The sequence below is a fragment of the Terriglobia bacterium genome (assembly GCA_036496425.1).
Classification (GTDB): Bacteria; Acidobacteriota; Terriglobia; order 20CM-2-55-15; family 20CM-2-55-15; genus 20CM-2-55-15.
Map to the genome: position 1 here is coordinate 1 of DASXLG010000231.1, position 41,411 is coordinate 41,411.

28 protein-coding genes are annotated in these 41,411 nt (G+C 57.5%); 14 read left to right on the forward strand and 14 right to left on the reverse strand.

Going from position 1 to position 41,411, the window contains the following annotated elements; genetic code table 11:
* From VGK48_16320 to thiD, 4 genes are all read right to left on the reverse strand, one after another.
* Positions 1–436, reverse strand: a 436-nt coding sequence (locus VGK48_16320; GenBank protein ID HEY2382741.1) for a hypothetical protein, incomplete at its 3' end; no start/stop codon positions are given.
* Positions 437–544: 108 nt separating this feature from the next.
* Complete coding sequence (locus tag VGK48_16325; protein ID HEY2382742.1) at positions 545–1,816, reverse strand: GAF domain-containing SpoIIE family protein phosphatase; 1,272 nt, start codon at positions 1,814–1,816, stop codon at positions 545–547.
* 67 nt (positions 1,817–1,883) lie between these two features.
* Positions 1,884–4,040, reverse strand: coding sequence for a tetratricopeptide repeat protein (locus tag VGK48_16330; GenBank protein HEY2382743.1), 2,157 nt, complete (start codon positions 4,038–4,040; stop codon positions 1,884–1,886).
* Positions 4,041–4,082: 42 nt separating this feature from the next.
* Positions 4,083–4,871 (reverse strand): bifunctional hydroxymethylpyrimidine kinase/phosphomethylpyrimidine kinase, encoded by a 789-nt coding sequence (gene thiD, locus VGK48_16335; GenBank protein ID HEY2382744.1) that lies wholly within the window; start codon positions 4,869–4,871, stop codon positions 4,083–4,085.
* A gap of 24 nt (positions 4,872–4,895) precedes the next feature.
* Between thiD and VGK48_16340 the strand changes: the two genes are divergently transcribed.
* Positions 4,896–5,507, forward strand: a complete 612-nt coding sequence (locus VGK48_16340; protein ID HEY2382745.1) for a DUF4367 domain-containing protein — start codon at positions 4,896–4,898, stop codon at positions 5,505–5,507.
* Between the two features lie 19 nt (positions 5,508–5,526).
* Here the strand turns inward: VGK48_16340 and VGK48_16345 are convergent, their stop codons facing one another.
* Complete coding sequence (locus tag VGK48_16345) at positions 5,527–7,089, reverse strand: glycoside hydrolase family 57 protein (GenBank protein ID HEY2382746.1); 1,563 nt, start codon at positions 7,087–7,089, stop codon at positions 5,527–5,529.
* Positions 7,090–7,203: 114 nt separating this feature from the next.
* Here VGK48_16345 and lptF point away from each other — a divergent pair, with 114 nt between their 5' ends.
* Positions 7,204–9,495: an LPS export ABC transporter permease LptF gene (gene lptF, locus VGK48_16350; protein HEY2382747.1), complete on the forward strand. Its 2,292-nt coding sequence runs from the start codon at positions 7,204–7,206 to the stop codon at positions 9,493–9,495.
* 267 nt (positions 9,496–9,762) lie between these two features.
* Entirely contained in the window at positions 9,763–11,235 is a 1,473-nt protein-coding gene (locus tag VGK48_16355) for an AAA family ATPase (GenBank protein HEY2382748.1), read from the forward strand.
* 269 nt (positions 11,236–11,504) lie between these two features.
* Here VGK48_16355 and VGK48_16360 read toward each other — a convergent pair whose 3' ends face one another.
* Positions 11,505–12,074, reverse strand: a complete 570-nt coding sequence (locus VGK48_16360) for a hypothetical protein (protein HEY2382749.1) — start codon at positions 12,072–12,074, stop codon at positions 11,505–11,507.
* On the opposite strand from VGK48_16360, the gene VGK48_16365 reads away from it, so the two are divergent.
* The 6 genes from VGK48_16365 to VGK48_16390 all read left to right on the forward strand — a co-directional run bounded on the left by VGK48_16365 (position 12,062) and on the right by VGK48_16390 (position 19,057).
* Positions 12,062–13,660, forward strand: coding sequence for a DNA-directed RNA polymerase (locus tag VGK48_16365; GenBank protein ID HEY2382750.1), 1,599 nt, complete (start codon positions 12,062–12,064; stop codon positions 13,658–13,660). The two genes, VGK48_16360 and VGK48_16365, sit on opposite strands and share 13 nt — an antisense overlap.
* A 59-nt stretch (positions 13,661–13,719) precedes the next feature.
* Positions 13,720–13,971: a hypothetical protein gene (locus tag VGK48_16370; protein ID HEY2382751.1), complete on the forward strand. Its 252-nt coding sequence runs from the start codon at positions 13,720–13,722 to the stop codon at positions 13,969–13,971.
* Between the two features lie 2 nt (positions 13,972–13,973).
* Complete coding sequence (locus VGK48_16375; GenBank protein HEY2382752.1) at positions 13,974–14,396, forward strand: type II toxin-antitoxin system VapC family toxin; 423 nt, start codon at positions 13,974–13,976, stop codon at positions 14,394–14,396.
* A 1,455-nt stretch (positions 14,397–15,851) separates the two neighbouring features.
* On the forward strand, positions 15,852–16,289 hold the full coding sequence (locus tag VGK48_16380) for a hypothetical protein (GenBank protein ID HEY2382753.1): 438 nt from the start codon (positions 15,852–15,854) through the stop codon (positions 16,287–16,289).
* Between the two features lie 35 nt (positions 16,290–16,324).
* Positions 16,325–17,326, forward strand: a complete 1,002-nt coding sequence (locus tag VGK48_16385) for an alpha/beta hydrolase-fold protein (protein HEY2382754.1) — start codon at positions 16,325–16,327, stop codon at positions 17,324–17,326.
* Positions 17,327–17,722: 396 nt separating this feature from the next.
* Positions 17,723–19,057, forward strand: a complete 1,335-nt coding sequence (locus tag VGK48_16390) for a PQQ-dependent sugar dehydrogenase (protein ID HEY2382755.1) — start codon at positions 17,723–17,725, stop codon at positions 19,055–19,057.
* 226 nt (positions 19,058–19,283) lie between these two features.
* On the opposite strand, the gene VGK48_16395 is transcribed toward VGK48_16390, so the two are convergent.
* The 5 genes from VGK48_16395 to murJ all read right to left on the reverse strand — a co-directional run bounded on the left by VGK48_16395 (position 19,284) and on the right by murJ (position 26,268).
* Positions 19,284–22,037, reverse strand: coding sequence for an ABC transporter permease (locus tag VGK48_16395; GenBank protein ID HEY2382756.1), 2,754 nt, complete (start codon positions 22,035–22,037; stop codon positions 19,284–19,286).
* Between the two features lie 12 nt (positions 22,038–22,049).
* The gene (locus VGK48_16400; protein HEY2382757.1) at positions 22,050–22,391 is read right to left on the reverse strand and encodes a PadR family transcriptional regulator; all 342 of its coding nucleotides are present in this window, start codon (positions 22,389–22,391) and stop codon (positions 22,050–22,052) included.
* A 215-nt stretch (positions 22,392–22,606) separates the two neighbouring features.
* Positions 22,607–23,755, reverse strand: coding sequence for a methionine adenosyltransferase (gene metK, locus VGK48_16405; GenBank protein HEY2382758.1), 1,149 nt, complete (start codon positions 23,753–23,755; stop codon positions 22,607–22,609).
* A 69-nt stretch (positions 23,756–23,824) separates the two neighbouring features.
* Positions 23,825–24,697 (reverse strand): site-specific tyrosine recombinase XerD, encoded by an 873-nt coding sequence (xerD, locus tag VGK48_16410; GenBank protein ID HEY2382759.1) that lies wholly within the window; start codon positions 24,695–24,697, stop codon positions 23,825–23,827.
* Complete coding sequence (gene murJ / locus VGK48_16415; GenBank protein HEY2382760.1) at positions 24,694–26,268, reverse strand: murein biosynthesis integral membrane protein MurJ; 1,575 nt, start codon at positions 26,266–26,268, stop codon at positions 24,694–24,696. The genes xerD and murJ overlap by 4 nt, the downstream gene beginning before the upstream one ends.
* Before the next feature lie 40 nt (positions 26,269–26,308).
* On the opposite strand from murJ, the gene lpxD reads away from it, so the two are divergent.
* Positions 26,309–27,340 (forward strand): UDP-3-O-(3-hydroxymyristoyl)glucosamine N-acyltransferase, encoded by a 1,032-nt coding sequence (gene lpxD / locus VGK48_16420; GenBank protein ID HEY2382761.1) that lies wholly within the window; start codon positions 26,309–26,311, stop codon positions 27,338–27,340.
* A 67-nt stretch (positions 27,341–27,407) separates the two neighbouring features.
* On the opposite strand, the gene VGK48_16425 is transcribed toward lpxD, so the two are convergent.
* The 3 genes from VGK48_16425 to VGK48_16435 all read right to left on the reverse strand — a co-directional run bounded on the left by VGK48_16425 (position 27,408) and on the right by VGK48_16435 (position 33,553).
* Complete coding sequence (locus VGK48_16425; protein HEY2382762.1) at positions 27,408–29,534, reverse strand: VWA domain-containing protein; 2,127 nt, start codon at positions 29,532–29,534, stop codon at positions 27,408–27,410.
* A 49-nt stretch (positions 29,535–29,583) separates the two neighbouring features.
* The gene (locus tag VGK48_16430) at positions 29,584–32,562 is read right to left on the reverse strand and encodes a carboxypeptidase regulatory-like domain-containing protein (GenBank protein ID HEY2382763.1); all 2,979 of its coding nucleotides are present in this window, start codon (positions 32,560–32,562) and stop codon (positions 29,584–29,586) included.
* 88 nt (positions 32,563–32,650) lie between these two features.
* On the reverse strand, positions 32,651–33,553 hold the full coding sequence (locus VGK48_16435) for a TIGR03435 family protein (GenBank protein HEY2382764.1): 903 nt from the start codon (positions 33,551–33,553) through the stop codon (positions 32,651–32,653).
* A 573-nt stretch (positions 33,554–34,126) separates the two neighbouring features.
* Here VGK48_16435 and VGK48_16440 point away from each other — a divergent pair.
* The 4 genes from VGK48_16440 to VGK48_16455 all read left to right on the forward strand — a co-directional run bounded on the left by VGK48_16440 (position 34,127) and on the right by VGK48_16455 (position 41,360).
* A complete protein-coding gene (locus VGK48_16440) occupies positions 34,127–36,019 on the forward strand; it encodes a HAMP domain-containing sensor histidine kinase (GenBank protein ID HEY2382765.1) in 1,893 nt (630 codons plus the stop codon).
* Positions 36,016–36,708: a response regulator transcription factor gene (locus tag VGK48_16445; GenBank protein ID HEY2382766.1), complete on the forward strand. Its 693-nt coding sequence runs from the start codon at positions 36,016–36,018 to the stop codon at positions 36,706–36,708. Before VGK48_16440 ends, VGK48_16445 begins: the two co-directional genes overlap by 4 nt.
* 151 nt (positions 36,709–36,859) lie before the next feature.
* Positions 36,860–38,530 (forward strand): DUF1592 domain-containing protein, encoded by a 1,671-nt coding sequence (locus tag VGK48_16450; GenBank protein HEY2382767.1) that lies wholly within the window; start codon positions 36,860–36,862, stop codon positions 38,528–38,530.
* A gap of 10 nt (positions 38,531–38,540) precedes the next feature.
* Positions 38,541–41,360, forward strand: coding sequence for a carboxypeptidase regulatory-like domain-containing protein (locus VGK48_16455; protein HEY2382768.1), 2,820 nt, complete (start codon positions 38,541–38,543; stop codon positions 41,358–41,360).
* Positions 41,361–41,411 lie beyond the last annotated feature (51 nt).

Genomic DNA, 41,411 nt, shown 5'->3' on the forward strand with positions numbered 1-41,411 from the left:
CCGAGGCAAAGGGTAATGTGAATTGGGCGGCCGGGGTGATGGCGCCCGCTCCATCCAGGTCCGTCAGCGCCGTATTTCCATTCAGGAAAAAGCCGGTCAGGCCCGCGGTGCTGCTGGTCGCCTGTATCCAGCCGTTAAAGGTTCCCGACCCGAAAAGATCGCTGAAGACTTTGGCCGCCTGCCCACCGGCAGGGATCTGCAGCGTGGCCGGATTCTGGCCGCCAGCGGGCGCATACAACGTTCCATCAGGAAGAAACGCCGTAAAGGTTACGGAAGCATTCGATGCGGTGGGATTCCCCACCGCCAGCCCGCTGAAAAGAGTGGAATTGGAAATGACCCTGGGGAAATTCAGGACTGTCTGCGCAAATGCATTAACCCCGAAAACCTGGACCAGGCCAAGCAGAAATATGAGAACGACCGCCCGTCTTAAAACCACAATAAATTGCTCGATTCGGGTTTCGCGACTCCTACGCGTCACCGGGATTGGAGAGGCTTACCTTAAGATGGCGACCTCTACCGAGTAAAGCCCAAAATTCGCGAAATTTTATCCGAATTTCAGAACGATCAGGGTGCTGTCGTCGTGGGTCGGTTCATCCCCGACAAATTCCTTCAGCGCCCCGCGAATATTTTCATGAATGGCGCTGGCTGAAGAGCGCCGTGAGGAGCTCACAACCTCGACCAGACGGTCGACTCCAAATTGTTCGTCCTGCTCGTTTTCGGCTTCACTGACGCCATCCGTATAGACGACCAGCACGGCTCCAGTGTCCACCATCGAAATCTCGCGTTTGAACTTCAGCCTGGAAAACAAACCCACCGGCGGCGCGCCGCCCCCGTCGAACAGCGTTGTAACACCTGCCCCCGAGACCATCAGTGGAGGATTGTGGCCGGCCCGGATGTAATGGACCCGGCGGCCGACAGGGTCCACAAGCATGATCAGCATGGTCACAAAAACCCCGGCACCGGTTGTTTCGACGAAGGTTTCATTCAGGATGGCCGTCACATCTTCGATGGCGTGCACGTGGCGGACAAGGGCACGACACGCCGCGTGTAAGGACGACATGACGAGCGCGGCCCCGATTCCCTTCCCGGCGACGTCTCCGAGGAGTACAAGAAACCGCCCGTCCTCCATCGGAAAGTAACCGAGATAGTCTCCGCCGACGGCCTCACACATTTCGCTGGAGGCGCAAATCTCAACTCCACCGTAGCTGGCAGGGATATTCGGATAAAAATTCTGCTGTATCTCGCGGGCAAGAACCAGTTCCTGCTCCATCTTGCGCTTTTCGACAATCTCGCGATGCAACTGGGCATTTTCTAGCGCCAGGCCGACATGTACCGAAACGCCGGCAAGAAATTCCTCGTCCTCTTCCGTCAGGGGCTTCGCTCGGTTCATCAACTCGAGTACGCCCACAATCTCGCCGACGCGATTCACAATGGGCATGCAATAGATGTCGTTGGTACGGAATCCAAGTTGGGCGTCGAAACTCGAGTCGAACCGGGGGTCGTTATAGGCGTCCGGAATATTGATCGTCTCGCCGGTCGCGGCCACGGCCCCGGCAATGCCAACCCCAAGGGGCACCACGATGTCCCCACCGTCGACTTCCTGGGCCACCAAAGAACGGATACGGCGCTGACCGCGCTCCGTGACAAAAACCGTGCCGCGTTCAGTCCCCACCTCTTCGCGGATGAGGCGCAGGATGATTGTCGTCAACTCAGCGAGATCCAGCGTCGAATTAAGAAGCTTCGCGGCTTCCAGAATCCGCTGCAGACGCTCGATGCTTCTCAGCGCATCTTGATGAGAGGGGATGGGGCGAGTCATATCCAATTCCGGCGTCATTAGGCCACAGTCCGGCACGAAAAGTCACATTACAAATTCGGAAGATTTATCAGTGCAGTAAAGCGAGTCTCTTCCGCACCTGCGCGACATAAGGCGAGTTCGTGGCGCCATAGCGCCGAAGGTATTCCTGGAGCGGCTGCCTGGCGGCCGGGATATCGCCCTTCATTTGCTCCACCATTGCCAGGTTCAAAGTCGCAGCGATATGGTCCGGCTGCTGCTCGAGAGTGGTGCGGAATTCACGGATGGCCGCATCCAGCATCTGTTTACGAAGGTAGGTCACACCGAGTTCGTGGTAGGCATCCGGAAACGATGGCCTCAACTGAACGGCCCGTTCGAGGCTCAAAACCGCTTCGTCGAACTGCCCTTCCTCGTTATAAAGTGTACCCAGACTGCGATAGGCATCCGGCGCGAGCGGAGTGCTGGTCAACTCCTCGAATACTTTTTGAGCGCTGCCGCGTTCCCCCGCCCGGTCGTACGCCGCACCGAGCGTCAGTTTGAACGAGGTCATATCGGGACGAAGATAGACTGCTCGTTTATAGCTCTCGAGGGCGGCTTTGAAGTCGCCCTTCTGGCTGAGCGCTTCGCCTTTGTTGTAATGAGCCGCAAATGAATCCGGGTTGATTTCTAGCGCGCGGTTCACAGACGCAATCGCCTTATCCGGCTCGCGTTTCCGAATATATAAAACAGCGAGGTTAATAAAACCCTCCGTGAAGTCGGGCGCCAGTGTGGTCACTTTCCTTAGGACTTCTTCGGCTTTATCCAACTCCCCGTGATCCAGGTAGATCGCTGCAATATTCGAATAGGCCGCCTGAATGTCCGGCTTTATGGCCAAGGCTGCCTGGTACTCCCGGACGGCTTCAGGCAGATGTTGAGAGTCCTGGTAGGCTTGTCCGAGATTGAAGTGCGGCCGGGCCTTGTCAGGCGCTTTCGCAACCGCATCCTCCCAAAGCGCAATGTTGTTGGCATAGACGTTGTTCCGGGAATTTGTCATTACTGTAAAGGTGACAAGGATCGCAATCATTGCGGGCCAGCCCAGGTTTTTGTAGTTGCTCGCGAGCCATTGAAAGGCCCATGCAAACAGGAATGCGACTCCCAGGCCGGGGATATACGCCCGGTGTTCGAGGACAACATCCGCAAGCGGAATCACGGCGTATGCTGCGATCGGAGAGACGAGCAAAGCGGTAAGACCCAGCGACAGGAGCGGAGCGCTCCGGTAAAAACGCAGCGCCATCCAGGCCAGAACTCCGAAGATCGCAACCGAAAAAAGAAATTCCGGGCTGTACCAATGATCGACAGCCGGTATCTTCGGATCGGCACTCAGGGCAACAGGCGCGACAAAACGCGGAAAAAAATAGCTGACGACCGCCGTGGCGTACGTGCGGAAGTAGGTCCCCGCCGGCAGCACCTTGTCAAAGCCGGCATTGACCAGAATCTGGTTTCCTCCCACAGTCGCATAGATCGCCCTGATCTGATCCCGGACCACGATCACGGTCACGAATGGAATCGCGCCAAGCGCCGCAATCCATCGCCAATCTTTCTTTTCAGTGCGAAGGAAAACCACCGCCGCCAGAAACAGCGGGAGCGTGATGGCCTCCTGCTTGGCCTGCCACGCCAGAAGCCCCGAAACTCCGGCAAGCGCAAAACAAAGAACGCGCAGATCGCGCCGCGCCGAATCCAGTGCCTTGAAGAACAGCAGAATCGATGCGAAGTAGAATGTCCCGCACAATTCGGACGACCGTCCCGCGATGTAAGTGACTGCCGCTGAAAACAACGGATGTACCGCAAACACAGCCGCTCCAGCGAAGGCAGCAAAGCGCGCCCGCAGCTCGCCGCGCAAGGCGGCGAGAATAATCCAGTAAACAAGCACGACATTGATGACGTGCAAAACCAGGTTGACGAGGTGGTAGCTGAACGTCTCCACGCCGCTGAAGTAATAATTCAGACCGTAAGTGAAAAACAGCAGCTGCCGCCAGCCCGTCCCGATGGCAAACGCGTCCGCAAGCTTATGCACATTCATCAGATTGGGCTGCATGACGATCTGCTGATCATCGAACACGAACTTGCCGTTCATGCCGTTCGCATACGCAATGACTGTTATTGCGACCAGGACGAGAAGATGCGGAATCGCGCTGTCGAATCCCGGACGCACGGGAGCACTGCGTTTGGGCTTTGATTCAGCTTTCGGTGAGCTTGCGCGTGCTGGCATTACATCCTAAAAAGCAGGAATAGTGAGAAGGATTGTAGCATGTCAGCACCCGAGCGACAGGGGGTCGCAGGGCCCGATACCGCTGCCGATGCCGAGACCGTTCCGTATCGCTGCGGTTACCAGATCCTTGCTCAGCCCGACAGCCTCCCGAACCGATCGGCCCAACGCGAGATGCGCGGTGATTGCGGCCGATAAAACGCAGCCGGTGCCATGCGTATGGCGTGCGTCGATCCGTGGACATCGAAGGTGGACGAACTCTTCGCCATCGAAAAGTACATCGGTAACTTCTTCGCTGCGGCCATGCCCACCTTTTATTAAAACGTTTACCGCGCCCATTCCATGAATCCGGAGCGCGGCTTCCTCCATGTCTTCGATGTTGTCCACCGGCTTTCCTGTGAGTTCTCTTGCCTCATCGAGGTTCGGAGTTATCACACAGGCCAATGGTAAAAGCAGCCGCCGGAAAGATTGGATCGCCTCGGACGTCAACAGGCGGGCGCCCGAGGTGGACACCATTACCGGATCGACAACCACGTTCCGGACCCGGTACTCGTGAAGCTTCTGCGCCACAACCTCTACCGATCGAGTGGACAGTAACATGCCGGTTTTGGCGGAACCCGGCGGGATATCGGAGAGGACAGCGTCCAATTGCTGCTCCAGAAAATCCGGCTCGATTTCCGCGACGCCGAAGACGCCCCGCGTATTTTGCGCCGTAAGTGCGGCGATGACGGCCATGCCGTAAACGCGCAACTGCGAGAATGTCTTCAGATCGGCCTGGATGCCGGCGCCGCCACTCGGATCGGAACCGGCAATCGTGAGGGCAATCTTGAGCATTTCAGGTCGATTATAATGTTCTGTATGTTTCGCGCCGCAACGTTTCTCCTGGTTTTCACGGCAGCGGCCGTCGCGCAGACGCCGCCGCCGGGCCCGCCATTCGATCCGCTCAAGCATGCCAATCCGATCGTCACCTATGTCGAAACGAAGGACTTCCGGCCGCTCGCTCCCGATAAGGTCAAGAGCGAGGCTGGAATCGACCTTCTGGGACTGGGTCAGGATGAAGCCAAACAGGATTCGCTCGAGATCGCCGACGGCCGGTATGTGAAGAGCATGATTATTTTGAACTTTCGCACCGAAGTGACCTTCTATCCGGTCATCCGGCAGAAGTTCAAAATGAAAGACGACGGCGCCGAGGTCGTGATGTACTCGTTCCGTTTTCCAAAGGTCGCTCTACCGCAAGACTTCACGCAAATCGTCCTGAACGAAGCTTCCATTCAAAAGAAGAAGAAGCCCGCAGAAATGCGGTTTGGCGGTCAGAACGCCGAGACTCTCAGCATTCGGGGCGTACCTGCTCTCTACTTCGAAAAGGACGGTCAGATCACTGTTTACTGGCAGGAAGACAACGTTGCTCATACCGTGACGGCGAACCTGCCGCGAAACGACCTGTTCGGTATTATCGAAGACCTGCTTTGAGAAACGGATATTGCCGCAGTCAGGCTGGCGGAGGCGCCATCACCAGCTTCCGGCCTTCCAGGTTTTTCTTGATCGGCTCATCCAGGCCTTCGGGGCGCGGCATGCCGATCAAATGGAAGACGTTTCCGATGTGCTGTCTGAAAAGCGAGTCGAAGATGGCGTCGTTGTCGCTGGAGAAGTCGTTTCCGAACCACCACATCCAATCGCTGCCTTCGGCGACGAGCAGCTCCTCATACGCCAGATCCCATTGTTCCCGGGGTGTTCGTTCCTTGCGCGCCATCAATGCTTCGCGGGCGCGGATAATCCAGCTCCAGGCCTGATGATCTTCGGGATGCCCGATCCAGATTCCGAAATTCGCTCCGGCCCAGGAGCCGGGCGCCAGCCAATCCAGTTTTTCGGCAGGCATCCGGTCCACAGCTTCCGATAACGTTACGGCCTCTAAAGCAGGCTCCTTCTGGATGTTCTCGAACAGGCGGCGCAGGAAGTCACGGCCACTGTTGACGTAGTAGTCCCAGGGATTTTCGCCGTCCAATGCGATCAGCACATGACCGCCGCCGGGAACTTCTTTCAATCGTCGAACCAGATCGGCCGCGCCTTCGGCGGCGGAGGAATGCATGTACTGAAAACCTATCGAGTCGGAGAGCGGACGATCCCTGAAAAATAACGTGATGGCGCCACGCTTATAGGGGTGATACAGCCGGCGGCGATTGTCCCAATTGAGATCGACGCCGGACTTGGCAAGAATGCCCTCATCGGTAGCCATCCACCTGAAACCCAGCGATGCCGCCAGCAGAGCCACATCGTTCGACACGGAACCCTCGGACGGCCACAGCCCTTGCGGAACCTTGCCGAATCGTTCCTTCATGAAGATCTGCGCGCGGACGAGCTGCTCTCGCGCATCATATGGAAAATGCATGTCGACAGGAACGTTGCCGTCGACTTTGCTGTCGATCAGCAGAGGAAGAATCGGATGGTAGAACGGCGTGGTTGAAATCTCGATGGAACCTTTATCCTGCAGCCGACGGTATTCCGGAATAATGTCACGGATCGTTTTCTGAACCAGCTTGCGCAGGCCGGCCTTGTCGCTTTCGCTGAAGTCTCTTCCCTTTTCCACCAGATCCGCCGGCCGCCGGTCATGATCCATCCAGGCGAGGCTCCACCACATTTGAACATCGCGAATGTCCTGGTCTGTGAATGAGCTGTGCCGGGATGCGTCGCTTCGCCTTTCATAAAGCTCAAAATATCGGGGAAACGGCTGGAGCATGGTCCGGATGGGGACCGGAAAGAAACGTTCCAGCACCATACTCCGCTCTTCCGGAGTCAGCTCCTCGGCCCGCTTGAAAGCCAGGTCGAACGATGCATCCTGGGCTTTTCCTTTTGCATACTCTTCCAGTTGCAGGACGAGCGAAGGAACCAGGTTAAAGGTCTGGTGAACTTCCGGGAATTCTTCGGCCAGGACCGGCATTCCCAGATAGTCCTTTGTTCCGTGGAGATAGGCCCACGGCATGACATAGCTTTGCCGCACCGGATCCTTGTAAAAAGGCTGGTGCATGTGCCACAGAAATGAGACGAGAATCGACATATTAATGCACAATATCTCTAGCCGCAGACGGGAACGACGCAGATGGGCGCATCAAACAATTTTCTCTTCCCGCGCCCATCTGCGTCATCCGCGTCATCTGCGGCTATAAAGTAAATGAAAATCCTCGACCGTTACATCTTTAAGGAGATTTTCTTTCCGTTTGTCATCGCTCTGATGGCTTTGACATTCGTTGCTTTTCTCGCCTTTTCCCGCGAAATCGGATGGCTGCTCGAACTTGTCGTCCGGCAGTCCGCGACCCCTTCCCAAATCTGGGCCCTTTCAACAGCAATTCTACCGAACGTCTTAACTTTTACCATTCCGATGGCCGTGTTGGTAGGCATTTTGACGGGATTCGGCAGAATGTCGTCCGACAGCGAAGCGATCGCTTTCCGCGCCAGTGGTATCTCCATGGTCCGGCTGCTCGGTCCCGTGTTGGCGCTGGGACTTCTCACCTTTGGGGCAAACCTTGCCATGACCGTCCGGGTGGGCCCGCAGGCGGCCGCCCACCTGAGGGACCTCAAATACGACATCATCGCGAGACAGGCCACGCTTGACGTCAAACCAAGAGTCTTCAACGAAAGCATTACGAACTTCGTCCTCTACGTCCAGAACATTGCGCGCGAAGGATTCAACTGGCAAGGGATCCTCCTGGCGGATATGACTCAGCCGGGTCAGACGCAGATCACCTTTGCCAAGTCGGGCACTTTGACGAAGGATGACGAACATCACGCCTTCGTGCTGACGCTGACCAACGGCAGCCAGCATGTTGTTTCGCCACGGGTTCCGAACCGGTACCGCTACAGCACCTTTGAGACCACCACCATCTCGCTACCGATGCCGGAAGCGCCCCCAAAAGATAAGCAAACGATCCGCGAGACATCGACGCAAAAGCTCTGGAGTGATATGCGGGCGGGAACGGCGAGCTATGACGAACATGTCGAGTTTCACAGGCGTTTCGCCCTGCCTTTTGCCTGCCTCGTGTTCACCTTGGCCGGATTGCCGCTCGGCGTCTCGACGACGCGCGGAAGCAAGTCGATGGGACTCGTACTCAGCCTGATGCTGATGCTTGTCTACTACCTGACGTTTATCGGTGGAAGCCGCATTGCCGACAACGCGCAATTTTCGCCCTTCCTCGGAGCGTGGTTACCCAATATCGCCTTCGCTGTCCTTGGGATTGCCCTGATCGCGCGATCGAACCGCGAATACGAGAACGTGCTCTTGAGCGGTCTCGCCGGCATGATGCGATGGTTTTCTGACTGGCGTAAGGACTTTCGGGCCCGCCGCCAGCGGGTGAGAGGCTGGACCGTCTCGCATCATCCGAAATTTTTCCGGCTCCTGGACATTTACGTCCTTCGCGGCTTCTGGTTCTTTTTCGCGCTCGTTCTTACGGTTTTCGTTTCCCTTTTCATCCTGGTGACCTTGTTTGAGCTGCTTCCGGACATCGTCAAGAACCGTGTCGAGACTTCGATCGTCATCACGTATTTCATCTACCTGATGCCGCAGATCCTCTACTACGTGGTGCCGCTCACGGTTCTGCTTGCAATTCTGATTAATCTCGGCACGCTGACGAAAGCGAATGAAACGCTGGCGATGAAGGCGGGCGCGGTCAGCCTCTACCGGATGGCGCTGCCGCTTCTGTTGATGGCTCTGGGGCTGTCAGCCGCGATGTATGTCCTTCAGGATTTCATGCTGCCCTACGCCAACCAGCGACAGGACGAATATCACAATCTCATTAAGGGCCGCCCGCCGCAAACCTATCGCGACCCGCAGCGGACCTGGATTGCCGGCACCGACGATCGGATCTATCACTACAACTATTTCGACCCCAATCACGATATGTTTGCCGGCGTCTCCATCTTCACATTCAAGCCGAATACATTTGAGTTGAGCGAGTGGCTCTTTGCCACCAAAGGCGCATGGTCCGGTTCAAGCTGGAAGTTCGACGATGGATGGATCCGGCGGATCGGGTCCGGCGGCGCGGTCGATTACGAACCGTTCAGCAGCGTCGACATACGCGAACTGGATCATCCGGATTACTTCAAGAAAGAGGTTCCCGTCCCGGAACAGATGACCTATCCGGAATTGAAACGCTATGTCACCGAACTCGAACAAAGCGGCTTCGACGTCAGCAGCCTGACGGTCGATCTGCACCGGAAGCTGTCCTTTCCGCTAGTATCGTTCATCATGGCGATCATCGGGGTCCCGTTTTCGTTCACGACAGGCAAGAAGGGGGCTTTCTACGGTATCGGCCTCTGCCTCGCCGTCGGAATCTTCTACTGGTCGACCTTCGAGCTGTTCGACAAACTCGGCGGCATCAACCGGCTGTCCCCTTTCATCGCAGCGTGGTTTCCCAACCTGATCTTCGGCTTTGGCGGTGTCTGGATGATGCTGCGGGTCAAGACCTGAAAGAGGAAGGTTCTAGCCGCAGATGACGCAGATGACGCAGATGGGCGCGTCACAAGGACCTCTTACCGCGCCCATCTGCGTCATCCGCGTCATCTGCGGCTAAAACCTTCCCGACTACACATTTGTCCCGCCCCCTATCCCTTCGGATAGGCCGCTCGTACAGCAGGAGTTACCGCAACAGCCCCTTTAGTTCCACTGAAACCTTAGCTTTGCAATCCTGGCGCGCCCGGTTTTGCCTTCGGCACCCGGGATGCAAAGAGCGCGGGCATGCTGACGCAAAGACAAATCTTTGAATTCGACAATTTTCGTGTAGACACCGGACAGTTCATTCTGACAAAAGCCGGCCGCAGTACACCGATCACCCCAACCGTTTTCAAGATTCTGGTGGCGCTGCTGGAGCGTGCCGGCGAAATAGTGACAAAAGAACAGTTAATGAAACAGGTTTGGCCGGACAGCTTCGTTGAAGAAGGCAATTTGAACCGGAACATCTCGACGCTCCGTAAAGCCCTGGGAGAACGGCCCAAGGATCACAAATACGTCGAAACGGTTCCCAAAACCGGTTACCGATTCATCGCGACTGTCCGATCCAGCCTCTATGAACAGGCGGCTGCGGCGTCTCGTACGGTGGATAGCGGAACGCTTCACCACGTTGTCGGCCGCGACGAGGAAAAAAAGCAACTGCGCAGCGCCTATGATCTGGCGCGCGACGGACATGGCGGCGTCGTGGCGGTATCCGGAGATGTCGGCCTGGGTAAAACCGCTCTCGTCGACGTCTTTCTGCAGGACCTCATTAAAGACGGCGAGACCTTTCATCTGGCGCGCAGCCGGTGTTCGGAATCGCTCATCGAAGTCGAACCGTTCATGCCGTGGATCGAGGCACTCAGCGCGATCGCAAAGACGCCTTCCATCGCCGGGATTATGCAAAACACGGCGCCCACCTGGCATCGCGAGATCTCACATACGGGTTCCGGCTGCGCCCGGAGGATGAAGCGCGAACTGCTCGATTTCTGCAGCGAGCTTCCGCCGGCTCATCCGCTGGTTGTGGTGATCGACGATTTCCAGTTTTCGGACAACGGCTCGGTGGACTTACTGACTTTTCTGGCGACACGTTTGGAGTCAACCCACACTCTGGTCATCATCTGCTACAGGCTGGTTGAAATGAAGATCCGGAGCCATCCGTTCCTGGGGGCACGGTCCGATTTACTCAGCCGCGGCGTGTGCGCCGAGATCCAATTACCGTTCCTGGGCCGCAAAGATATTGAACAACACATGGCTCAGAACCCGGAAGAAGGAAAAGCCACGGACGAGTACCTGGAGTTCGTTCACGCGAAGACGGAAGGCAATCCCCTGTTCGTTCGCGAACTGTTGCGTCATCGTGACAGCCGGAGCGGAGTGATTCACAACCTCATCGAAGCGAAACTGAGCCGGTTGGACGACACCCACCGGCAATTGCTGGTAACGGCCAGCGTGCAGGGCCGCGAATTCGATTCGGCCGTCCTGGCGATGTCCATGCATCTGAATCCGCAAGACGTTGAAGAAAGCTTTCATGAACTGCACGATGTTCACGGACTCGTCAATCCGATCCGTGAAGAGCAACTGGCCGACGGCAGGTTTACGGTGCGCTACCGCTTCGTCTATGCGTTCTGCCAGGAAGCCTGTTACGCATCTCTGGCCCCGACGCGCAAGGCGGCTCTGAGTGCAGCGCTGGCAGAGGCGTTCCTGACCTACTACGGAAACTGATCTGCAAGTTTTAGCCGCAGATGACGCGGATGACGCAGATGGGGCCGCAAAAGGGACTTATGATACGCCTCATCTGCGTAATCCGCGCCATCTGCGGCTGAACTATTTTGACGGCACCCTCACAAAGACCTGCGAGATCTCTAATCACAATTGTGCGATCGACCAGGGCGATCTGGCCGAAAACCCAAATGGCAGCAACCCCGTTGCCGGGATTGCCGCCATTGTTTGTGGCTTCGCGCTATCGTGCTCGCGCTTCGCCGTTTGTGATGCTAGGCGACGACGAACGTCTTAGTGTCCGTCCAATCGGTGTAACCCAGCACGCCCAGCGCGCGGATCTGGAATTGATAGATTCCAGCCAGCGTGAGCCCACTGATGGTTACCTTCTTGGCTTTGGTCACCGTAACAATCGTCGACGGCCCCAACACCCCGCCGGCGCCAACGAGCGCGTACCGCACATCGTAAGCGACAGCGCCGGTCTGTTTTTCCGGTTGCACAACAACGTCGCCGCTGTTGGCACCGCGATCGATCGAGCGGAACTTCGCTTCAGTCAACGGCTGCGCGGCGGTCCGGATTCTCGGAGCCTGCTGCGTAAAGCCGCTGGTGATGAAAGTCGCCAGATCGTCGGTGCACGCCGCCTCAGCATAGTGCCCGAGTTGCGTGTACATCTTGATCACGACCAGGCGCTGTTTATCTCTCGCACTGATGGCTTTCTTCCGGCAAACGCCTGACAACGACGGAACGGATTGCGCTGACGCCTGCGGCCGCCGACTGGATCGCCAATCACCCGTCCGCGCTGGCGTCGCTTCCCGCTCCGGTTTACCTGCCGATGGTCGTTCCACCGCGTCCCTTCACCTCTTACTCCGCAGACGGCGGCTATCACCGGCTTCCGTTGAAACTTCTGAAGCACGAACCCCGCGGGCGGGCGCAAAAATTGTTTCACAAGGCGGACTTCTCCCGGGTCTTAGTCGCCGCCAACGGGATGCAGAATACCGACTACCGTATTAATAATGCCGTCTGCGAAGTCATGCGCCGGGTCTGCGAATCGGGCCAGCTGTCTTTCGGATTGCAAACATTTACCTCCGGCGAACTTCGAGCCCACAAACAACTGATGGCCTTGCGTATGCCGCTGGCGGAGCGGTTCCTCCCGGAGCAGCACATCTATTTTCCCTGGCAGCTAGACCATCGTAGTCGCGCCTATCCTGTGCCTCCACTGATCCATCCGCAGTCGAACCACTGGGGAAAGTCGCTGCTCGAATTCGGGGTGGGCAAAGAGCTGGGAGAGCGCGGCGCGTACTGGCTGAAGATCCACATTGCGAACTGTTTCTGGAAGGGAAACAAAGTCTCCTTCGAACAACGGATTTCGTGGTTCGATCAACATGAACAGGAAATCCTCGCGTTCGCCGACAATCCGCTCGCTGCCTGCCCGTTGCGGGACAAGGCGGATAAACCCTGGCTGTTCTTCGCCGCCTGTCACGAGTGGAAACGCTATAGAGAGGAAGGTCCCCTCTTCCGATCGCATTTACCGATCAGCATGGATGGCTCGTGTAACGGCTACCAGCATTTGAGTGCCCTCGGACGCGATCCATACGGCGGAAGCGCCGTGAACCCGGTGCCGGACGATTATCCCCACGATATTTATCTCGAAGTCGCCGAGATCGTCATCAGCAGGGTGCAGATTGATGCCCAATACCGGCAAGGAGACGAGAGAGAAGCCGCCCGGCAATTGCTTGGCAAGATTGATCGTGACGTGGTCAAGCCCGCAACGATGACCCTCCCCTACGGCGTGACTCGGGGAACGATTTACAAACAGCTTCTCGAGACGAAGGTCATCCAATCCTGCGAAGACCCGAAAAAATGTGCCCGGTACCTGGCGAGAATCCTGGAGGAAAGCATTCCCGACGTCGCCGTCGAGGCCGGCAAAATCATGAAGTGGCTCCGTACCATTGCCCGCACTCTCGCGAAGGCCGGGCTGGGCATGGCATGGACCTCACCGGCCGGTTTTCCCGTGGTTCATGAGATCCGGGAGCCGAGGGAAGTCCGCCTCGCCACGGCGGACCGGAGAATCAAGATCTACAAAGAGGATCCGAATCGGAAGATCGACTGGAGAAAGCAGGTGGATGGCGTCGTCGCGCACCTGGTTCATTCTCTCGATGCCGCGCACATGATGCTGACGGTGAATCGCCTCGACAGCTGCGGCCTGCGGCATTTTGCGATGGTCCACGATAGCTTTGGCGTCCATGCCGCCGATGTCGACCTGCTCAACCGTGTGCTGCGAGAGCAATTCGTCGGGATGTACTCCGAACTGGTCATGGCGAACTTCTTTATGGAAGTGTTGAAGTCCAGTCCGGTCGGTCTCCCCTCACTGCCTGCGCCGGGGACGCTCGACATCCGGCAAGTCCTGGAGTCGCCGTATTTTTTCGCTTAGGCCTGGTAGTGTGTTATGACTCGACGTCGGGCCAGAGTGAAACATGTTAAACTTGGCCCATGAAAACAGTGACGGTTCGCGATCTCCGTCAGCGCTGGCCGGAAACTGAAAAGGCTCTTGAACAGGAACATGAGATTCTGATTACGCGCGATTCTAAGCCGGTCGCGAAGCTCGTTCGCTATACGGAGCCGGACAAACCTCGGAAACGCTTCGACCCGGTGTCCCACGCAAAATGGCAGCGGAAGATGAGTCACGGCAAAGTGACCCGGTGGGTGGATGAGGGATTGGTCAAAGAGCGGGATGAACGCTGACCGTGAGTTATATTGACAGCAGTTCCCTGCTAAAAACACTTTGGGAAGAGCCGGAAAGCCAGTCCGTTCGCGAGGCCATCGCACGCGAACAGCAGGTTGTGGTTTCGACGCTTGTCGAACTCGAAACTGAGGTTCAGCTCCGGGCAAAATGGCTCTCCGGCGCAGTCACCAAAAAACGCTACGAAGCCTATCGCTCGAAGCTTGCGTCTTTTCGGCAAATAGCGCCTTTCGAATTTCGTCCTCTTTCGGGAGCCATATTTGAATTAGCGATTCAGCAACATCTTTCCGGCGAGTTTCATTGCAGGACCTTAGACCGGTTGCATCTGGCCGCTATGAACGAGTTGCGATTGCGCCGCCTCCTCACCAATGACGTCAAGCAAGCCAAGGCTGCGAGGTCTCTAGGCTACGAAGTCGTTTTACCCTAGAATTCCCCGCTTACTCAATGGCTTCCAGGCGCGCATCGAACACAGGCGCGCGGTGGACGCAAATGGTATTTCTCCCGAAAGTCCTCCGTATTCCCCGAGAAATCGTGAGAATTTCAAGCGTGCGTAACTATCAAGGAAAACGGCGCCATCGAGGCAAGCAAAATCGCTTAGGCCGGCGTGCTTGACAGCTATGAATCGTATTTAGATTCCGCGATAAACTTCACGGCGGTGACGCACATAGTGGACAATCACTTCTTTTGCGTCTGCATCAACCCCATACACGATTCTGTAATCGCCGACTCTCAGGCGATAGAGCCCCTCGGAGCCCTCAAGCTTTATTGCCTGCCGCGGAAAGGGTTCATTCTTTAAGCTTTCGCATCGTTGCCAGATTCGGGGAATTAATTGCTTGGGAAGGCTTGAAAGGTCTTTCTCGACCGATTTTTTGAAAACGACTTTATAGCCGGGCATCCTTTTTCAGTCGTTGTTTCAATTCAGCCAATGAGATTGTCGGTTCCGACCGTCGCTCTGCCACGACAGCTAAATCGTGAAGGTCTTCCATCAATTTCCGATAACGTCGCAATGACAACACGACTCCAGTCTTTCTTCCTTTCGAGTCGGTAATGAATTTTTCGATAGCGCTCATGAATTGCTTCCTTCTCCTGAATTATATCTGTCCGAGTGAAATTTCTGTCGCCTTCAGGCTATGAGCGGCTAAAAACCTTATTCGCCAGCGGAACCGGCAGAGCCTTGAAAAATCACGGTCAGCGGGATGAAAACGGAACTGCTATGGGGCTGCTGGGGACAGACTCCAAATTCAATGACCGTCAGAATTCGGAGTCTGTCCCCTAATTTTAGACAGTGAGCTTTTGAACGTCGCCCATCAGCTTCGCGATCTTGTCGCTCGTCCAGGACGGGTCAGTGAATTCCATTCCGATGAATGGATGCTGCAGCCATTCCATGAAAAAGTCATTGTTGGCTGGTTCTGCCTCGATACACTCAACCCGATACCGACACGAAGATCCTGCTCCACAAACTCCGAATGGATTTGCCGGCTCAACCGCCCCCGCGCATCACCGCCAACCCCGCGGCTGCCTCGCCTTTACTTGCATCGACTCGATGACCTTGCCCCATGGTTTTGTAGTGAAGACCTACGCCTAACGTTTACTGAATCGAAAGCACTTACGTGGCTATTTCCCCTTGAACTGCGCTGGGGATGTCTTGTCTTGGAGATCTATTAAAAGTCCGAGCCTGAGAGGCCGAGATTTTATCGTGAGGCTGCCGATCATCAGCCGTCATTTTAGTCTTCCCGCGGATAAACGCAATGAAGGGCAAGGTCAATGCGTTCCCCTTTTGGGGGAATGCCTTCCCCCAGCCTTCGGAACCTGGGCGGGAAATCTCTCGACGTCACCGCAATTCGATTCGAGTACCATTGCGCGAGCAATCCAGGAGGCGTACATGGTTCGAATATCGAAGTTCTGGGTACTTCTTGTTCTCCTGTCATCCGTCCAACTCGTTCACGCGCAGGCGCGGGACACGATCGCGATCATGCGGACGCGGTACAACACGTTCAAGACTCAGGCCAAGCCGGCAGGTGACACCAAGGCAAAGTTCGACGCGCTCGACGCAGACATTGCTCGCGCCGCGCGGCTTGGCCGGACGGGAGAATTGCGGCGGCTATACACCCAGGGCATTGCGCTCGCGCAGAACAGGCCGTGGAATGCCGACGTCGAATTTGCCTCATCGCTGGCACTGAAGACAGAACACACGTTCGTCGATCCGGCTGCGCCGGCCCCGTTCCGGCTCGCCCAGATTTATACGCCGTCTCTGGAACTCAGCGAGCCTCTTTCGATGCGCGTGACGCTGCAAAAACCCGGAGCAACGGCGAGAAACTGAAGGACGCCGGTACGTTCACGAATCTGAGCCGGGACTTGATCGATAGTCCTTTCCGGTTCAATGTCGACTTCTCCGGAATCGAAGGCCGGGCGGTTGTCCGCGCGGAACTGCTCGAGAACGGACGCTCTCTCGGCGCCACGACGCTGACCATGGAAGTTCACAAAGGACTCCACGACCGTTTGAGCCGGCTTGATGCGAAGAACGCCGACGTTCAATATCCCGTGGCCACCATCGCCAGCGTGGATCGCGGTGACATCGCGGCCGGCACTTTCGATTATGAGAAGGAAATGGGGCTTGCGGAATCCGCCATGGCCGCCGTCAAGTCTGCCAGGGATCCGTTCGCCGGAAAGACCGGCGATTTCAAGCGGCACTATTTCTTCGAAGAGGCCGGCGAGGTGATGCCCTATCACGTCTATGTTCCGTCCTCTTATACGGGTGATCGCGCCTATCCGCTGATCATCGCGCTGCACGGGAACGGACTGACCGAGGATTACTTTTTCACCGGGCTTGGCGCCAACGGGATTCAGAAACTTGCCGAAGAGCGCGGTTACATCATTGCCGCGCCCCTCGGCTATCGCGTCGACGGCGGTTATGGCTATAACAACGGCTCGCGGCCGGCGGAGGATCTTCCCAAGCTCCAGCTCAGCGAGAAGGACGTGATGCACGTCCTCGACCTGATGAAAAAAGATTACAAGATCGATGACAGCCGCATTTACATCGGCGGCCATTCGATGGGTGGTTCGGGCTCATGGTATCTCGGTCCGAAGTACTCGCAGATCTGGGCAGGCATGGCGATGTTTGCCGGCGGAGTCACGCCGGAATCGGCGCCCCAGGTGAAGAACATTCCGCAGTTCGTCGTGCATGGCGATGCCGACACGACCGCTCCTATCGAGCGTTCCCGCACCATGGTCGCCGAACTGAAACGGCTCGGGGTGGAGCATCAATACGTGGAAGTGCCCGGAGGAACGCACGGCGGCGCTGTCGCGCCAAACCTGAAAGGCATGTTCGACTTCTTCGACGTACATAAGAGGAAGTAGCTGCGTCGCGCCGGGGGAATTCTCCCGATCCTGGTACCACGATGTTGAAATCGCTTAACGTTCATGCAGAATCCGGTCAGCGTCAGCGGATTTCCGCTCCGCCTTCCATCTTCGGAATTCCAAAATGTCCAGCAAGGTGCATCAGATCCAGCGGACTGATTGAGCCAGACACCGAAACGAAAGCGACCTGATCGGCTCAGGTGATAAGTAAGGCAATGTTGCGGATTGTGAGGTGGTCGAGGTGGATCCAGAGGTCGGTTTCGCCGGGATATCCGTATTCACGACGACCTCGCGAATATGAAATACGCAGCAACAGTCAGACGTACTACTGGACAATTGGTTTGATGGAAATCCGGTGACAGTCACCGGATTTCCAGGTAATCTCGCCCATACCCGATGATGAAACGCTTATGGATGTTGACCGCTTGCATGGCGATGATTCCGGCGGCGCTCTCTGCTCAAACGCCGCCTCGCCGCGCTCCGGCCTACAATACGGTGGAAGGCCAACCGATCGAAAGCCGCAGACCAAACAATCCTAACGAGGTCCCCGCCCTCCCGGGCCAGACTCACGCGCCTTATCACCGGACCGCGCCCTTCAACGTGACAGTGCTGCTCGACAATATGCACGTGCCCTACAGCCTCGGATTTCTGCCCGACGGAAATATCCTTCTGGTCTTGAGGCTGCCGGGCGAAATGCGCATTCTCGACAAGGCGGGCAAACTCTCCGCGCCGCTGAATGGCTTGTCGGCGTTGACCACGGCCAAGGATTTCGGTCTTCTCGACCTTGCCCTCGATCCGGATTTCGGCACCAATCACCGGATATTTTTCACCACCTTCGATTATCTCCCGGTAACGCCCGGCGGCTCTCCGGAGACCGACAGCAACACCAATGTCGCAAGCGCGCGGCTTGATGAAGCGAACCTCGCCCTTACAGACGTCAAGGTCATCTTCCATTCCAAGCCCTACCTCCCGTCTACCAGGCTCGGGGGCAAGACCGGCGGGCGCCTCGCAATCGCGCGCGATGGGACACTCTTCGTGTCATTCGGAGACCGCGACGATGACGATGTGCCATGGGATGTGGCACAAAAGCTGGACAATGACCTTGGCAAGATCATTCACATCACCGCTGATGGCGCGCCCGCGCCCGGCAATCCCTTTGTCGGCGAGCCAGAAGCACTACCTGAAATCTGGGCGTACGGCTTGCGCAACCCCGAAGGACTGACGTTCGATCCGAAAACGGGAGAACTGTGGAGTAGCGACATCGGTCCGGAAGGCGGCGACGAAATCAATATCATCAAGAGAGGCGCGAATTACGGCTGGCCCGTGATTACTTATGGAATCGAGTATACCCGAGCCGCCTATCCCATCGGCGACAACGGCATCAGGGTCGGCAACGGTTACACGCGCAAAGACGGGATGGAGCAGCCGGTCTATTACTGGGACCCGTCCTTCACGCCGTCAGGACTCACTTTCTACCAGGGAGACCTGTTTCCACAGTGGAAGAATAGCCTGTTGAGCGGCGCCTTGAGCGGGCAGACCCTCGACCGTCTGGAAATCCGTGGCGAAAAGGTCGCCAACGAGGAAGCCTTGCTGACGGATATGAATACCCGCATCCGCGACGTACGGGTCGGACCAGACGGCGCGGTTTATGTGCTCACCGATAGCGGCACCGGCAATCCCAATCCCAACACGCCCTGGACGAGCAAGCTGCTCAAGCTCACGCCGAAATAGGCGGCCAGCCACCATAATCCTCACGTTCCAGTCAGTTCAGGGTATCGGTGTCCTGAAAATGCTTAATCTTCATGGAATGAATGACCGGTCAAAAAACGCATTGTGGACCGTTGTCCATCTGACAGCGGTATAACCCGCAGATAGCTCCCGCCCGCCTCTGGTATTTGCACCCGACACCGATCCTCCCCTACAAACATCAAGCCTGCCCACCGGTTTTTCAAAGCCTTCAGTCGTAGTGGAGCGCCACCATCGGATCCACCCGGGAGGCGCGGCGAGCCGGAAGGTACGCCGCAATGGCGGAAACGGCAATGATGGTAAGGCCGGCAAGGCTGATGGTCAGACTGTCGTTGGGGCCGAGGCCGTAAAGCAGAGACGAGATGAAGCGGCCCGCGCCCCACGATGCCGCGAGTCCGATCAGCACGCCGATGGCAACCAGAGAGAGCGATTCACGCATGACCATGTACACCACAGAGGATCGTTCCTGGCCAAGGGCAATGCGGATGCCGATTTCGTTCGCGCGTGAAGTGACGTTATACGACATCAGGCCGAAAAGCCCGATGGATGCAATCACCAGCGACAGGGTCCCGAACAGCGTGTAAGCCCGGGCGAACAGTCTCTCCTGTTCAAAGAGGCCGTCCATTTCCTCCATTTGTGTCGACATTTTCGTGACGGCCAGATTCGGATCGACCTCTCGGACCGCGTCCCGAATCACCGGGGCGAAGCCGGACGGATCCAAAGCCGTCCTCACCTCAAAGCTTGCCGGTCCGAGTTGGTTTTGCCATGCCGGAACATAGATCGTCGGAGGCGACGTGCCGCGGACATTATCGTATTTCGCGTCCCGGACGACACCGACAATCTCCAGCAGCGTCTTCGTTTCAGGCGAGTAGCCGCAGCGCTTGCCGATCGGGCCTTCATTCGGAAAGAATTTGCGCGCCGCCGCCTCATTGAAGATTGCGACTTTCGGAGCAGTAGCCGCATCGCCTGATGTAAACATCCGGCCAGCAAGGAGGGGTATTCCGACAACATCGAAAAAGTTTTCGTCCACCTCCAGGTGATGGATCGCACTCTGTGGTCCCTCCGGATACGAGCGGCCTTCCACGAAAATGTCGTCTGATATCTGGCCGCCCGTAAGCAATGCGATATCGGAGAATGTCGCCGCACGTACGCCGGGAACCCCCTGCAGTCTCTCCAGGATTTCTCGATACCTCGATGCAATCTTCGCATCATCGTAACGATTCAGCCGCGGATCGACTTCAAACAAGACGATGTTGTTCGGATTAAACCCGACGTCGGCCTGGCGAAGGTTCCGGAGGGTCTGCATAAACAAGCCCGCGCCAATCAGCAGAATTAACGAGATCGCCACCTGAGCAACCAGGAGTGATTTACTGAGAAGTCCATTGGACCGCACGATGGTGCGGCTGTTTTCTTTAAGAGCGGCCCCGGACCGGTCCGCTGTGGTGCGGAATGCGGGCATCACTCCAAACAGCACGCCGGCAGCAAACGCGAGCACAAATACGAACAGAAAAAACCGCCAATCGAGCGGCGCCTCAGCGGCAGGCCCCGGTAGTAGTTGTTTGCCCCAGTACGCGGCGAACATGCCGAGAACGGCCCCCATCGATGCCAGCAATACGCTTTCAGTCAGCACCTGGCGAATAAGGCGTATCCGGGTCGCGCCGATCGACAATCGGATGGAGATTTCCTTTTGCCGTGCGGCGGCCCGGGACAGTAACAGATTCGCGACATTGGCGCATACGATCAGAAGCACAAGGACGACAACAACCGACAGGATGCCGGCCTGGCGAAGCGCAGTCGAATACACGTCATAGGTGCCGTGGCTCGCGGAACTGATCCGCAGGTGCGGGACATCGAGTCGATTACGATTTCGGGATGTCTCCCGTTGTTCAGGAGTCAGAGACTCGATGTAGGCATTCAAATGCGCATGCGTCGTATTCTCGAAAACCGTTTCGAGATTCGCCTGAACTTGTTGCGCGGTTGTTCCCGGCTTCAATCTTCCGACAATCTGGAGCCACCAGTTCGTACCCTGGCTCAGGAACGGGCGGCCCGGAATGGCGGGACTCACCTGGGCGGTCATCGCCAGAGGGAACGAAACATCCGGCGCGTGATTGACGGCATATTGGATACCCGTAAAGTCCGGCGCGATGACACCGACGATGGTCACCGGAACATTGGCGGCCGTGACGATCTTACCGACGATCTTCGGATCTCCGCCGAAACGGCGTTTCCAGTATCCAGCGCTGATCACTGCGGCAGCCTGGGCATCCGGCCGGTCGTCGTCTGCGGTCAGTGTCCTGCCCGCCACTGCCTTTACGCCAAGAACGCGAAAGTAATTTCCGGACACAATAAAGGCGGAAGCAATTTCTCCCTGTCCATCGGCAACGACGTTCACGCTGCCCATCGGGGAGAATGCGATCACGTCCACTAACGTTTGATTATTCGCTTGGAACTGCTGGTACATGGGATACGGGAAGGTGGTGCCGGCATCCTCTTCGCCGTCTTTGGCATAACCGTACTCGCCGCGGCTCGTCAGCGCGTCATTCTTTCCGATCCACCGGAATCGCACCAGCTCGTCCGGTTTATTCACCGGAACCTTTTGCAGTAACAGACCATTGATCCCGCTGAAAATGGCGGCATTCGCGCCGATGCCGAGCGCAAGGATGATGACGGCAACGATGGTGAAGCCGGGATTCCGGCTCAACATCCGCAGACCAAAGCGCACATCCTGGAGCAGCGATTCGACGGCGTTCCCGGCCCAGACATCGCGGGTATTCTCCGCCACCAGATCTACGCTCCCGAGTTCCCTCAGCGCATTCGTGCGTGCCGCTTCCGGTGATTCGCCGGCCGCGATCCGCCGTTGGGTCTCCATCGCGAGATGCGACCGAATTTCCTCATCCAGATCTGCGTGCAACTGCCGGCGGCCGAAGAGATCCAACCATTTCAGACGTAAACGTTGCCAGTCCACTGCCTGCCTCCTTTAGCCCGGCGTGCGCACCAGAGAAACAGCCTTTACCAGGAGGTCCCACTTCGATTCCTCCTGCGACAGATACTTCCGCCCCGCAGCCGTCAGCCGGTAGTACTTGGCCCGTTGATTGTTCCCGGATGTCTTCCACTCCGAGGCCAGCAGCCCTTGCCGTTCGAGCCGGTGAAGCGCCGGATACAAAGAGCCGGCTTCAATGGTGAGCAGTTCTCCGGATCGGGTCCGGATCGCCTGCCCGACGCCGTGTCCGTGCTCGGGACCCCGCTGGAGCGTCTGGAGAATCAGCATGTCGAGCGTGCCTTGCAGGAGGGCGGCCTTTTGCGTTTTACGGGAAGCCATAGAACGTCTAGTACCACGCAGGCCTATAGACTGTCTAGGACTTTTTGAATTCAGGCCCCGCATAAACATTCGGTGCGAGGCGATATCGCTTGAGCTCGCCAGCGCGGCTTGGGGCGTCGTTCCTGACTTATTCGAGGTTTGTTATCGAGGGCCTAAAGCAAAAAAGGGAGAGTGGTGATAGGTTCACCATTCTCCCTTTTTGCCTTTTTTTGCCTTTATAGGCCGGCCTGTGACTTGAGCTTGGCAGCCTTGTCCGTCTTTTCCCAGCTGAACTCGGGTTCATTCCGGCCGAAGTGGCCGTAGCTGGCGGTCTTGCGATAGATCGGCTTGCGCAGATCCAAAGACTCGATGATGCCGCGCGGCGTGAGCTGGAAGTTTTCGCGGATCAGCTCCGCAATCTTATCCTGATCGATTTTGCCGGTGTCGAAGGTATCCACGCTGACCGATACCGGATCCGCTACGCCGATAGCGTATGCCAGCTGGATCTCCGCGCGATCGGCGAGACCGGCCGCCACGACGTTCTTGGCGATGTATCGGGCCATATAACAGGCAGAGCGGTCCACCTTCGTCGGATCCTTACCCGAGAATGCGCCGCCGCCATGCCGGCCCATGCCGCCGTAGCTGTCGACGATGATTTTTCGTCCGGTCAAACCGCAGTCGCCCTGGGGTCCGCCGACGACAAACCGTCCGGTCGGATTGATGTGATATTTCGTTTTGGCATCCAACAGAGCTGTGGGCAGTGTCGGTTTGATGATGTGTTCGAGGATCTCTTCCCGGATCTGGGCGTTCGAGGCTTCGGGTGAATGTTGCGTCGAGATCACGACCGTGTCGATTCGAATCGGTTTGTCCCCGTCATATTCCACGGAAACCTGCGATTTGCCGTCCGGCCGCAGGAAGTTCGGCACGTTGGCCCGCCGCGCATCCGCCAGACGCTTCGTCAGTTTGTGCGCCAGCAGAATCGGCAGCGGCATGAGCTCCGGGCTTTCGTTCGTTGCGTAACCAAACATCAACCCCTGATCTCCGGCGCCGCCCGTGTCCACACCCATCGCAATATCCGGCGATTGGGTATCGACCGAGCACATCACGGCGCACGTTTTAAAGTCAAAACCGTACTCGGCATTGGTATAACCGATACTTTCGACGGTCTTTCGAACAATGGAAGCGTAGTCGATCACGGACTTGGTCGTGATCTCCCCAGCCACCAGAGCCAGTCCTGTCGTCACCAGCGTTTCGCAGGCGACACGGCCCATCGGGTCCTGGGACATGACGTAGTCCAGAATGGAATCGGAAATCTGATCGGCAACCTTGTCCGGATGGCCTTCGGTCACGGATTCCGACGTAAATAAGTGCCGGCCTTTAATCACTGCCCTTCCTCCTCTACTCTCTTACTGCCCCTGTGCGGGGCCTTCGCAGCCGCAAATCATACCCCAACTTTATGCCCGCGGATGATAACTTTTGTAGATCTCCTTCAGCCGCTCCCGCATCACATGGGTATAAATTTCCGTGGTTGAAATCTGAGCATGACCGAGCATCTCCTGAACCGCGCGCAGATCCGCCCCACGTTCAAGCAGATGTGTTGCAAAGGAATGCCTTAGCACGTGAGGTGTTAACCTTTTCTTGATGCCCGCCCGCAAGCCGCATGCTCTCAGAATCTTCCAGAATCCCATCCGTGACAGTTTCTGGCCGTGATGATTCAAGAACAGATAATTCGTCGGCTTCCGGACTCGCCGGACCCGAAGATAGTCCCCCACCGCCGCCGCTGCGGATTCGCCCAGCGGGACGATCCGTTCCTTACTTCCCTTGCCCATGCAGCGGACGAAACCGACCTCGAGATCGATGCCGTCGAGCCGGAGCCCGATAAGTTCCGACACCCGCAATCCCGTCGCATACAGAACTTCGAGTAGCGCCCGGTCGCGTACGCCCTTCGGCGTACCTGTGTCCGGCGCCGCCAGCAAGCGGTCGACTTCTTCGAGAACCAGAACGTTCGGCAGCGGCTTCCACCATCGAGGCTGGTCGATATTGGCAGTGGGATTGTCCTCCCGCGCACGCTCCAGGATCAGGAAACGGTGCAAACCGCGGACTGCCGCAAATGCCCTCGCCGCCGAGCGTGGCTTGAGTTTGCGCAAATAGAGAAACTTCAGGAAGCCGGAAACTTCCGCCTGCTGCACCTCGATGATGGAAATACCGCCGAGATGTTCGAGGTACATGGCAAGGTCGTGCTCGTAGGACGCGAGGGTATTGTCGGACAAACCTTTCTCAATCCGCAGGTATTGCAAAAACCGCTGGACCCAATCCAGGTTGCTCATGTCAATTCAACACCGGCCTTCGGCCGCGCCTGCGTCACGATCCGAAACTCCATCAGCTCGCGGGTTTTCAGCAGGGTGGCCGTCGCAAAATAGGTTCCTGCACCCGCCGCGATCGTAATACCCAGCGCGAAGACTTTCCGGCTCATCGCTCCGGCATACAAACCAGGCCAATGAATGATTCCATATGCTACGGTCGCCAGAGCCGCCGAGGCCACCGCAAACTTCGAAACCGATTGGACAATGCCCCATACGCCGAAAGAGCCGTACCGCCTGTAGAAAATCACCAGGAGCGCAGTCGAACTGAAGAACGCCGACAGCGACGTTGCCAGTGCAGGGCCGCCGTTCTGCAGCGGGCGGATAAACAGGAAGTTCAAGCCGATGTTAAGCAGCAGCGCGGCGAAAGCGACCTTCACCGGCGTGCGCGTGTCCTGTAACGCATAAAAGGCCGGCACGATCACTTTAACCATGGAAAATGCCGAAAGACCCAGTGCGAAAAACGGCAGCGCCCAGGCCGTGAGCGCGGTCGAGGCCGCGGTGAAATCCCCATGTTGAAACAGGACTTCGATAATCTCCCGGCGCAGCAGAATCAGGCCCACCGTTGCCGGAAAGGTAATAAAGAGGATGAGCCGGGTCGCAAAGTTGACTGTGTTTTTGAGCTCATCCATCTGACGGAGCGCCGCCTGACGCGACAGCAACGGCAGAATAACTGTTGAAACCGCGACGGCGTAGGCGCCCAGTACGAACTCCATGACGCGGTCGGCGATGTAAAGCGCCGTCACGCTCCCTTCCGCGAGGTATGACGCGAATTGCGTGCCGACCAGAACATTCACCTGAACGATGCCTGCTCCAAAGATGACCGGCACCATCAATCGGACAACTTGCCGGACGCCGGGGTGATGGAAATCCAACCTGAAGCGGATTCGCCACCCCGTTTTCAAAAGTACCGGAATCTGAATCGTCAGTTGAAGAGCGCCACCGACGACGACACCCACCGCCAACGTCCGGGTCACGTCGCCGAAAAGCCCGCCAAGAAAGGAAAAGACGATCATCGTCAGATTCAAAATGATCGGTGCAAAGGCCGGCGCGCCGAAGCGATGAAAGCTGTTCAGAATTCCCATCGATAAGGCCGATAGACTGATCAGAAAAATGTACGGGAACATGATGCGGTTGAGCGCCGCGGTGAGTTCCAGCTTTCCCGGCGTGTCGGAGAAACCCTGAGCGAAAAGCCGGACCACCAGCGGCGAAAGAAGAATCCCCGCAATGGTGATCACAGTGAGACAGATCGTGATGACGGTTAGCATCGTATTCGCGAACTCCCAGCCGTCCTCCTCCTTATTTTCCGCGATGTAGCGTGTGAATACCGGAATGAATGCCGCGCTGACCGCACCTTCTCCGACGAGGCGGCGCAGCAGATTCGGGATTCTGTAAGCGGTGGTGTAGGCGTCCGCCGCCGTTCCCGCACCCAGCAGGAACGCGATCCGGGAGTCACGGATGTATCCGAATATCCGGCTGATGATGGTGAAGGCGCTGATGAGTGAAGCAGACTTCAGGAGGTGCCGGTGTTCGCTCATTACTTAGCCGGTATACTAGCATCCCGAAAGGCGGGAAAACGTGAAGCTATCCGACATGGCAGCGCGGCTGAATTGCATTCTGAAAGGCGATGGCGCGCTCGAAATCAGCAGAGTTATCGGAATCGACGAGGCCGGGACCGGAGATGTGACTTTCGTCTCCAATCCGAAATACGCGGCCAAGGCTCGGACGACGAAGGCCACCGCCGTCATCGTGTCGCCGGATTTCCCGGAAATCGACAAGGCCACGCTGCGGAGCTCCAACCCGTATCTGACATTTGCGCGGGCCGTTGAGCTCTTTTATCAAGCCCCGCAACCTGACCGGATTGTCGACGCCGGCGCCCGGATCGCCGGCTCGGCGCAGATTGGAGAGGGTGCCTCGATCGCACCCTATGTGGTTATCGAAGACGGCGTGCAGATCGGAAAGAACTGCACCTTGTATCCCTTCGTCCATATCTCACGCGGAGCCCGGATCGGAGACAATTTCAAAGCCTATGCGCACGTTTCCGTCCGCGAGTTCTGCAGGATCGGGAACAATGTCATCCTGCAGGACGGAGTGAAGGTCGGGACGGACGGCTTCGGTTACGCCAAAAAAGACGACGGCAGCTACTACAAAATCGTCCAATCAGGCGTCGTGGTGATTGAAGACGACGTGGAGGTCGGCGCAAATGCCACCATCGACCGCGCAACGATCGGCGAAACACGGATTCGCCGCGGAGCCAAAGTCGATAATCTCGTGCAGGTGGGCCATGCCTCGGATGTGGGCGAGGATACGCTGCTCTGCGCCCAGGTTGGGCTGGCGGGAAGCTCGAAGATCGGCCGCAGCGTGATCCTTACAGGCCAGGTCGGCGTTGCGGGTCACCTCGAAATCGGCGACCGCGTGGTGGCGACGGCGCAGACCGGTATTCCGAACTCGATTGAAGCGGATAAGATTGTTTCCGGGTATCCCGCGATTGATAACAAGCTCTGGCTGAAGAGCTCGGCGGTGTTTAAGCGTCTGCCGGAACTTTTGAAGCGGATCGAGGCCTTGGAAAAGAAGGCAGGAACACAAGAAGCACAAAAGGCACAAGAATAAGATTTCTTGTGCTTTTTGCGTTTACTTCCGTACGCTCGTATTCGAGTGCTTCTTGTGTTCCTGCTCCCTAATTCACCAGCATGACAGGTGCCTGCCAGAAGGCGACCTTCTGTCCCATCGGATCCAGGACCGTGACCTGGCAGTTGTACTCACCCACGGGCAGCTTCGAAAGCGACAGGCTGAATTTCAGCGGCAGCGCCTTCGACTTCGGATCGAGCCCGTCAACGACCTGTAGAGGCGTCGTTTCGAACGCTTTGGTCTGGCCGCGATAGAACGTCACGAATGCCACCAGCGGCTCGGTCGTCGTCGCAGTGCGTTCGTAGGCCTGCAGATAGACATACATATCGCGGTTCTTGCTGAACACCCGCGTCACGCTCGGAATCAGCCTCTGGCCTTCGACAATCATAGGATCTACAGCGATGGCTGCCGCAGCCGCGTTTTTGTCCTTCGCGGCATTATAAAGAGCATCCTTCATATCAACGCGCTGGCTGCTCAGAACAACCGAACTGATTGGAATGCGCTTCTCTTCCTTCATCAGATTGGGAACGGTGAACGACGCCTGGTAGGTTCCGATCCGCCCGGTTTCCGCGTCCCGCGCCAGGAATTTGATCTGGTACTTGCCGGGCAGGAGAGTGAATCCGGTGTGATATTCGATCGGACGCTTGCCCAGGTCGCTCGCCGTCTCACCGCTGACTTTGGTATCGACTTTGTCGCGCAGGTTCTGAATCGTGGTGCCGTAATCGTCTTTCACTTCCCCGATAAAGTCGATCAGGGTTTTCTCAGTCGCCCCTCCGCTCTTTGCCAGCACGAGTTCGCTTCCGGGGATCTTGACGTCGATGGGAACGAAGTATTCGGCGCGGTTCAGCTGGAAGAAGTTCACTTCCATGGCGATGGTGATGTCTGTGATCGGGTCGCCGAGCATCAAGGCGTCTTCCAGTTGGCGCTCCTTGTCGGCCGTCGTGTACTTATTGAATGTCTTTCCGGCGTAGTATCCCTGCCGGTAGTCCAGTTTCGCGGTTTGGGTTTCTTTGAGCGAGACTTTGACGCGCCTGAACTTGCCGTCGAGGTTCGTGTTACTCGAGTAGTAACCGATAATGTAATAGCTCGTGATCGCCTGTTCGGCTTTAACGATTCCGACCGACAAATCATTGTTATCGAGCAACGCTTCGCCGCCGGTATCCTTGGCCAGGGCGTAAAGGCTGTCCTGCGAGACCTGGAACCTCGATATCGCGGCCATCGCTGTTTGACCGGTGAATGCGCCGTTACCGCTCCGAGACGGCGTTGTCGCATCGCCCAGCGGCATCAGGGCGACGAGGCCGCGGGCATCGACAGGAAAGAACTTGACGTTCGAGCGGATCGCAGCATTGATCGTCGCGCGCAGTTGCGCCTGGTTGTCGGTTCCGTTCAGATTCAAGCCGCTCGCGAAGTAGACGAACGATTTTTCTTCATTCAGGTTTTTCAGCATATTCACGGCGGTCTGAAGCGCGGCGAGCTGCCGGTCGGTATTGAATATGTTGAACTCACCCATGTCCTGACCGAACGCCGAGGTCGAATCCGCCGTCAAATTGTCGCTGTCATCGGGATAAATCAGCTTTCCGAGAACGGTGAAAAGAGCTTCCTGATCGTTGGTGAAGTCCTGCAGCACCTTCACGGCGCCGTTCGTAAATGCCATGATCGCCACCAGATCCGGCTTCTTCATCTGGGTTCGGATGAACTTGTCTGCCGCCGTGAAGGCGCGCAATTGATCCGGCGGGGAAACGTTCTGCATGTCGAAGAACAGAACCATCAACCGGCGGCCGTCATACCGCTTGTCGCCGTTGGGCGGCGGTGTGATCTGAGTGGCCACCGGAGGACGCACGATTTCAACCGGCGTTGTTATTGCGGCAGTTGCCGCGCCGGCAGCCTTCTGGCCGGGAGCCGGCGCGTCTTCCATCCGCTGGAACTGAAAAAGGCCTATGGTTTGCGGTACGTTGTCTTCGGTAACCGTGAAGTCCTTGGCGGTAAGTCCCTCGATGTCTTTACCATCTTTATCCTTCACGATCACATTTTCGACCACCAGTTGCGAATCCACGCTGAGCGTGAAGGGCTGATCCGCTTTCTGTGGCGCGATAACCTGCTGGGCATTCGATCTTGGAACGGCGCAAAGGAAACCCAAAAGGCATAAAACGAGGATACCTTTGATTCTTGCGGCCATTCTTGTGTCTCTTGTGCTTCTCGTGTTCCGTTCCCGTTCTCGTCTCATGTTAGAACCTCACTCGCACTGTTGTCTGCAGGATGCGCATCTGATTCGCGCTGGCCGGTAATCCGAACTGTGGAGCACTGATGTTCGTATTCCAACTCGTAAATGCCACGTGATTCATCACATTGGCTGCATTTATCGTCAAGTCGATGTTATAGCGGTCACCCCACGGGAACGTCCGTCCCAGGGTGCTGTTCAGGCTGAACTGTGTGGGGCCTGTAATCGAATTTCTGGCGGCGTTGCCAAACTGACCGGCGGCGGGAACGCTGAAAGCCGCAGGATTCAAAGACTTTCCCTCTGGAGCAGCGGTAATAGAGGCGCCCGTCACATTGGGCCGCAGATTACCGGTAACTCCGGTGCCCGCCACGTTTGAAAAATAGGTGGGCGTTTCAGGCGTTCCGCTTCCGACAGTCAACGCAGAGGCGAAAGTCCATGATTTGAGCACAGCACCCTTCCAACCGCTGAGCAGGGCACCGCCGCGAACTCCGGATCCCGTGCTGTATTGTCCCTGAACGGAGAGCTGATGGCGCTGGTCGAAAGACGACAAAGCGCGTTCAGCATCCAGATGGAGCCAGTTCTGAGCCACATTGGTACCAGCCGAGGTCACGGTAGCCACCTGCGCGCCTCCCATCAACGGTGCGTCATCGATGGCCTTGGCGTAGGTGTACTGCAGAGTCGATGTGAACCCGCTCCGGAGCCGGCGGCGTACCTGAATCTGCCCGGCGTGCCGCGTCGAATTACCGTTCGATGTCAGGAATATATATCCCGTCGGGCTGATAGCGCCCGTCGGGAATGTGTTCGGTAGAAACTCCTGCGGCAGGCGCGTTCCTTTCGTGCCGAGGTAGTTTGCCGTCATCTGCAGCGCAAACGGAAGATCGCGCTGTACCGACAGCGTCCAGTTGTCTGCATAACCGATTTTGAAATTCGGATCGACAGCGAATGTGGTCTGAGATATCCCCTGCGTGGCATTGAAACCGTTCGCAAGCGTCAACGGGTTTGCGGCCGAATTGGGCACGCTTAAGCTCTTGGAAAGCGGCGCCTGTTGAGCCATCTGGTTCGCGATCGATTGATAAACACCCGTGTTGCGGTAGATACCATATGATCCGCGCACGATCACCGATGAAGCGGCGATCGGCCGCCAGGCGAAAGCAAACCGGGGCAGAATGTCCATCGGGTCCTTATTGATCAGGTCGTTGCCGATCGCGGGAGCAATCGTCGTGAAATTCGGACCGATACTGAGGTTCACCAGACGGTTATATTTCTCGCTGATCGGTGTTTCATATTCCCAGCGTGCACCCAGCATCAATGTCAGAGCGCCGTTGATGCGCCAGTCATCCTGGAAGAACAGATCGGTGACCGTCTGCCTGAAATATTTGTCGGCATTACCGAAGGCGATTTCACTGGTGCCCGGAACTCCGAGCAGAAAGTCTGCGAAATCCACTCCCGCAATCGCGCCCGTAAAGGTAAATGTCCCGCGCGGATCCTGTTGAGAAATGGTATTGAACTGCGCCCTGCGCATGTCTCCACCGAACTGGATATTGTGGCGGCCATGGTTCCAGAAACTGCCGTATGAAACAGTGGTTGTCTGGTTTCGAACGGCCGAATACTGCGCGTCCGACAATCCGGAGACGCCGGTGCCGTTGGTGAAATTCAATGCCGTCGGGCCCCAGTTTACGGGATCCTGATTATTTCCGGTGATGCCGGCAAGACCCGAAACATTGAGTTTGTTCGCAAAAAACGGCGTTGTCGTTATGGATTGCCGGCCGAATCGAAAGCCGAATTGCGAGGAAAACCGCTGCGTCGGCCGGAACGTCCAATTGATTGCGGCATTGATGCCCTTCGATCGGCCCGAGTCCAGAAAACTGAAAAGGTTCGGATTGCCGGTGCGTGAGCTTTGGAAGGCGAAATTCCCGTTGACCTGATTTCTCTGGTTGATCGACTTATTCATTTGAGTCTGGACGGCGTCCGTGTGCACCACCCCGACAATGGGAATCTGATAATTGTATTGAGGATTCCCGGTGAAATTCGGCTTGGGAAAGTAGGCCAGCAGGGATTGCGCCTGCGGGCTGATCCGTTGTCCAGGGATCATATCGCCGCCGAACGGTTGCCCCGTCACCGGATCGATGACCTGCGCCGGCAACCCCGTGGGCAATACGGTCTCCGAGAAATCTCCCATCCGTTCCAAGTCCGTCGGCATGCGTCCTGTGGCTACAGAGGCAGTCCGGTTCTGAGTGCGGCTGTAACCGAAGAAGAAATTCGGTCCGTTGTTGTTCTTGATGATTCCGGGGAGCTTCAGCGGACCGCCGAAGTTGAATGTCAACTGGCCCTTCGAGTAGGACGGTCTCGTGGTATTGGCGCCAGCCAGTGAATACGACCGCGCATCGAGCGCTGAGGTATCAAAATTCACCAATCCGATTCCGCCATTATATAAAGGACGCAAACCGCGGCGGTTGTTGCCGAAAGCTCCAAGCTGGGCGAACGGCGAGGCCGCTCCATTGTTGACGGTTCCATTGATCAGCGAAGCGTCGGCGGCCCGTGAATTCAATTCGTCCTGGCTCGCATTGGCGAACGTGCTCGACGTCTGTTGCGCCGGAGGATTGGCCGGTTGCTGGGCGTTGGCGTTCTGATTGACTTGAGTCTGCGCAAAGCCCGTCTGCTGAGCGCGTGGAGTCGCCGGCGCGCCCTTGGCCGCACCCTTGGCATTTCCGGCGGCCGGAGCGGCCGCAGCCGCAGTCGGCGCGGGTTCATTATGGACGACATCTGCCTTGATCTCTGCCATCGAAAGCATCTTCAGTTCCCACGCTGTCGTGGCGGTATCGCCTTTGAGCTTGGCAAATCCCAGCATTTCAATCTCAACAGGCCAGGGCCCTTCCTTCAGATCGGGAAATGAATAGGCACCCATCGGATCCGTGACCGTAACCAGGGTCTTGTCTCCCTGGGTGACGGTGACCGTCGCGCCCGGTACCGGTACTCCTCCGAACATGAGCTGGCCGTGCGCTTCCGCAAATACAGGAATTACGGATGATATGGACAAGACGAAACACAAAAGGCACGCAATAAAGTGGCGCAATCTAATTCTCCGAAGGCTTCTGGACGTTATCGACGACGATGACGTCCACCGGCCCCTTTGTGGAATCCAATTTTAGTCCCAGTTGTTCTTGTAAAGCCGTGAAGATCGATGGTCCGTTGGGGTCAATCGCAGGCCCAGGTTCCGGTCCCGCAGGACCTCCGGGACCGGGCCCGGCCGCTCCCGCGCTGCCGCCGCCCGGAGCCGGGTCCGGAGTCCACTGCAGTTTCGCGTCGTACAGCCCCTTCAATCCGGTCTTATCCACAACGATCCGGCCAACCAGCGATGAGAGCGTCTGGACGATGTTGGTCTCGTTCATCGCGACAGCTTCGAGATTCCCTCTTCCCGTACGCAAACTGTAGCGGGGCATCTGACCGCCCGCTTGTAATGGTGAAGGAGGGGGTGCGCCGCGTTCGGGCGGCTTGTACGGCGTCTGATCGTCGGAAAGCCTCATCTTCAGGCCGCTTTTCGCGATCGTAAGCTCATAGATCGGGAGGTCCCGAGTTTCAGTGTGAGTCTTGAGTTGGAACCGATCTTCCAGAAGCGATTGAAGACGGATTGCCATCGGACTCGGCTTGCCTGGGTCCGGCGGTCCGGCCGGCTGCGGGATGCTGCCTTCCTCGGCCCGCGCTTCGACATCCCAGAAGTCGCTTGTCATCCAACTCGGGCCACCCGCCACCTGAAAGTCACGGATACTGTAAGCAAACGTCAGCATGGCGCGGAGGGGAACGTGGCTGATGACCAGCCGACCGCCCGGCTGCATCCCGATCATGCTTCCGCGCTGGCCGGGATCGCTCGGCTTAACTGTCGCAACTTCAAATGACGGCTTCGCACCGGCGGTCGCCTGACTAAAGATAGGAATCGCAACAACAATGATCGCCAGAACGATCAGGAACCCCGCTCGCATAGTTTCCCCTGCGTTATAGACACCCCAGCCGTGACTTCCGTTGACAGAATTCGGCGCCGGCCGTCAAAGTGCTACCTTTATAGCACGTCGACTGCGGACATAGCCCCATGTTTTATTACGGACGAGACACCCGAAAATTAACAGTTCTTGCTTTTTCTTCCCCGACGGCGAATAGACGCAGCCGGCGTTCGGACGTTAGACACCGGAAGCATCCTTTTTGATCACTAAAAGATCCGATACGGAAACCAGGGGCGGAATGTTCCAACCTACTGGTTTCCATAACGACGGACGAAGAAGCCGTTTCGGTCTAATGTCCGTGCAATTCGGATCATTAGATCTTGCCTCACCGATTGCTCCCGGTGGCATTCGAAAGTCCGTTCCGAATCGTTGTGCATTATCAATGGATTGGACCTCCAGTCCCGCCCGCAACGTGTTCGCCAATGAGACGATGCGTGCCGGGAACGAACACTACAACTTTAAAAGCAGACAGCTCCGGATGCCTGAACGTCCTTCTCGCTGTATCCATGACACTTTCATGACAACTCACCTTCCCTCGCGATCTAGAATGCTGCGGTGAGCCCCGGCGATCCAAGGCGTAAGCGGCAGATTCTCCTTTTCCTGGCTGCCATCCTCATTCCGACCGCCGTATTAATTACCCTCGCCATGCGTCTGGCGCGGCAGGATGCCGAACTTGCCGAAAAGAGAAGCGCCGATCAGCGCCGGGACGCCCTGGACGAACTCCGGCGGGAGCTGGCGGCCCGGCTGGAAACGATCAAACTGCAGGAACTGACCCGGCTGTCCGGAGAATCCGCCTCTCGGGAAGTGCCGGCGGGCGACTTTCCGGTCTTGTTTGTCGCTCCGCTGGTTCAAAACCGGCTGATTCTGCCGTGGGAGAGCACGGCTCCGCCTGCTGCCGAGCCGGAAGAGTTTCTGCAAAAACAGAAAGAAGCCGAAGCCCGGGAATTTCTTGGAAACGACTTTTCCGGCGCCTTTCAGGCCTACACTCAAGCGCAGGCGGCGTCGTCCAACCCTTCCGGCCAATGCGCTTCGAGCCTTTCCGCGGCAAGAGTATTGATCAAAGGAGAAAGAAAGCCGGAAGCGGCCGCGATATACCGCTCGATGTTGGAAAAATGTGCATCCGTGGAGGATGCCGACGGCATGACTTTTGCTCTCTATGCTGCGGAACGACTGATCTCGCTCGATCTGGACTCCAACCCTGCCCGCGAATACATCATCAAGCGGGTCCGATCGCTGCGATGGCTGCCGCCGGTTCAAGCCTACCTGATGCAATCGTTGCTGCGGGATGCGGCCAGCGCGGAGGCGAAACAGGCGGGCGACAGGCTGACCTCCGAGATCCATGACGTTGAACAGATCCTGGCGCTCGCGAACGACCTGAGCCGGCTGGGTCGAATCGACTTCCCGTTTCACGCCAACCCGGGACAATCGGTGTGGCTGGCTTATGGGGACGAACCCTGGCTGATCACCGTGATGTCGACGGCGTCTTTCGCGCCTCCGGTGGTTCTCGCCATTTCCTCAAAGAAAGTTTCGCCTCCCGGGGTGACCTTCACGGCCGCAAAATCCGCGACTTCTCTGCCCTTGGGAGACGGCTTCGTCGATCTCGATGTCGAATGGCCCGCCGGGCGCTTCGCTCCCGCTACAACCGTGCCGCCATTTTTGTATGCCGCCGGAATTGTCCTGATTCTCAGCGTGACGCTGTTCGCCGGCTACCTTCTGCTGCGGGACGTCAGCCGGGAAATCGAAGTGGCGGAAATGCGATCGCACTTTGTCGCGAGCGTTTCCCATGAGTTGAAAACGCCGCTGACTGCGATTCGTATGTTCGCCGAGACCCTCGCGATGGGAAGAGCCACGGACGAACGGACCCGATCCGAATATCTCCAGACGGTCGTCAATGAAAGCGAACGCCTTTCCCGTCTCGTCGACAACGTACTCGATTTTTCCAGAATCGAACGCGGCAAGAAAATTTACCGGATGCAGCCGGTATCCCTTCCGGAAATCGTTCGCGCTGCCGCGAAAACCATGCAATACCCATTGACGCAACAGGGCTTCGCGCTGACGGTTTCGATCGAAGAGCAATTCCCTGCTGTTCGAGCCGATGCGGACGCCCTGGAACAGGCGATCCTGAACCTGCTCGCGAATGCACTGAAATACTCCGGCGATGCCCGGGAAATCGAGTTGCACCTCGACCACTCCAAGACCGATGCGATCATCAAGGTTGTCGACCGGGGTATCGGTATCGCCGGGGAAGACCAGAACCGGATATTCGAGAAGTTTTACCGCGTTCGTTCAGCGCACGCCGAAGGCGTTCCCGGCACGGGACTGGGACTCACTTTAGCCACCCATATCGTGAAGGCCCATGGCGGCCGTATCGAGGTGTCGAGCGAAGTCGGACACGGAAGCACCTTTTATATATGTCTGCCGCTGGAACAGCCGGAGGCGAACGCATGAATAAAGTTCTTGTTGTCGAAGATGACGCGGCAATCCTGCGCGGCCTGGCCGACAATCTGGCGCACGAGGGTTATGAGGTCGTCACCGCAGTCAACGGAGAGACCGGATACAACCTTCAAAAAAGCGAAAGGCCCGACCTCATCATCCTGGATCTCATGCTGCCGCGCATGAGCGGCCTGGAATTGTGCCGGAAACTCCGCGGCGAAGGTGTTCAGACCCCGATACTGATGCTGACGGCAAGGAGCGAAGAGTCCGACCGGGTGATCGGTCTCGACCTGGGCGCCGATGATTACGTCACGAAACCGTTCTCCCTGCGTGAGCTCATGGCCCGCGTCCGGGCTCTCCTGCGGCGGATTCAGGCTGCCGTCGATCTTCCCAATGAACTGCAATTCGGCGATGTTGAAGTGGACTTCCGGCGCTACGTGGCCATCCGTGCGGGGAAACTCGTCGAGATGACGCGGAAGGAATTTGCCACGTTGCGAATCCTCGCCGCCCGGGCAGGTGAGGTCGTGACTCGCGAGCAACTCCTCAACGAAGTCTGGGGCTACGAGGCATATCCCGTCAGCCGGACCGTCGACAACCATATCGCCGGCCTGCGCGCCAAACTGGAAAAGGATCCGGCGCGGCCGGCACACATTCGAACCGTCCACGGCGTCGGATACAAGTTCCTTCACAGTGCAATTTCATGACAATCACCTTACAAAAAATGTGCAGACGGCGGACTTCCCGATGACGACTCGCGAAGCCTCCAGGCGTTATTGTCCGTTCTCATCGTTTCGAGGCATGAGCGGCGCGAATGCAAGCGCGATAGCGCGCAGCCATAAATAGAAGGAGGTTCCGATGAAAGGGCAGGCGCTGGTGGTTTTGCTGGTGGTTTTATTGATGAGCGTTGTAGGGACGGCCGGAGCCGCGGGTTCACAGGTTGCGCTCGAGTTGTACCAGCGCGCGCTGGTTCAGGAACAAGCGGCAGGCAATCTGCCGGAAGCGATCAGCTTGTATCAACAGGCGGCAAAAGAAGCCGGCAACGATCGCACCCTTGCCGCGCGCGCTTTGATCCGCGCGGCAGGCTCGTATGAAAAGCTCGGGCAGCCGGCTGCCATGGAACTCTACGCGGAAGTCATGCGTACTTATCCCGAGCAACGCGAACAGGTCGCGCTGGCGCAGTCCCGGCTGGCGGCGTTGAAGCGCTCGTCTCCCCGAACCGCTCCGGCTCGCGCCGGCCGCACGGACGTGTCGGCGGTGTTCGATCCGCTTTTTGAAACCTATTGTGTATCGTGCCACAGCCAGAGCCACAAAACGGCGGGACTGGCACTCGACAATCTCGACACAACGAATATCAGCGAAAACACGGCTGTCTGGGAAAGAATACTGCGCCGTCTGCGCGCCCGCCGGGATCCTCCACTTGGCATGCGCAGGCCGGACGAAGCAGCGTACCAGGCAGCCGTGTCCACAACGGAACTCGCCCTCGACCAGGCTTATCCCGTGAATTCCTCCTTGAATACCGCGGATCGTGTATCGGATGCCGAGCTCGCGGCCCGCATGGCGAAATTCATCTGGAATGAAACTCCCGATACGGTGTTGTCGGATGCCGCGCAGAGAGGCAGCCTGCGGAATCCCGCGGTTCTGGAGCAGCAGGTACGGCGAATGCTGCGGGACTCCAGAGCCAATGGACTGGTGACCGGGTTCTTCGAGCGCTGGATGCTTTCGGATTCACTGGATAAAGTCCAGAGCGCCGACCCCGGGCTGCGCCAGGCGATGGGAACGGAGACTCATCTGTTCCTCGTCAATCAGCTCCAGGAGGATCACAATGCGCTCGACCTTTGGACCGCCAATTACTCGTTCATCAACGAGCGGCTGGCCCGCCACTATGGAATCTCCGGAATTTCCGGCAACGACTTCCGACGCTATGTTTTTCCCGACAACGCTCGCGCGGGAATTCTCGGACAAGGAAGCTTCCTCACCGTTAGTTCCGCCGGCGACCGCACTTCCCCGGTGGAACGCGGGAAGCTGATCCTCGGCATGTTCCTGGGCGTGAATCCTCCCGATCCGCCACCGAATGTTCCTCCCATCAAGTCCGGCAACAACCGTCCGATGCGCGTCCTGATGCAGGAACATCACACCAATCCCGCTTGCCTTTCCTGTCACCTGAGCTTTGAGCCGCTCGGCCTGGCACTGGAGAATTTCAACCTTGTCGGACAGTGGCGGAACACCGACGGCGGAGCGCCGATCGACGCCTCCGGCACGTTCGTCGACGGCACGCGGTTCAACGGCCCCGCCGAACTGCGCGCCGGCCTCCTGAAGTATCGCGACGCCTATTACGCCAGCATCGCTCAGAAGATGCTGGGTTATGCGCTCGGGCGTGAGGGGCGGACCTGGCGTGTATACGACTACGAAATGCCTTCGGTTCGCGCGATTGTCCGCGAGGCCGGCGCCAACGATTACCGCTGGTCGTCGATCGTGCTCGGTATCGTGAAGAGCACGCCGTTTCAGATGAAGACAATCGTTCCTTAGTAATACCGATATGAATACGGCATTTGGCTTCATTTTTGCCGCCCTGGCTCTCCTTGCCCAGCTGCCGGCGGCAATTCACGGTGTTCTCACCGACGCGTCGGGCGCGTTGATTCCGGGAGCGGCGGTTTCACTCTCCGGCCCGGAGGTGCAGAAAACCGTGCAAACGGCGGCAGACGGCAGCTATTCATTCCAGGGTCTCGCCGCCGGCGACTATACCTTGCGGGTCAGTTTCCCGGATCTTGAATCGTTTGAAAAACGCCTGCATATTGAGGCCGGCACAACGTCGGAAAACGCAATCCAGCTCAGGCCGAGAGTGCTGACCCAGGCTGTCACTGTAACAGAAGAAGCCGGAGCGGAGATCGGCGTCGAACCGGACAAAAGCGCGGGAACCGTTGTCATGAAGCCAACCGATCTTGACGCGCTTCCCGATAACCCGGACGACTTGCTCAATATCCTTCAAGCCCTCGCGGGAGGCGCCGGCGGTCAGGCACAGATCATGGTCGACAATTTCAGCAACGGCCAGATCCCTCCCAAAAGCGCTATCAAAGAAATCAAGATCAATCAGGACCCGTTCTCCGCTGCATACGACTGGATGGGTTTCGGCCGGATCGAGATCGTGACGAAGCCCGGCGGAGACACGCTTCACGGCGCCGTCGGCCTGACCGACAGCGACGCCGCTTTCAACTCACGCAATCCGTATGCGACCAATAAAGCCGGCTACGTGAACCGCATCCTGACCGCCAATTTAGGAAGTTCGTTCAAGAAACGCGCTTCGTATACCTTCGACTTCTATCACAACACCATCGATAACACGGCGCTGATCAACGCCGTCACGCTCGACCCGTCGACATTCGCGGCCCTACCGGTCCAGACCACAGTGGTGGTTCCGCGCGACGATATTTCAGGCACCGGACGCCTGGATGATCAGCTCTCTCCGTCCAACACCTTGACCGGCAGCTACCGCTACCTCCGCAGCCACAGAGACAACAACGGTATCGGACAATACAGCCTGCAATCGCGAGGCTATTCGAATAGGAACACTTTGAAGGAGTTGCATCTGACGGAGACCGCAACCCTGAACAGCAGCGCCGTCACGACAACCAGGCTCGGATACACAGCGACCGGAGCCTTCCAGAACGGCGGCATCTCCTCACCATCTTTGATTGTTTCGAGCGCTTTTAACGGCGGCAGCGCGCAGGTCGGACAGGCTTCGCATACCACCGGTTTTCTCGAAATTCAAAGCGACACGACCTGGATTCATGGCATGCACTCCTTGAAGTTCGGCGGGCGATTTCACAACAATCCGACCTCGGATATCGCTCCATCGAATTTCGGCGGTACGTTCTCCTTTTTCGGCGTCACGGACGCGCCCGTTCTCGACGCAACCAACCAGCCCATCGCGAACGAAACAGCTCAGATCACATCACTCGAACAGTACAGGCGGACATTGCTGTTCGAAAAACTGGGCTATTCCCCGGACACGATTCGCAAGCTCGGCGGCGGCGCGTCGCAGTTTTCGATTGCTGGCGGAAATCCGGCAGTGAACTTCAACTTCGTGGACTTGGCGTTGTACGGGCTGGATGACTGGCGCGTCCGGCCGAATCTGACTGTCAGCCTCGGCGCTCGGTATCGCCGGCAGAACCATATCCACGATTGGAAAGACCTTGGCCCGCGCGCAGCGATCGCCTGGTCCCCACACTCGGGCAGCAGTACTTCGCCCAAGACGGTGATCCGCGCCGGTTGGGGCGCGTTTTTCGACACCGTCAGTCCGCCCGTTGTCCAGCAGGCGCTGCGCTTCAACGGCACCACCCAGAATCAATACGTGGTCCTGAATCCCGATTTTTATCCCATCGTGCCGCCGATCGGTTCTTTGGGGTCAGGACAGGCTTCCACAACCTACCGGCTGGATCCAAAACTCAAAGGCGCTCCCTGGATGCTGAGCGCGATCTCGGTGGACCGTCAGCTTCCGCGCAACACCAGCATCTCCGTCACCTACCGCGATCAGCGCACGACGCACATTCTGCAGACAGTCGATATCAACGCGCCGCTCGCGTTTGGCGGCGTGCGGCCGTACGGTGACGCGGCAGGAAACATCTTTCAATTCGAGTCCGGTGGAATTCAGAAGGTGAAGTGGATCACCCTGCAGCTGAACAGCAAGTTCAATGAGAAGATTTCGCTGACAACCCAATACACCTTCATGCACGGGTTCAACACGGATGCCTACACTGACAGCGGACAGTGGAGTTCCGCAATCCCCTCGAATCCGTACAACCTCAACCAGGACTGGGGCCGCGCAGGCTGGTGCAACACCAATAACTTCACCCTCATGGGCACGTTTACCGCAGCCGCCGGCGTGCAGTTGAGCCCGCTTCTGGTCGCCTATTCCGGACAACCCTACAACCTCACCATCGGCTCCGATCTGAACGGCGACACCGTCGCGAACGACCGGCCGGCCTTCGCCACCGACCTGACGCGGCCAAGCGTCGTCATCACGAAATACGGCTCGTTCGATACGAACCCGATGCCGGGACAGACGATCGTCCCGCGCAACTACCTGACCGGCGCTCCGATGTGGAACCTCTCGGTGCGCCTCTCCAAGACCTTCCGCTTTCCCGCGGAAGCTCAGACCTCTGCGCAAAGCACTTCACCTCAGCCGCGCTACGGACTGAGCTTCAATGTCGATATGGACAACGTGTTCAATCACCTGAATCCCGGCGGCTTCGTCGGCAATCTCGCTTCCCCGCTCTTCGGACAAGCGACCGCCGTCAATTTGTTCCGGGACACCTCGAACAATCGCCGGATTCAGTTCGGCACCCAATTCACATTCTGACTGTCCCCTGAGGCGCGCCTCCTCGATGTTCGGATCGGCCTACTGGAGACG

What these genes read in the sequence shown, in the direction of transcription:
- VGK48_16430 (HEY2382763.1), bottom strand. Translation starts at nt 32,562, where the DNA reads ATGTTCGGAGGAGTACCGGTACCGGGCGCGACGGTCACCGTCACCCAG.
- VGK48_16355 (HEY2382748.1), top strand. Translation starts at nt 9,763, where the DNA reads ATGCTGACGCAAAGACAAATCTTTGAATTCGACAATTTTCGTGTAGAC.
- thiD (HEY2382744.1), bottom strand. Translation starts at nt 4,871, where the DNA reads ATGCTCAAGATTGCCCTCACGATTGCCGGTTCCGATCCGAGTGGCGGC.
- VGK48_16450 (HEY2382767.1), top strand. Translation starts at nt 36,860, where the DNA reads ATGAAAGGGCAGGCGCTGGTGGTTTTGCTGGTGGTTTTATTGATGAGC.
- xerD (HEY2382759.1), bottom strand. Translation starts at nt 24,697, where the DNA reads ATGAGCAACCTGGATTGGGTCCAGCGGTTTTTGCAATACCTGCGGATT.
- VGK48_16365 (HEY2382750.1), top strand. Translation starts at nt 12,062, where the DNA reads ATGGTCGTTCCACCGCGTCCCTTCACCTCTTACTCCGCAGACGGCGGC.
- lptF (HEY2382747.1), top strand. Translation starts at nt 7,204, where the DNA reads ATGAAAATCCTCGACCGTTACATCTTTAAGGAGATTTTCTTTCCGTTT.
- VGK48_16390 (HEY2382755.1), top strand. Translation starts at nt 17,723, where the DNA reads ATGATGAAACGCTTATGGATGTTGACCGCTTGCATGGCGATGATTCCG.
- VGK48_16445 (HEY2382766.1), top strand. Translation starts at nt 36,016, where the DNA reads ATGAATAAAGTTCTTGTTGTCGAAGATGACGCGGCAATCCTGCGCGGC.
- VGK48_16400 (HEY2382757.1), bottom strand. Translation starts at nt 22,391, where the DNA reads ATGGCTTCCCGTAAAACGCAAAAGGCCGCCCTCCTGCAAGGCACGCTC.
- VGK48_16340 (HEY2382745.1), top strand. Translation starts at nt 4,896, where the DNA reads ATGTTTCGCGCCGCAACGTTTCTCCTGGTTTTCACGGCAGCGGCCGTC.
- VGK48_16325 (HEY2382742.1), bottom strand. Translation starts at nt 1,816, where the DNA reads ATGACTCGCCCCATCCCCTCTCATCAAGATGCGCTGAGAAGCATCGAG.
- VGK48_16330 (HEY2382743.1), bottom strand. Translation starts at nt 4,040, where the DNA reads ATGCCAGCACGCGCAAGCTCACCGAAAGCTGAATCAAAGCCCAAACGC.
- VGK48_16370 (HEY2382751.1), top strand. Translation starts at nt 13,720, where the DNA reads ATGAAAACAGTGACGGTTCGCGATCTCCGTCAGCGCTGGCCGGAAACT.
- VGK48_16425 (HEY2382762.1), bottom strand. Translation starts at nt 29,534, where the DNA reads ATGGCCGCAAGAATCAAAGGTATCCTCGTTTTATGCCTTTTGGGTTTC.
- VGK48_16435 (HEY2382764.1), bottom strand. Translation starts at nt 33,553, where the DNA reads ATGCGAGCGGGGTTCCTGATCGTTCTGGCGATCATTGTTGTTGCGATT.
- VGK48_16455 (HEY2382768.1), top strand. Translation starts at nt 38,541, where the DNA reads ATGAATACGGCATTTGGCTTCATTTTTGCCGCCCTGGCTCTCCTTGCC.
- murJ (HEY2382760.1), bottom strand. Translation starts at nt 26,268, where the DNA reads ATGAGCGAACACCGGCACCTCCTGAAGTCTGCTTCACTCATCAGCGCC.
- VGK48_16345 (HEY2382746.1), bottom strand. Translation starts at nt 7,089, where the DNA reads ATGTCGATTCTCGTCTCATTTCTGTGGCACATGCACCAGCCTTTTTAC.
- VGK48_16380 (HEY2382753.1), top strand. Translation starts at nt 15,852, where the DNA reads ATGGTTCGAATATCGAAGTTCTGGGTACTTCTTGTTCTCCTGTCATCC.